This window comes from Roseibium sp. JB4-4, from assembly GCF_055693425.1.
On record NZ_CM146333.1, the window covers coordinates 5,734,862 to 5,790,729 of the forward strand.

Here is a 55,868-nt window from a genome sequence, read left to right on the forward strand (position 1 = left end):
TCCAGCAACCGCAGTCGGTGTAGCAGCTGCCAGCAGGCAGTTTTGAGTTTCGGTGTCCATCGGAACCATCATCTCGATGGTCATGCCTTCAATGACTGCATCCTGAACCGATGCAAGTTGACCCAGCAAAGATGTCACACGAAGTCGGCTTCCATCCGGCCCCATGAACTCCACAGGTACAAAAACCGGGACATCTTCGCGAAAGGTTTCGTCCAGACCTTCGAGGATACCGCTGGCATGAGCCTCTTCAAGCAGATCTGCAAGTGCGGGATCCTCTGCAGCTTCACGGTAGAGCCTGGCGGCGAAGATCGGCGCTGCTTCCTCCCAATTTAGGATTCTTTCCCGAAAGGAGGATGACAGAAAGACCTTGAACAGATTGGCAGGCTGGTTCTGTAGGTCCGTCAGGCCACCCAGAAATAGTTTTCCAGGGTTGTTAAGGCGCAGGATGGTCCAGCGCTTGTCCAGGACAAAGGCCGGAAACGGCCAATTTGCAAGAAGACGGGTTTCAATGAGATCGAGTGCTTCCAAGACATCCGGCGAATCTTCTGCACGGCATTTGTAAGGGCTCGAAAAGCCGGCGGTTTCATAGAGGATCTGACTGCGTCCAACGGGCAGGGCAAGCTCTCGCTCGATCCGCTGGATCATATAGCGACTGGGCTGTGCGCGTCCGGTTTCAAGAAAAGAGACATGACGCTGCGTGGAGCCTATCCGTCCGGCAAATGCCTGCTGTGACAGACCACGTTCACGACGCAGGGATTTTAGTGAATTGCCGAAAGCCAGACTTTGCACATTCATTGATGAAACCGCCGGGTAGTGAGCGCCATAGTTCGGTTGATCCTGAATATTCCCTCCAAGGGAATTGCTGCGGATCGAAGAAAACTTAGGTTTGCCAAGGATCCCGCGCAACACACGAACTCTGGAGGTCGGAATGACGACATGGATCTTGGCTGTTCTCCTGCTTTACCTGGCACAGATCTATTTCAGTGCATTGTTTCTGCTGCCCTATGTCACCTTTTCGCAAATCGTTGGCGGTCGGGACGCAATGCCGGATCGCGGAAAATTTGCGCGCAGGGCGGATCGCGCCCTCGCCAACCTGAAGGAAAACCTGCCCTTTTTTCTGGTGCTTGGGGTTTTGTCGCTGATCGTTCCTGGGGCGAATATTGAGCAGGCGACTTTGGGGGCGAGCCTCTTTTTCTTCGCACGCCTCGCTTATGTACCCCTTTACGTCAGCGGTATCCCTTTTCTGAGGTCAATCGCCTATACCGCCGGACTTGCGGGCACTGTGATCATGGGGCTGGCAGTGGTCGGCTGACGAATGCCGGGCGCTAAAGGCGCCCGATTGCATTTACAGAAGGGAATTTGAAGGTGACTGACGGAACCTGTCAGCTGTTTTCAGTCTCTTCTTCGGAAACGGTCGAGGGCGGCCTGCCGCCATGGATGAAGTTCATGGCATGTCCATTCAGGCAGTATCTCAAACCTGTTGGAGGCGGGCCATCAGGGAAGACGTGACCGAGGTGAGCATCACATTGCGCACAACGGATTTCCGTTCGGACCATGCCGTGGGAGCGATCTTCAAGCTCACGAATTGCGTCTGTGTGAACGGCTTGGAAGAAGCTAGGCCATCCGCAACCGGCATCAAATTTGGTATCCGACATGAATAGCGGGGCATCGCAGCAAATGCAGTCGTACCGGCCGATCAGCTTGTTATCCCAATTAGGTCCGGTGAACGGGCGTTCCGTCCCGGATTGCCGCGTGACATAAAACTGTTCCGGCGTCAGCTGGTCCATCCATTCCGCGGTGGTTTTTCTCACCTTCGGTACATTCTGTCGCGTAGTACTGTCGCTCATTTCCCGTTTCCCACCGTTACCTTTGCCACGAAAATAGGGGCCGAACATGGCCTCGGCAAGTCATCTGCGGATTGCTAAGCGACACTATTTCGTTAGATAATTCATCACCGTCTTGACGCGGTTTCCGCCTTCTTGGCGAGCCTGGAAAACGCAGCTTTCGGCTGCGGCCAGAATGAATTCAGAATTCTCAGAAATTCCGGTCTGTTCGGGAACCGTACAAGCGGCGCCCACCGATGCGGTAACGATGCCATTGCCCGCCTTGTTGTCGGCATTTGGAATGCCAAGATCCTGGATCGCCTGATGGATATAGGCGCTGATCGTCTCAACACCCATCTCGTGTGTTCGTGGCAGGAGCAGGGAAAACTCAGACGTTGCGGTGCGCGCTGCGACATCGGCAGGCCTTCGAGCCGTCTCTTTCAGGGTTTTGGCGACTTGCGCCAGGCAAGTCTCGGCGGCGTTCGAACCATAGTGTTCCGCAATTGCGTCGAACCTGTCGAGAGAAACCTTGATGAGACTGGTGTGGGTCTGTTCGCGTAGCGCTATAGCCCATTCTCGCTTGAGACTGTCTTCAAATGCGCGACGGTTGAACAGTCCTGTCAGCGGGTCGGTCTGGGAAGCGGCCTCGAGTTGGCTTTCCAGTTCTTTCTGCCGGGCGATGTTTCTGAAATAAACGGCATAGGCTTCTGGTGCGCCGCTCTCATCCCGAAGAATGTGGCTGCTGACTTCCGTCCAGACAAGCGGACCGAAGGCAGTGCGGAGTTGCAGGTCGGCAAGAGGCAATGTGGCCGCAAATTCTGCGGTACCCGACAGGATCTGGTGGAGCAGTTCCGCATCACTGTTTGATGCTTCGACATAAACAAGGTCACGCAGTTGCTCAGAGAGCTTTTCGGTACTCCAGCCAAAAAGACGCTCAGCGGCGGGGGATATGAAAGTTGGGGTGCCGTCTGATGACAGGACAATCAGAGCATCGTTGCTGAGTTTTAATAGTGTTTCAAAGTCGAGGCTGGACGGTCGGATCATATCCGTTGCCGACGAAAGACCTTTGTTGTCGTCTAGCGTCATTGTTGCCTCGCTCAGAATTCTGGTGGCAATTTAAAACTGAACGGTATCCAGCCGTCGAAATCAAGTGGTCTGAAAAGTTTCTTGCGCGCTTCGGACTGGCGGATGGAGAATTGGCTCCGGTCATCGGCACCGGCCACTATGAATTCCCGTCTTGTGATCTGTAACTTTGGCTCAAGCAGCTGGTCTCTCAGGCTGGCACTTACGGTAGAACTACCAGCTTGATTGGCAGCCAAACTGAAAATGCGCCTCTAAACACGTGAAAATCGTATCAGGAGCGCTTGAAACACAGTATCGCTTGCCTAAGACATGTCATAACTCTTCCTGACCGCTATTATCTTGCGGAATGGGAATTGATTCGAAGTCATATGTCCCGCCGATTTAGTTTGTGACGAAAGATCACCATGACGCCAGCAGCGATCGACGACACCACACTTTACGCCGTTCTGGCGCCATTTGCGGCCGCCGTGGTTGCCCCGATCCTGACACGCTGGTTCAAACACAATGCCGCATGGCCGCTGGCAATTGTTCCGGGAATGATTTTTCTGCACTTTGCCGGGTTCATTGGGCCCGTTTCCGAAGGTCAGACCTTTGTCGCTTCGATGGCTTGGGCACCCAGCTACGGAGTGAATTTTTCGGTCTATGTTGACGGGTTGTCGACACTTTTCGCCCTGCTGATTTCCGGTATCGGAACATTCATAATCCTCTACGCGGGCGGCTATCTGAAAGGCCACCCTCAGCAGGGGCGTTTCTTTTCCTTCCTGTTCATGTTCATGGGCGCGATGCTCGGGCTGGTGCTGTGCAACAATCTGATTTCGTTGTTTATTTTCTGGGAGCTGACGTCAATCACATCGTTCCTCCTGATTGGGTTCGATCATTTGCGAGCGGCGTCCCGACGTGCGGCAGTTCAAGCGCTTGTGGTGACCGGCGGGGGCGGACTTGTGCTCCTGGCAGGCTTTATTTTGATCATCAATGCGACCGGCGAAATCGAGATGTCGGTGCTCTTGTCGTCCCCCGACATCATCAAGGACAGCGGTCTGTACGTCCCGATTTTCCTGCTGGTTCTCGGAGGGGCGTTTACCAAGTCGGCGCAGTTCCCGTTCCATTTCTGGCTACCCAATGCCATGGAAGCGCCGACACCGGTTTCGGCCTATCTGCACTCCGCCACAATGGTCAAGGCAGGTGTCTACCTGCTGATGCGGGTTCATCCATTGCTTGGAGATACCGCACTTTGGACGACGGTTCTGCCGCTCTTCGGCGGCATAACGCTTCTGGTTGGCACAATCCTGGCTGTCCGCATGACGGACCTGAAGCTGATGCTGGCCTATACGACCGTTGCCTCGCTCGGACTTCTCGTCATGTTGACTGGGACAAGCCACGAAAAAGCCCTTGAAGGAGCGGTGCTCTATCTGCTTGCGCATTCGCTGTTCAAAGGCGCGCTTTTCATGGTGGCCGGCACCATCGATCATGAAGCTGGAACGCGAGATATCACCAAACTTGGCGGGTTGCGCTCCGCGATGCCCATAACCTTTGTGGCGGCTTGTCTCGCGGCCCTTTCCATGGCCGGCTTGCCCCCGTTTATCGGCTTCATTGCAAAGGAAGTGCTTTACTACGGAACCTGGGGCTGGCTGGAACTGGGGCTACCGATCACTGTGACTGCCGTAATCGGCAATTCGCTAATGCTTGTGATTGCGGCTGCCGTTGCCATCAAGCCATTCTTTGGGCCAAAGGTCGACACCCCGAAACATGCTCATGAAGGGCCTATCCTTCTCTTCGCCGGACCTGTTTTCTTGTCTGTGACAGGTCTCGGATTGGCGTTGATTGCGCACACTACCGGCGTGCTGTTTGTTGGCCCGACCCTCTCGTCCCTGCTTGGTGAATTCAAAAGCATAGATCTTCACCTGTGGCCCACCAAGATCAACGCGCCGCTGATCCTGTCCGTGATAACGATAGGGCTCGGTATTGCCCTGTTCACACAGCTTGACCGTTTGCGCTCTTTCATCGCAAGTGTCCTTGCCGCGATCGGTTGGGGCCCCGACAAAGGATTTGACCAGTTCGTTTCGGGTATTGTTGGTCTCTCGGCGTGGATAACACGTCGCCTGCAAACCGGAAAAATGCACACTTACATGATGCTGACCTTCGGGTTCACGGCCTTGGCAGTGCTTTTGCCCGGATACCTAACCAACAGCTTGCCGGCCATGCCGAAAATGCCGGAGTATCGCTTCTACGAATGGGGCATTTTCTTCATCGCCATCCTTGGACTGATCGCGGTGCTGATAGCCAAGACACGCCTGACTGCAATCGTCTCGCTCGGCATCCAGGGCTTTGCAGTTGCATTGATCTTCATGATGTTTGGCGCACCCGATCTGTCATTTACCCAATTCATGGTGGAGACACTGTCCGTTGTCATCCTTGCTCTGGTCATGACGCGGCTCAATCTTTCACCGCGCGATCATCGCACGGCTCCGGCTGCTCTCGGTACGGGTGTTATCGCTGCCGCGGTGGGGCTGGGTCTGACGCTGACCTTGCTTGCCATCACCCAGCAGCCGTTCGACAGCCGGCTGTCCGAGTTCTTCACCGAGTACAGCCGTTCGATCGCGCATGGGCGCAACATCGTGAACGTGATCCTGGTGGATTTCCGCGGTGTTGATACGCTCGGAGAGATTGCTGTGGTGGTGCTTGCCGGGCTTTGTGTGCTTGCTCTGATCCGCGTACGAACCAAGCCAGAAGCAACGTCCGACGGGAGTGACCCGGATGTTGTGCCGACCCGGAAAGCGGAGGCACGATGATGCGCACGATTATTTTCCGCACCATTGCACCATACCTTGCCGCGCTCATGGTTCTGTTTTCGATCTTTGTGCTTCTGCGCGGCCACAACGAGCCGGGGGGCGGGTTCATCGGCGGGCTGATCGCAGCTTCCGCATTGGCGATCTACGGTATCGCTTGCGGTGTTGCTTCCGTGCGCAGGGCCATTGTGTTTCATCCGATGGGAGTGGCAGGTTTTGGTCTCTTTATCGGGGCATTGGCGGGAACCCTTTCGTTTTTCAAGAACCAGGCCTTCATGACCAGTCAATGGCTGATCTTCGATCTCTTTGGGGTTGAGATTCCCTTGTCCACACCGCTTGTCTTCGACATCGGCGTCTATCTGGTTGTCGTTGGCGCAATCGGTTCAATTGCCCTTGCTCTGGAAGAAAGGGAGACCGACTGATGGAGACCGGTGTTTCGATCCTGATTGGGCTGTTTTTTGCGGTGGCCGTTTATCTGATGCTGTCCAAGCAACTGGTGCGCATGTTGCTCGGTATTGCGATTTTGGGCAATGCGGTCAACATGCTCATTTTCACCAACGGACGGCTGACCCGCGAGGTTCCGCCCCTCATTCCGGAGCATCTCTATGTGCCGGAAATTGCCACTGCAAATCCGCTTCCGCAGGCACTCGTGCTGACCGCAATCGTTATTTCCTTTTCGTTCTTTGCATTCCTTCTGGTGCTGGCGTTTCGTGCCTACCAGGAACTGGATACGGATGAAGTGAACCGGATGCGTGTCGCCGAACCTGAAAATGATCAAACTCCGCCGCAAGGGTACTGAGCTTTATGGCTGGTTCATCCGTTTCCGTTGACTATTCAGAAGCCATGGCAACAGCGCCCGTAGCGTCGGGCGACTGGTTGGTGATCGCGCCGATCCTGATCACCATGCTGGGTGGCGCCGTTTGCCTGATGTTGCGCAAGAACACAGACATTCAGGCAAAGATGGGCATTGCGCTGCTTGGTTTGCTGGTGCTTGCATCGCTCGGGCTTTTGATAAGAGTGCTGGATCATGGGGTTATAACCATGGTCATGGGCAGCTGGCTGCCACCGTTCGGTATTGCGCTGACCGCCGATGCGTTGGGGGCGACACTGACGCTCATCGGTGCGATTGTCGCTTTTTGCGCAGGTGTTTATGGAGCGTCCACCGTTGACAGTACCGGCCGGCGTTACGGGTTTTATCCTTTCCTCTTGCTGTTGATGACTGGTGTCAGCGGCGCTTTCCTGACCGCTGACATATTCAACCTGTATGTCTGGTTTGAAGTTCTGCTGATTTCCTCATACGGACTTCTCATCCTCGGAAATGACCGGATCCAACTTGATGGTGCCGTCAAATACGGTGTTCTCAATCTTGTTGGCACAAACCTTTTCCTGATCGCGACAGGTCTGCTCTACGGGATCTTCGGCACGCTGAATATGGCCGATATCGCCATCAAGGTGGCGGAGCTGGAGAACCCGGCATCGGGTACTCTTGCGACGGTTGCAGCGCTCTACTTCCTTGCCTTTGCAATGAAGGCGGCCGCCTTTCCGGTCAACTTCTGGCTTCCGGCCTCGTACCACACGCCGAACATTGTGGTTTCGGCCGTCTTTGCCGGTCTTCTGACAAAGGTAGGGGTCTACGCGTTGATCCGCATTTTTGTGCTGATCCTGCCAGAGTCGCGCATCTTCATGTCGGATGTTATCGGATGGGTCGCGATTGTGACGCTTCTAACGGGTGCAATTGGAGCGCTTGCGCAAAGTGAGGTCCGCCGCTTGCTGGGCTATCTTGTGATCGCCGGGATCGGCTCCATGCTTGCCGGGGTTGCGGTTGGGTCTGTTCTGGCTGTCTCCGGAGCGATCTTTTACGCAGTCCATTCGATCATCGTCATGACGGCCCTATATATGGCATCGGGTATCATGAACCTCTTGGGAGGGTCTTATGATCTGCGCAAACTTGGCGGCCTCTACCAGAAAAACGTGGCCTTTGCGGGTGTGTTTCTTGTTCTTGTCTTTGCCGTTTCCGGGTTGCCGCCTTTTTCCGGCTTCTGGCCAAAAGTGATTTTGGTCGATGCTGCCTTCCAGGACGATAGGGTCTGGCTTGGCGCAGCAATCCTGATCAGTGGTTTCCTGACGACGCTCGCCATGGGCCGCGTTTGGATCTATGCATTCTGGCGTGGCGGGCCGGAAGGGACGCCTGATGGTCAAACCGCACAGTCGGTTGTCACCGATACGTCTCAGTTGACTGGCGCGGCTGTTTGGCTGCCGTTGGGAATTTTGACCGCGCTCATCATTTATTTCGGTTTGCAGCCCGAATGGATGCTGGAACTATCGACACAAGGCGCAAGTGGTGTCGTCGATCCGCTCGGCTATGTGCGCTCAGTCTTTGGAGGTGAGGGATGACTGGTCTCTTTCTCATAAACATCCTGCTCGCGCTTGCGTGGGGTGCCGTTTCGGGAAGCTTTTCTGAGATCAATCTGATCTTCGGATTCATCCTCGGGTTTGGCGCGCTCTATCTCATTCGCGAACAAGTTGGAACTGCCGGATATTTTGAAAAAATCGTCAAAGGGTTCGGCCTGGCTTTGTTGTTTGTATCGGAACTGGTTCTGTCCGCCTGGCGGGTCGCAACGATCGTATTGCGCCCGCGTATCGAATTGCAGCCCGGCATCATCGCATTGCCGCTGACAGTCGATCGCGATTTTGAAATCACAATGCTGGCGAACCTCATTACGCTGACGCCAGGCACCCTCTCTGTCGACGTTTCTGACGACAGGAAAGTGCTTTATGTTCACTGCATCGACGTTCCGGATCCACAGGCCACCATCGATGACATCAAAAATGGCTTCGAGCGCAAGATTCTGGAGGTGTTCAGATGAGCCCGCTTGAAAACTTCTCGTCGCAATTTTTAGGGGTCTCGGTGCACATCGCGCTGGTATTGCTGACAATTTCCTTCGTTGTGATTGTAATCCGTACGGTCAAGGGGCCAAGCCTGCCGGATCGTGTGGTCGCTCTGGACATGCTTGTCGCGGTCGGCATCGGCTTCATCGCTGCTATGGGTGTTTTGACGGGCTATTATCTTTATATCGACATTGCCATCACGCTTGGCCTCGTCGGATTTCTGGCAACTGTCGCCTTTGCGCGTTTCGTATTGAACCGAGGTCTGGCAGGTGATGAGACCATCATGGAAGAAGTCGAAGAGAGCATTGAGCGCAGGAAGGCAGGACGATGACTGCTGTTGTGGAAATTGTGACCGGGCTGATGCTGATCATCGGCGCATCGTTCGCTCTAGTCGCGTCAATTGGTCTTTTGCGCCTGAAAGACGTTTACATGCGTACTCATGCAGCCTCAAAAGCGGGGACGCTCGGCTCGGGCGTAATGCTGCTCGCGCTTGCAGTTGACGCTGGCGACCTGGCTGTTGTGACCCGTGCCATTGCCGGTGTTGTGTTCTTCTTGTTGACTGCCCCTATTTCTGCCCACTTGTTGGCCAAAGCTGCGTACGCGGCGGGATATCGCCCCTGTGCCGATACAAAAGTGGATGCATTGGCCGAAATCATGCGGCCAAAGGGATAAGTGTGTTTGTGTTGTGATATTAGCTGATCAAAGTCAGTGCACTCGACTATACTTTTGGACCATTGTGAAACTAGGTGCATAGGAATCGGTCAATATTTGTAGAATTTTATTTTTATTGCCTTTAGCCGACTTTTATTTGTTTTGTGGGGTTGTCTGATCAGGACTCCGGCGATATAAGGCGGTGACAATCACCTGCAAAGTAGAATCGTTCCCGATTTCTAAGTTCGTAAGTAACTGATATTCCCAAGACACTTACGTCGCTTTCTTTTGTAGGTTTATAACGCAGTAAAATTTGAAATCAGTAGAGAACGGGTGAAAAATGACTGATAGTCCGGTGGATGCAAATCTCATTGATCTTACAGCAGACATCGTATCGGCTTATGTGAGCAACAACACGGTTGCTTCCACAGATCTGCCGGGCCTGATCAACGAAGTATACGGTGCCTTGCAGAAAACTGCGACCGCGTCGAACGAACCAGAGCCCGAGCCGCTGAAGCCCGCAGTGCCGATCAAGAAGTCGGTGATGCCGGATTACATCATCTGCCTGGAAGATGGCAAGAAGTTCAAGTCTCTCAAGAGACACCTTCGCACCCACTACAACATGACCCCGGAAGAGTATCGGGAAAAGTGGGACCTTGGCGCCGACTACCCGATGGTTGCGCCGAATTATGCAGCTGCACGCTCAGAACTTGCAAAGAAAATGGGTCTTGGCCAGCAGCGCAAACGCTCTAAATAATTAGATCTGGCTTTCTGCCGATCAAAGTAGAGCTGCCCTTGTGGCAGCTCTTTTTTTGTCAATTCGGTTTTGAGGAAATAGATCAATCCGCAGATAGTGATCCCTAAGCGGCGGTAAGTGCCTGCTCTGCATCGGAACGGATGCGGCCAACCATTGATTTCAATCCGTTGGAGCGCTGCGGGGTCAAATGCTCTTGCAGCCCAAGCTGCGCAAAAACACCCTCGACATCCGTGTTCAGGATTTCCTGCGCGGTTTTGCCGTTAAAGAGTGCGGTTACCACCGCGACAAGCCCTTGCACAATCAACGCGTCGCTGTCGCCCCGGAAGGTCAAAACCGGCGTTCCTGCTTCATCTTTTTCAATTGCAGTGATGAGCCAGACCTGTGATACGCAGCCGCGAACCTTGAACCGGTCAGTGCGTTCAGCGTCGGTGAGCTCCGGAAGCTCCTTCCCCAGATCGATCAGATATTTGTAGCGGTCTTCCCAGTCGTCCAGAAAGTCGAAGGATTCCAGAATTTCGCTGAAACTTGTGGTCATGGCACCGGTCTTTGTTGGTCTTTCCCGTGTCATATAGCCTTTGTGACGGAAAGTACAAACCGGAGTCTTAGGCTGTGCCAATTGCTGTTGAATGATCTCGACTTGGCGCAAATGCATGATTGAAAATTGCAGAGCATGATCGGCAAAAAAGAAAAATCGCCGCAGATGAAATGGGCAGCTATTCATCTGCGGCGCAGCAGCACAGGGCTGCTGAAGTAAAGCCGTATTTGCGATGCCGATTGGAGAGGCATCGCTCAAGCGGGGGCAGTCAGCTGTTTTCGAGATTTAGTAAGCCAGGAGAATACGAAACAGCTATTCATTCAAGGTCAGGCGCCTGAGCGGGGCTTGGGACGCGGCACCGGCCCAATTTCTGTGTCCAGGCGCGTCAAGGCATCGAACACCGGTTGAGCTGTCGCAGTCGCCACTGCTGACTGCTGCTGTGTTTTTATACTCGTAGTGGTGGTCGAACCTGTAACGATGGGTTCCTGGCCAGGTTCATTCGCCATCTGCTGGTCCAGAAACTGGTAGACAATGCGCGCACCATCGCGCGCACGGCTTCCAATAGCCGAGAGAGCTTCGCCACCGGTTTCACACGCATCCGGATTTCGGCTGCAAAAGCTGCCGATGTCGGAAACGGTCGCCTGCGCCGCCAGATAGGCCGAAACAGGATTTACAGTCTCCACCGGCGTACTGTCTTCATCTGATCCGAGAGGAATCAGGACCAGCACCAAGGTGAGCCAGAAGGCTGTTCTCATCAAAAAGAACATGTCGCTACCCATAGTTTGTTCGATTTACACGTCATTTTTGCTGCCGACGTGCTTGTTATGAGGTCACCTTAGCAACGACTTGAGAATGTCCAGTTGAATCGGAAGGGGCAATTTTCATAAAATAAAACAGGCATTTAAGTCGACTTTTCTGAGAATTTGATTCAATTTTTATCTTTTCCGGCACAAGGTGCTGATTGCAGCGGTTTTTTCGAAAATTTTGGGCGATATGAATTCATCCTTTATCGTTCCTTAAGTGCTCCAGCCGACAATGGTCCTACAAGCGTTGCGGGTGATTAGGTCCGTGTCTGGTTTATGGTAGTAAAGAGTGCGTAACCTTCTGAATTTGCTGAATGTTTTTTGGGGGCATTGGACGACCCGTCTGGAAGGTATGATTCATCCCTCCGCGGCCACCGATGTTTTTTTGGCTCCCTTGCACCGATCTTTTCTCATCAGTGCCACAGTTGCAGGAACATCCGCTCTCGTTGTCCTGCCACTGCATCTGGCACTTGCTGGACCTCCCCACGTCGTTGTGACGTTGATGTTGTCCTGGTTGCTCAGCCAATGGCCGCTTGCTCTTTACTTGTCTCGTTCGGGAACGCTTGACCGGACGATCGGCTTGTCCGCCAGTTTGTTTGCCGGATTTGTCGCTGCCATCTGTGTTTTGACAGGCGGTAGCACATCATTTGCGTTTCTCTGGCTGCTCGTTCCGCCCGTTGAAGCCGCGTTTTCGACAAGCCGCAAAACAACGTATGCCGTGACCTTGCTTTGCGCGGGCTTGATGATTGCTGTCTCTGTTGCTCCTGGAACGCTGGCGGGAATTGCTCCATTGCCAGCTGGTGTCACGCTTCTGGCAGGTGTTGCGGCAATTTTGTATGTTGGACTGCTCGCAATCCGTATTTCGACGGACCGGAAGCATGCCAGGTCTTTGATGAAGGCCTCCGAGGGGCGGCGTCAGCTGATCAATCAGTCGGTGTCAGAGGTCTTTTGCGAACTGAAGCCCGACGGAGGGCTTTCAGTCATGGGCGGGCCGGTTAAAGAACTGCTTGGCATCACGTCAGGCTTCAATTCTGACAGCTGGCTGTTTTCCAGACTTCATGTAGCCGACAGGCCACTCTATCTGACCAAGCTTTCCGAGGCTCGTAACGATAGTGAGGTGGCATCGTTTGATGTTCGCTTGCGCGTCGGTGCCTCCAGTCCGGGAGAAACAGGGCAGGCGGAGTATCGCAAACTGTCGCTCAAACTGCGGCCTCCAATTCAGGAAGCAGATCTGAGCGTCGAGGGACAGGGCTCGCTTCTACTGAGCCTGCGCGCGGCGGACGAGATGCCGATTGAAGCACTTTCGCAAACTCTCCCCGAAGAGATGAATACCAGGCTCGAGCGTATTTCAGCGCAAATGCAAGAGACGGCTGGCCGGGGTGCTCGGACAGCCCTTGAAAATGTGTTGTCTCGCGCAGCGGACCTGGAAAACATCGATCTTGCATTCGACCAACGCCGAGTTGAAGACGCAGCAAGAGACATTAGGAGATCCGGTCAAGTCGGCCTTTCCTCACTGGCTGAACTCTCCGACCTGATAGTAGGGCAGCAAGGAGACCTCGAACCGGTCTTTGCCAAGACCGACATCGTTTCAGCATTGGAGTTCTGCCTTGAAAGGGTCGGACCGGCAGCAGATCGCCAGGGTGTGCAGATTGAAACCAGCTGTGGTCAAAACCTACCGCTTGTGTTTGTCGATGGAACGCTGGTGCGCAAGGCAATGTGTTTCGTGTTGCTGGATATGATTGCGACAAGTGGTTCTGGCGCAAAAATTCTGCTGGAGGCAAACTGCAGTCTTGCCGGGTTTGAGCTGCTGTTTTCCGTCAAGGACCGGAAATCGAGCCTGCAATGGAGCTCCGAAGGCAGCAAACCGGTCCTGACTTTTGCCGCAGACCTTCTTGAACGCACCAATGCCTGTCTGAAGGTTCAAACGATGCTGGGGCATGGCGAAAGTGTTTGCATTCGTCTGCCGGCCCGTACCGCGCCTTTCAAGGATGTTTCAACCGATGCTGATCAGGCCCAAACGCGGCCAATGGCCAAGACGGCTTAGGAGGCGGATATGGCTCGAAACGCAAAATCTGCAAAGCCTCGGAAGGCGTCGGAGTTGAAGGAAAACGATTCGATCATGGCAAGAGCCGGTCATGTCGCCCTGGACAACCCTGTTGCGGCAGGCGGGACAGTGGTCATGGGATTGACTGCATGTCTGATCGTGGCAAATGCTCTCGGTCTGCAACCGGGACGTCATCCGGCTCCATTCTTTGCGACACGGGACCTTCCGGACGACATGCAATTGCCGGAACCGGACGGCCGGACCGGTGATCTCAAGATCCAGGAGATTTCCACTCTGGTGCTTGATGTTCAAATTTCGTTGCGCAAGATCGGGCTCTATGAAGGCCCGTTGGACGGAATAAACGGCCCGGCGACAGAACGTGCAATCCGGTCCTATGAGCGTAAGGTGGGACAGGTTGAAACCGGACAGGCAAACGAAGCCCTTCTTGCACTTGTCCTCATGCATGGGGATACGCCGCTTGAAGCCCAGATACCCGTGCCACGGAAGAAACCTGGATTTTCCGGAACCCTTGCCAGCGCTCCTGAACTATCGACAGGTCCGGGAATCGACGCCGACCCGAAGTTGTTGAAGGTGCAAAAAGCGCTTTCCGACCTTGGCTATGGACCTCTCAAAGCCGACGGGCTCATGGGCCTCAACACCACAACGGCGATCAAGCGTTTCGAACTTGATCGTGGCTTGCCAATCACCGGAGAACCCGGGGCAAAAGTGATCGAACGGCTCGAAATGATTAGCGGACGCGCACTTGCCGGCTGATTTACCCGGGTGACAAATCTGCTAAGACAGGGAAGCTTCTTCACGATTGGATCCCGCTTATGCAGATGCGCGTTACCTCCGACTTCTTTGTCAGTGCTCTCGTTCGCCAGATCTTCGGAGAGGGGGCTTTGCGGCCGTCTCAAAGCGGGGAGCACCTGAAGCCGGTGCGGTCTTCATCTGTGTGGACCGCCTCGATGGCAGTTTTGACTTTTATGCGCCTGCACCGCAATCCATGTTCGATGAACGTCCAGAAACCAGGCTGTTTGAGCGGCGATTTGAAAAAACGGACCGCGAGACGATTGACGCCCGGCTTAAGAGTGAAGCGCGCATGGATCCGGACTACTGGCTGGTCGATATCGAAGCGCGAGAGGGAAAGGTTGAGTTGCCGCTGGCAGAGGAAGGTCAGAACGAGCCCAATCCGGCGGACAGCTTCTTTCGGATCTAGTTTCCGGAACTTTTTTGTTCCAAGCCATTTTCCAGGTTCGGCAATTCCTTTTGACCAACAGTTTGGCGTTTCTTGCCGGCCTCATAGAGAGCAGCGTGCCGGGGGTCACCGGTAATTTCTGACCGATCGCCCAGTGTCCACTGGCCAACCAGCACTTCCGAAGCGCCTGAACTGATTGTTTGATGCAATCGCAGCAGCAGGCGAATGGTCTCCAGGGAGGTAGCTTCACCGTACATGCGGATCAGTACGGTCGCCAACTGAGACTTGTTTGTTCCAAGGGCTTTCAAGGCGACTGCCAAGCCGTCCGCCTGATCGGTTTGCAGCAGAAGATCACAGGTGGCGAGGGGCAAGCCAAGTCCTTGTGAAAGCAAATCCGCAAAGCGCGATCTGTTCTGACTCAGTGCTTCTGTCACCAGAGCATCGCAAAGTTGAAGCCGTGCCGCGTCTGTGCGGATGTCTCGGGACCTTCGCGGTGCTTGAGCCTGACTGACGAGGCTGGTCATTTCAGCAGCGGCAATTGCCTTTGATTTCAGTTTCGTCGGCAGTTGCAAAAACTGCCCCATCAGACCATTGGGGTTCAGAGCGTCGTGGTGAGCCATTTCCGCACTCAGGTCTGCAACGATGTCCTGCCGGCTGTTCAGGACAGACTTTTGCCGCTGAGTGAGAAGAACGTCGCTCCGATCGAGCAGGATCCTGACAACACTCGAACCAGCGTTTTCGCATAAAGAGGTGACAATCGATTCGGGCAGCGAAGCACGGTTTGCGATTGCCTGTCTCAGTGTGTCGGGGCCTGAGACGGCGGTCTCATGAAGGAGATCCACAGAAAGGCGAGCACTGTAACGAAGCGCCGGATAGGCGGTCAGGTGGTCGTTGTGACGGGCCAGGTGCTGCAAAAGATCGTCTGGCGTTTCGGTGTGTGGCGCAAGTAGCGAGGCAATTCTTCGGCGGTCTTCCGAGCTTGTCGCAGATATCAGATTGCGAGCCAGTTCCGAAAAAATCTCTTGTTCTTCAATATCATGGTGACTTCTGGCAACAAAGAGTTCTGTCGCAGCAAGCAACACGCCACCGTCACAAGCAGAGCCTGCAATCGGTTTTCGGCCAAAAGAGGGAAACGGTTTAGTCTGATTGAAACGTTGGTTTTGGCGCATGACACCCGACTACAAAATACAAAAGTCCGGACGACCGGAAGAACTAGTGTCCTTCAAATTGCACGAAAAGCGTTAGCATCCTGTTAACCCTGACGGCTTCTTAATGAGACTGCAGGAAGTAATGCGTCGCCCGTTTGACCGTTGTCGGTCGGTAATACACCGGCTTTTGGCAACTGGAACCGAAGGAGGAGACGATGGGCACTTTGTTGGACTTCGCATCCGCGCACAGGCCCACTTCACGTGTGGGTCAGCGCTCCAATCAATGCAGCTCGGCACGCTGTGAGACATTTGGTGAGGTTATCCTCTTCCCAGGTGTCCGTTACGAGCGTCACGACCTTGATCTTGCCGCACGAATCACGACCATCGGTAAAGCGGCCGGACCAGCTGGTTCCGACAAGGACTGACGGTCCATGCCTCTCCAGCCGCAGTGATACCGAATTCTGGTTTCGTGGTTTGGAGAAACGCCCGATGGGCATTGGTGAAGCGGCTCAGTCCGGCTCCACGCCATCTTTGGCAAGGAGGCGAGGGACACAGCAAAAGGCCTTTATGGCCACCTTGCTGCTTGCGGCCATGCTTGCCGGATGCACGCGCCCGACCGGAGACTTTGATCGCGCCAGACCTTCGATTGTGCATGACGACCTGATGCCAGCGGTCGGCAACGAAGCCGCCAGGCTGCGAGGCGATCCGGTTTCCAAATTCAACTACACCAATGATGAAAAGCTGCTGCGCAAACGCGGCTGGACACTGATCCGGCCACCTTGGACCAAGGACTGGATCGGCGGTACCATGGTGGAGCTTTCCCGAACAAGAATTCTGCCTGAGACAGAAGGCCGTGTTCCGCCGGATCTCTATTTGATTTACCTGCGCTCCGACAAGTTTCAGTCTTCAGATGCCCGATATGACAAGATCGCATCTGATGCCAAGGGCGATGCGGAACTTGTGATGCCGTTCTGCGAAGTCGCCTTGAGAGTGCAAAAAGCCGACAATGAACGACTTCGGGTTCTGAAGAGCAAGCCAGTTACCACGGAAGAAACCTATGAGGGTGCCAAGGCGCGAGTGTGGGAAAACCGTGTCATGATCAAATGGGTTGGACAGGCGCTGCGTTACCGCATCATCGCCTACAAGAAAGCCCTCGACGGACTGGAGATCGAGACACCCACCCGGGATCGCGTCTGGAAAGTGAACAACGCCATTCGTGAACTGGAAGGGCAAGTCAGGATTGCGGAAAGCGGCTGCGACTTGAGCAAACGCCGTGCCCAGGATGAAACGGTGAAACGATCGCGGATCTTTACCGGATGGGGCACAGAGCGCGCTCCGGTACAAAAATAGCGCAGTCTTGTTTCCGTCCCTGTGCAGTGACCTTCTTGTAGGGTGCGAGGTCCGGTTCTCGACTTTCAAATGTCGCCATGACAGCCTGGCAAACAGCACGCCCAGTAGATGAGATAGCTGATCAAATCCCGGTACAATTCGCAGCCTTGAGAGCCTGGTCCACGTCCGTGGCCCGCGAACCGTGAGGCACATAGGCACGCAGGAGTGCGAACCCGCTGATGGGCTCTTCCGTTTCTATCACAATCAGGTCTTCAAGGTTTTCCGGTGGGTTCTCGCGCAAGATGGAAAGCTGTTCGGTGGTCAGGACCAGCATCGACAGACGTTCAGCGCCTGCTGTGCGGTTGTTGAGGCTGTAAACGGCTTCCCCGGCCGCGTTGAAAAGGCCAATCGACCAAAAGGAAACCGGGATGCTGGCGTCAAACAGAACCGGACCGTTGTCCAGCTGAAAGCGGCAGGTTGCGTGCTTCATGGCCGGATCCAGATCCGGCAAGGCTTCTTCGCCCGGTCGAATGTCAGGTAGCAGATTGAACTGGCGGTCAGGACCATAGGCGGCCACATTGTCGTAGGCACTGTGCTGCACATTGTGCGGAATGCTGAGCACCACGAGAATGTGGATGATCGCTGCCAGACAGAATATCGCCAGCAGCCCAACGGTGAGATTGAAGCGCGGGGAAAGCGTCACGGACACCCAGTCCTTTCGATCAGCGGCACGCTGACGCCATCCAGTGCGGCACCCGTGGTGACTGGTGCGTCATACAATCTGAGCACAAACCGCAGACCGTCACTGGCTTTTGCGGCGGCCGCGAGCGGCAGCCAGTTACCTGAGTGCGGATTGCGGGCAGCGGTTATCTGGAAAGACCCATCCTGAGCCCGCAACAGATCCGAACTCACGAGGTTTCCGCGACCCGGCAGGGTTTCAACCAAGTGTCCATTGCCGTCCAGCGCGGTCAATGTCCAAAGACGTGCTGAGGGTGTTTGTCCCGCAATCCTGTAGATACAGGTCGGGTCGAGTTGCTGTCCTGCGCTGTCTTCACGTGCCACAAGTGCGAGGCCTTCACCATTGGCGAGGGGAATGACGGCTCCTCGTGTGTAGATGGCAACAGAATAAGGGTCGGCGTCTGCCGTGCCGGCTTTGGGGTAGGCGTGCCAAGGCCCGATGGTCACCGCATTGAGGGGTTGTTCCCGCTCTATCAGCAAATAGGCCGTGCTGATGCCCAGAAGCGAGGCCAGAACCACGACCAACGCAATGGTCGCCAGTGTACGCACGGGATGGCTTCGATAGGGCCGGATCGCACGGGGCAGTTTTTCCCCGTACCAAGCGGACTCACTAAAAGAAGACCCGTCGGCCCGGCCTTGATCAGGGCCGCGTGTTGCGTGCGACAGGGACTGATCAGTCATTGAGCCGCCGCGACATCTGTGGGGTTGGAGTTTTCAGGCACTGCTGCCTTGGCGCTTTTTTGTTCCAGGAGCGTTCGCATGTCAGCGCCGATTTGCTCAAGAAGCTGCTGTGTGCGCCGCTTCAATACCCGCGGCTGAGAGGTGACGACTTGTGTTGCAGCAAGTTTTGCGGGCTGTGACCTGGCGAGCCGCGGCAGGTTTTCTGCTTCGACCCCGGGCATTCGGGCAAGTTCAATCCCTTTGTGGGCATAGTCGTTGTAAAGCTGCCAAGTCATAGCTGGCAGGCTGCCGCCCGTCACGCGCCGCGTGGACGAAAAGTCGTCATTTCCGTACCAGACAGCAGTTGCGAAATTGCCTGTATAGCCGACAAACCAGGCGTCGCGGTATGCGTTGGTGGTGCCCGTTTTGCCTGCGGCGACAACCCCATCGATCCTGGCTCTGCGGGCCGTGCCCGCTTCAACCACATTGACCAGGATATCGTTCATCTGATGAACCTTGTCCTCCGGTAGCACGCGGATGGTTTCCGGTTCGTCGCGTTCGCGCTGATAAAGAACGACACCGTCGCTGTTCTTGACTTCAAGGATTGCATAGGCAGGTGCCTTGAAGCCGCCATTGGCAAAGGTTGCGTAGGACGCGGCCATGTCGACGACGGAGACCTCAGATGAACCGATCGGTAACGAAATTGAGTTCTCGAGCTCGTGTGTCAGCCCCATGGCGTAAGCGGTTTCGATAATCTTCTCACGGCCGAAATCGAGCGACAACCGCACCGGAATGGTGTTGATCGATTTTGTCAGTGCCAGTTTCAGGCTGACCGGTCCCCTATAGCTTCTGTTGTAATTTTTGGGCGACCAGTTGCCGATCCAGACCGGGCGGTCCGGCACGATGCTGGTCGGCTCATAGCCGTTCATGAAGGCCGTCATATAGACGAAAGGCTTGAAGGATGACCCTGGTTGTCGCAGGGCGTTGACTGCTCTGTTGAACTGGCTCTCGCCATATGACCTGCCGCCAACCATGGCCACGACAGCGCCGTCTGGGATCATCGATACCAGGGCAGCTTCGCTGGCATCGCGCAGTTTGCCGTTTTCCCTGAGAATGGTTTCCACCGCGAGATCTGCCTGGCGTTGCAGGGCCGGGTCAAGAGTGGTGCGTACCGTCACGATGCGATCGCGAGCAAGCGCCGGATTACGACGCGCAAGCTTCTTGACCTCTTCCAGTGCCCAGTCGAGGAAATACTCCGGCAATTGGTCCTGTGAGCGATCGACAGCCAGAGCCGGGTTGCGCCTTGCACCGATCACCTGACCTTCGGTCAAAAGCGATGCCTGAACCATGTTGGTAAGAACTTCATTCGCGCGTGCTCGAGCCGCAGGCAGATTTATGTGAGGGGCGTATTTGCCGGGTGCCTTGTAAAGGCCAGCCAGCATCGCGCTTTCAGCAAGCGTCAGTTCCCGCACGTTCTTGTTAAAATAAAACTCGGCAGCTGCGGTTACGCCGAACACGCCACCGCCCATATAGGCCCGGTCAAGATAGAGTTTCAGAATTTCCTGCTTGGTAAGGTTCGCCTCGAGCCAGAGCGCCAGATAGGCTTCCTTGATCTTACGGCTCAGACTGCGCTCATTGGTCAGGAACAGGTTCTTGGCAAGCTGCTGTGTCAGTGTCGAGCCGCCCTGGACGACGCCGCCTGCACGGGCGTTTTCGACCATGGCTCTGAAGGTGCCGACAAAATCGATGCCGAAGTGGAAAAAGAAGCGCCGGTCTTCTGTCGATAGCGTTGCCTTGACGAGGGAATCTGGAATTTCCTCCAGGGGCACGCTGTCATTAAGCACGATCCCGCGGCGGCCAATTTCATTGCCGAAGCGATCCAGGAAGGTCACGGCAAAGTCGTCCGTTGTCTTCCAGTCTGCGTAGCGGGTTGCTTCGAAGGCCGGCTGCGCAAATGCCAGGACCACGATGAATCCTATCAAGCCGAAGGTCAACCCGTCGGATGAAAGCTCTGCCAGACCGCGCCAGATTCCCTTGGCGCGAAAGCGGCGCAAGAACGCATCATAGCCTTCAACCGTTCGCCGGACCGCGGCACCGCTGCGCCACAATGCGGTGTCGACGATGGCATCGATTGCAAGAAAAACCTGCGGATACGGTGACGCTTTCTCGGCGGCTTCGTAACTTCGGTTTCCTGTGGGTGCGGCTTGTCCGTCACGCGGCCCTGAATCTCCGGGTCAAACTGGTCATTTCAAATTACCGGTTTTTTGTCCTCGTGAAAACCGGTGATGGGCATGATGAAAGAATGCTCCGTTTTTATTGATCATTCATTGAAAAAGCTTGCGGATAAATACCACTAAAACCGCAATGCTTGCCGAGTGGAGGCTAGCATGTTAGGCGCACGCGGCCCCGGCAGTCGTCTGGGCAATGGGGCGGGAACCAAATGACATCCAATCGTGATCAGGGCAAATTGCCATTCTGGAAGACCAAGTCGCTTGAGGACATGAGCAAGCGCGAATGGGAATCTCTTTGCGATGGCTGCGCACGGTGCTGCCTGAACAAATTGGAAGACTGGGACACGGGCGACATTGTCTGGACCCGGGTTGCCTGTACCTTGCTTGATGGCGAGACCTGCCGTTGCAAGGACTACGAAAACCGAGCGGCGACTGTTCCCGATTGCATTCAATTGACACCGACTGAAGTCAAGACGCTCACCTGGCTGCCGCCCACTTGTGCCTATCGACTCGTTTCAGAAGGAGAGGACCTTTATTGGTGGCATCCCCTTGTTTCAGGCACTTCGGAGACGGTGCACGAGGCGGGTGTCTCTGCAAGGGGCCGCACTGTTCCGGAAGACGGCATGGCACTGGAAGACTATGAAAACCATGTGGTGACCTGGCCTGGTGATCTGCCGGCCTAATTCTCGGCACGCCTCAACTGCACCGAAGATCAAGCACCAAAACCAGTTCGCTCAGCTTTGAAGCAGGAATGCTTCAACGTGACGGCGAAGCCGCCCCTCCAGGGAAGCCAGGTCCGTAATCTGGTGACTTTTCAACAAGATCGCACCATGGATCATAAAAGCGATGAGTCCATCGGTCATTTCCTCCGGTGTCCTGTCGGTGCGCAGTTTCGGCTCCATGGTTGCTGTTTGCTGCCAGAGCTTCAGAAATGTCACCAGATCGGCATCAAGTGTGTCGAGAGTTTCAACAAACTCTGCCGCGCAATTTGGCTTGGTCACGCCAATATTGTCCAAAAACAATCGAAGAATGGTCGGGCTGTCCGTGATGACCGTGATCAGGGCCATGATGCGTTGCATCAGTAAACCGACCGGGTCCGAAATCTCTCGATCCGGTTCCTGTTCGTTTTTCTGCGCCGAGAGCGCTTTCAAGCGATCCAAAAGAACATGCGACAACAGGCCGTCCATATCGCCGAAGTGAGAGAAGACGGTACCCTTCGCGACACTTGCTTCTTGTGCAACAGCTTCTGCTGTTACCTGCTCCAGTCCATGTTTTTTGCTCAAATCCCGAGCGGCGTCCAGAACACGGGCCTTGGTTGCAATGCTGCGCTGTTGTGGTTTGCGTGTCATGAACCCTCAATAAAATGACCGCGGTCAAAAAATACCTTGACCTGTGAGTCTAGCGATGTCAAAAAATGACCACGGTCAATTTTTGTACAATTCACGTATCTCTCAATTGGATTTGGTCATGACACGAATTCTTGTATTGGACGGACACCCCGAGTTTGGGTCGTTTTGTGGTTCGCTCGCTGGTGCATATGCCAAAGAAGCAGAAGCAGGTGGGCATGAAATCCGGTTGAGGCACCTGTCCAAGATGACCTTCAATCCAGATCTGGGCACGTCAAATTTCGCAAAGACGCCGCCGCTTGAACCCGATCTTGAGGCAGTCTGGCAAGATATCGTCTGGTGCCAGCACATTGTGGTCGCGCATCCGCTGTGGTGGGGCAGTCATCCTGCGAAACTGAAGGGGCTGTTCGATCGGGTGTTGTTGCCCGGAAAGGCTTTTCAGTATGTCAAAGGCAAGGCTTTGCCGGAAAAGCTCTTGGCCGGGCGGACTTCGCAAGTGTTGGTGACCTCGGACACACCTAACTGGTTCTACCGTTGGGTCTATGGTTCAGGTTCCCGCAAACAGACGGAAAAACAAATTCTGGGCTTCTGCGGCTTGAAGCCCAAGGGTTATCATATGTTTTCCCAGATCAAGGGATCGAGAGATGAAAGCCGCGCGAAGATGATTGAACGTGCGGCCGGGCTCGGTCGCAAAGCTGCTTGACAACACCCTTACCGATCTACCGTCAAATTGTTATTGCGCCGATTTGCTTGATTTGAGTTCTGCCTCGGATTTGCGGCGTTCGTACTCATTAAAAAAGACAACATAGTACTGATAGATGTTGCCGACATAATCGACAGGCTGCCGGCCGATTTCAGAGGCAACGATCCACTCTACATTGCCGAACCACTTGTCCGGGTCGTAGCCCTGCATTTTGGCTTTCTCTCGCAACTTTGCGAAGCGGCTCGGTCCGGCGTTGTAGGCCGCCAGTGCAAAAAAGGTCTGGCTTGCCGGATCTGGTGCAAGTTTCGGAAAATAGGAATCTGCCAGATACCGTAGGTACTTGACGCCGGCATGCACGTTTTTTTCCGTGTCGGAAGCGATGCCGCGGATATTGATAGGGTTTCCTTCAGCGGTGGCGGGCTTGATCTGCATCAGGCCAACCGCACCCGCGCCGCTTCTTGCTGCCGGGTCGAATTTTGATTCCTGATAGCTCTGCGCAGCAATCAGCAACCAGTCGATTTCGTATTCCTTGCCATATTTCTGGAAAAAGGCGCGGAACCTGGCCAGCTTTTCATCATAGTCCGCTTTGCGCATTTCCTTAAGGTAAGTCGCTTCCTGCAAATACCGTTTGAAAATGATGTTTCCCAGCAATGTGCCTTTCTTGACGGTGGGAACAAAACCGTCGATTTCCTGCAGCAGGGCCGGGGCGTTCTTTCGAACAGCGATTGCGATTTCCCCATCCTTTCGGACGGCAGCCTCAGGATGAAGCTTGAGCCCATCCAGCACGTCGAGCCAGAGTTCTGCCTTGTGCCGGTCGACGATCACCATGGGAATGCCACCGGCAGCGACCATCTCCATCAGATCCTCGTCTTCCAAGCGCTCGTCCGCATAGACGAGGTCCATCGTTTTTTTGCCTTCACGGGCAAGTTTTCGGTTCAGCGCGTCGAGGCTTCGCGAATAGGAAGCCGACTTGCGGACATAGATTGTTTTCCCCGACAGTTCGTCGACTGAAAGGATGTCAGGGATGCTGTCAGCTGTGACCGGCACTTCTTCCACGCCCTTGAGAAGCGGAGCCGAAAAGGTGACAAGCTTTTCCCTGTCTTCAGTTATCGTCAGATTGCCAAGCGCAATATCACCGCGGGCATCGGACAGGTCCTTAAACAAGTTTGCCCGTTGTGTGGGGATCAGAACAATTTCGAAGTCCTTGAACTTGTCGCCATGGGCCGTTGCCAGGTGTTTTTCAAACTCGATCATCAGATCGGCCGAACTGCCGCGTCTCACACCCTTGTCGATAAAGAAGCCCGTTTTGGAGAACGGTACAAGTACACGCAGGTATCCCCGCTCAATAAGATCGTCAAAGTCGCCTTCGAAAGGTTGACGCAGAACTTCTTCCAGGTGTTCAGCGAGTTCCGTATCTGCGCTGTATCCCCGTTCTGAAAAGAAGAAAGCACTCGATACGGCGATGAATATAACCAAGAACGCATGTTTGTAGATGCGGACAAGTCTGCTGGACAGTTTCATTTGAAGCCCCGGTTTCAAAAACTGATCGCCAATTTAAGCCTCAAGTGTACCTCTCGATCAAGAAGACCTGCTCAACATCCGGGAGCGCTATCGTTTAAAGGTGAGATCAACCGTGCCGATTGTAATGCCCGCTTTCATCACCTTTGCGGTGTTGCGAACCGTGCGCCTGTCGGTCTGGGTCAGCGTATCGTCAAAGCGGAGTTTGATGGGGCCATTTTCCGTTTCAAGTTCGGCAATGTATGAAAACCGAAGTGACCCGTCTTCATTGGTGACGACATTGGTTGGGCTCAGCACATCGGCGCGTTGGCCAATATACCGGTCCTCAGAGACTTTCTGGAAAAACCAGGTTTTGGTATCGCGCTCACCGTCTTCGTAAACGAAGTCTTCGCGAAGGCGAAGAGTGAATGTTCGCGGGTTCCAGGTCCCGGTCAAATAGACCTTAAAGGGGCGATAGACGCCGGCAATCTTGCTTTCAAAAACACCTTCTCCGACCGTTTTGCCCCGGAAGAATTCTTCCAGAACCAGTGGTTTGGCGAGGACCGGAGCAGAGGTCGCTAGCAGTGAAACAAGAAAAACGAATACCAGTCTTTTCCAGCTTTGGATCATGTGTCGGCGCCTTGTGCTTGTTGCTGCTTGCACAATGTCCTACGGGCGCAAAGGTAAACTGGATTTGTAGGCTAGCCGCCAAAACGCTGTTGCCAGGTCGGGACCGGATCGTCTGAGGCCGGGGTCGCGTTGTAGATACCTCTTGCAATCGCACGGGCCAGACAGGATGCAGCTGCCGCACCGAGTTGCACCATATCTTCCAGGCCGTTTTCCAATCGCTGCTGCCCTGTCGACATTGCGAAAACCAAATCTCCGTCCAGAGGCGTATGCGCGGGCCAGAGCGCGCGCGCCAGTCCGTCATGCGCCATCACTGCGAGCCGTTTGGCTTCGCCCTTCGTGAGGATCGCGTCCGTTGCCACGGCCGCAATTGTCGTGTTGGCACCAGCCTTCAGGGCATCAAGTTTCGTTCGTACGGTCGTGCTGTCGTCCGGCATGGGGTGAGCCATTCCTTTGCCGCCGAACTCGTGACCGACTTCAAATGGAGCTGCCCAGAAATGGGGGCTGTCGCCAATGGTTGCGCGGCCAAGTGCATTCACCGCAACAATCGCACCAATGGTGACGCCATTGTCGAGTTTGTGCGAAGCCGATCCGAGTCCGCCCTTGAGATTGGCTGTCGTGGCACCAGTGCCCGCACCGACGGAGCCGAGAACGAAATCATACGAAATGTCGTCCAGTGCAGATCGGCCGAGATCTCTGTACGGCGCTGCCTGGCCCCAGCTCTTGTCGCCGCCATTTAACAGGTCAAACAGGATTGCCGTTGGTACGATCGGGACGCGAACCGGGCCGATTTCAAAGCCATATCCCAGCTCCGCGAGACGGCCCTGAACACCCGCACCTGCGTCCAGCCCGAACGCGGAGCCGCCCGCAAGAACGATCGCGTCGATCTTCTCGACAGTCTGTTCGGGTTCCAGCAATGCGATTTCCCGCGTTCCCGGAGCGCCACCGTGTATTGCGACCGACGTCACGGCCGGTTCGTCCGGCACCAGAACGGTTGCCCCGGATTTGAGTTCCTGGTCCGAAGCATTTCCAACTTTCAGACCCGGAACATCGGTGATCAGATTGCGCATGCCGGCCATTGGGAGACTGTCCCCGTGATATGATGGGTCAAAAAAGAGTTTGATCCCAATGATTTCAGGTGTCTAGGCTTTTGTAGCCTCTGCGTACATACAGAAGAGATTTACCGGGGTCGGTCATCCGCAGATCCGCAACTGTTCCGACGATAATCGAGTGTGTTCCCATTTCGGTTACCGAAAAAACTTCGCAGTCGACACTAAGACGCGCGCTGTCGAGGGCAGGACACCCGGTGGCAAGGTTGGTCCAGTCACCTCTGGCGAACCGATCCGGCATCTCCAGTTTGTCACGTCCTGCAAAGACGTCCGAGATGTGCTCGTGATCATCGCTAAGCGTGTTGAGGCAAAAGCATCTGTTCTTCAATAGAGCGCCATGGATGCGGGTCTGCCTGTTCAGGCAGATCAATATGCTGGGCGGTTCATCGCTGACTGAACAGGCGGCAGAAACGGTTGCTCCCATGCGCCCGCCTGCGCCATCCGTTGTTACGACGTGTACCGCGGCTGCGATACGGCTCATGGCTTCGCGAAAACTCTGCTTGTCCAGCGTGAGATCGGCCTGGTCGCTCATATCGGAGGAAGAAGGTGTAATGACGTCTCTCCTTGAGGCCATGGATTGGGAATCGAAACATATGGCCCTGGAGGTTAAAGTCTATGCTTCTTCAAAACCCCTGCCTAGAGCGTCAACCGCATTTCCTTTTCGCCAAATTGCCAATTCAGACCTCAGCGGGAGTGTCAAATTCAGCACCTCCCGATTGAGCTCCCTGCGTCATGGCGTTACGGATAGAATATTCAAAACCGGATCGTTGGGATGACACATGACTTATCAGCAGCTTGTTGCAAGCCTCGGAGTTGTTGCCTGTAGTCTAATTTCCAACCCATCTATTGCGGATGTAACCGTTGCAATCGCTGGTCCGATGGACGGACAGTTCGGGGCCTTTGGTGCACAGATGCAGGCAGGAGCAGCGCAGGCCGTTGCTGATATCAACGCAGCTGGCGGCGTTCGAGGGGAAAAGCTGGTGCTGGAAGTCGCTGATGACGGCTGCAACGATGAAAAAGCTGTCGCAGTCGCCAACCAGCTCATTGGTAAGGGCGCGGTTTTCGTGGCCGGTCATTTCTGTTTCGGCGCATCGATCGCAGCGAGTGCAGTCTATGCGGATGCGGGAATTATCCAAATCTCCCCGGCGACCACTTTACCGAGGTTTACCGACGGAGGGCCAGACACCGGCATTTTCAGGCTCGCGCCTCGTGACGATGCACAAGCCCTTGTTGCAGGCCAATTGCTGGCCTCAGAGTTTGCCTCCAGTCGCATTGCTATTCTTCATGACAAGACGGCCTATGGCAAAGGCCTGACCGATGCGGTGAAAGCCGTGATGAATGAACGTGGCGTGACGGAGAGCATTGCCCTGGGTTTCGATGCCGGCCAGGACAATTACCGCAATCTCGTTACCCAGCTGAGTTTGGAGAATGTCGATGTAGTCTATCTCGGTGGTTATCATCCCGAGGCCGGTCTGATCGGGCTCGAGATGGCCCGCCAGGGTCTTGATGCTCAGTTGATCGGTGGCGATGCCCTCATGACCGAAGAATTCTGGTCGGTCGCTGGTCCAGCTGGGGAAGGGACACTGCTTACCTATCCCGAAATACCAAGGGAGTTTGAGGCATCCAAAGATGTGGTCGCCGATCTGGAAGAAGCCGGTCTATCTGCAGATCGCTATGCCCTGACAACCTATGCGGCCCTTCAAGCCTGGGCACAGGCAATGGAACAGGCTGACAACCCGACGTTCGAGGCGGTTGCCGGCTCACTTGAAAATGGAGCGTTTGAGACCGTTCTGGGAACTGTCCGTTTTGATGAAAACGGCGACGCCAACGTGCCGGCCTATGTCTGGTATGAATGGCAAAACGGCGTTCCACAGCCCCGATCCAGATAGGCAGCGGGACAGATACCCCCACGCCCCAAAGGCTGATGTAGCTGCCGGCCTTTTTGGAACAAGCCGATTTCAAGCTGACTTCCTTGATTGGAACCATCAGACCAAATTCAAATTCCTGCATTGTCTTATGGATTAACCGGGTTTTGCACCTGAAGACCCCCAGCGCATGGCGGAGCCAAATTCAAGGCTGCCCGAATTTGAACACCACCATGAACCCAATCTGAACGCCACATTCAGCGCGAGTTCCGTGCCTGCATTCTACTTTCCGATTGTCTTCAAAACGCGGCGAGGCCGCACCGACGAGAGGAAGTCCAGATGTTTCGCAAAGTTGTTCTCAGCGCCACCGCAGCGGTTTTTCTTTCCACCGCAGTTCTGCCTGCCAACGCAAACGGCATCAATATCGAACAGTTTGGGTTCGGCCATGTTGCCGGCGGCAACCAGAATGGTTTCAACAACCTGATCGGCATTTTTCAAGACGGTCATGCCAACGAAACCATCAACAACCAGTTTGGCAATCACAACACCACTGCAATCGGCCAGACAGGGGCCCACAACTTCGCTGATACCTGGCAGAACGGCTTTGGCAACTCCGCTGGTGTTGGTCAGTTCGGCACAGACCATAACGCAGTGATGACGCAGGATGGGAACGGCAATATTGCCGCGGGTGTACAGGTTGGTCATGGCTGTGATGCATCCGTCAATCAGGCCGGTTCCGGTAATGTCGCGGCCTTCGTTCAGACCTGCCCGTAATGCCCGAATACTTCCCGACACTTTTGGTTGGCCGGTTGATCCGGCCGCCGAAAGAGCCAACAGGAGGACATCATGAAATCCAACCTTAAAGCCTTGAGCCTTGCAGCCCTGATTGCCGGTATTGGCGGTGTTCACTACGCAACTGACGCGTCGCAAGCATATGAAAATGCCAATCGCACAGCTTGCGGGATCGACACAGAGACTGGTGGAAACTCCGTAATGCTGACCGGCATCGCAACAGGTCTTCCCGGGGAAACCGGCCAGTATCGCTTGACCATAAGGGGTGGTGGTTCTGGAGGTACGACTTCCACCAGTCAGGGTGGCGCCTTTGAAATCGGGCCGGACGGCCGCGCTGAAACAGGCCGTGTCATGCTTGGCAATGACGGTGTCTACGATGCACGCTTTCAATACCAGATCGGCAGCGAGACCTTTGACTGCGAAACCCGCATCGGCGACCGCATCTGACATCCTTCAAATTCAGGAAATTTACTCATGACCCGCAACATTGTCCGTACTATCGCCGCAGCTGCTTTGTTCAGTGGTATCGCAGCAAGCCCTGTTCTTGCCGGGGGAGGCTTCTCCATCACACTTAATCCGCAAAATGGTGAGCAGCAGACACTAATGCGAGCTGGTCTTGTGGCCGCAGCGATTGCCAACGATCTGAGCAAACAGGGCGGAATCAAGCAGAATGGTATTGGCAATACGGCCGGTATTTTGCAAAACGGCTTCGGCAATCAGGGCATAGTTTTCCAGGAAGGAAACGGCCACAACGGATCTCTCAAACAGAACGGCAACAGCAATGCCTACGGTTTGTTTCAATTCGGTCGAAACACAAATGGCCACGTTGTTCAAAACGGGCATGGTCAGACAGGAACGACCTTCCAGTTCGGATGGTAACGGGACAAGACTTGAACCCGGCAAATGAAGAGGCACGCAGCTTTGCCAGCTAGCGTGCCTCTTTCATTGGATACGAGATGTCATCAACTGCGGCGACCAGTTCCCTTGATATTGAGGTTCACCCTGTCTGCGTAAATGGGAAGCCCGGCGTCCATTCCGTATAAGCTCCGAAAGAAAGCTCCTGAGACTTCGAAAGCAACCCGGCCCTTGGAGTTTGGATTGATCGTCACCGAAAGCGTCGTACGTTTTTGTTTGCCGCGCATGACCAGGACGCCATCAACTTCGGCAGTGTTCTGGCCGGTAATTCTGACACGGGTGCTTTGAAACTTTGCGATTGGGTGTTTGGCGACATCGAACATCGCCGAGCTTTTCAAGAAGCCGGTCACCTTGTTGTTATTGGTTGTCACGCTACTCAGGTCCACCGTCACCTCGACACGGCTTTTCTCAGGCCGTTTTTGATCGAGTACCATTTTCCCGGAGACCTTGGTGAAGGCGCCGGTTACGGGACCGCGACCGAGAACGCGGACGGAAAATCCGGTTTCAATTTGAGAAGGTGAGAGGGTGTAAGTTCCTGTAAGAGGCCCTGCATAGGCTGGAAGCGAGGCTGAAAGAAGACCGCCCGCACACGCGGCGACGGCAAGAAACTTGGCGGTTTTCCGCGCGAAATTTGAAATTGTCGAGTGTAGAAACGTCATCGATATTGTCCCTGTTCAGCTCATGGGTACGAGAGAGTTCGCGAGACCAGGCTCCGCGAGGTCCGACGGCAAATGGTTCCTCAGAGAACCACTCCATCAATCTAGTCATTTCCTACCGTTCGGTATTGTGCGCTAAGTCACTTGACTTTGAAGTCACAATGCAGCGACTGAATTGGCTGGTAGCGCGCGCAAAATCGGCCACAAAAGGCATTAACCTTTCGGTAAGAAAGTGGCGCGCGCGGTATTCTTCCAGCACTGATGACGCGGTATCTTCTCTGAAAACACGGGGTTGGTAATGCGTCGCACCTGTCTTTTCAGCTTTTTGCTTTCGGCCTTGGCTTTGGTCGTGATGTCGAACTCATCGCCTTTGAGTGCTGCAGAACTTGTCGGATTTTCCGATCACAGGTTCCAGCCTGGAACGATCGTCATCAAAAATTCCGAAAAGCGCCTCTACTTGGTGCTGCGGGGAAATCGGGCGATCCGCTACAAGGTGGCCGTTGGAAAAAGTAGGAAAGCCTGGACAGGGTTGGCACATATCACGGCCAAGTATGTCAAGCCGGACTGGTCGCCTTCTCCTGAAGTTCGCAGGGACTTTCCTCATCTGCCCGCTGTGATCAGGGGAGGGGCGTCAAACAATCCGATGGGTGTTGCGGCGATGACGCTCTCAAACGGAAATTACGCTATACATGGAACCAATCGCCCCGGTTCCATCGGGCGCGCGGTATCTTACGGCTGCATCCGCATGGCCAATCATGACATCCAGGATCTGTTCCAGCGGGTCGGGGTCAGGACACCTGTTGTGGCAGTGCAATAACCTCAGTTTTGCAGCGCTGGGACAGCTTGCCGCATTTAGTTTCAATTTATTGAATATAAGGTGACGTGCGGGTCTCCTCCGACCCAAGCAAAGATCCTGCCGACACCGACAGCCCCAAATTCGGTGTTGGCGGGATTCTCCTATCGGTGCTTCGGGTCCGATACATCTTGCGACACTTTCCCGGTTGCCACGACAAAATTCACAGACATCTCACCGCTAGTATTGCGTTCATGACATTTTCAAACGGACGCAAGGGCAGGCGGACATATGAAACGCATTCTGGACAGTCGTTATTTTCTTTGGGGTCTGCTGGCGCTGCCCTCGTTCCCCATGATCGCCACCCTTGCCGGTGGAGCGACATCAGAAGACGGGCGCGCCGCAACTGAATTTCTCTTGCATCCGACCGGCGAGTTTGCGGCCAGGTTCATGATTGTCGCAATGGTGATCACGCCGTTCAGGCTGCTCTTTCCGAAGTCCGGTTTCTGGTTCTGGATGGCGCGCAGACGCCGGTATTTTGGTGTCGCAGCTTTCGCCTATGCAGCCTTTCATACAGTGCTCTACCTGGTCGATATGGGATCGATCAAAGCTATCCTCGGCGACTTCTGGGCGCTGGGTATCTGGACGGGATGGCTGGCATTCTTCATCTTTTTGCCGCTCGCCGTAACCTCGAACGATACATCTGTTCGATGGCTCGGGCCAAAGTGGAAGCCTTTGCAAAGGTTTGTTTATCCCGCTGCAATTGCCACCCTTGTGCACTGGATGTTCGTTCACAACAATTTCGGTCCGGCTCTCGTGCATTTCATTCCGTTGGCAGTTCTTGAGGCGTACCGGGTTTACCGGCATTTGAAGCCAGGCACCGGTCCGAAAACTGCAACTGCTTGAAACTTCGCTGGCGCACCGCAGAGGACAAGAACATGAACTATACGCTACACGTAGCCTATTCGATGTTTACCGCACTGCTTTCCGCTCCCGCCGCTGCAACTGGCATGTTTGAGTGTGAGCCAACAGACAAGACTGCCTGGCTTTCCGAGGAACAAGTCACAGAGAAGCTTGCAAGCGATGGCTGGCAGGTTCGGCGTATGAAGGAAGACGGAGGCTGCTGGGAGGTCTATGGCACATCACCAGATGGCAAACGTGTCGAAGTTTACCTTCATCCTGTTTCCGGTGAGATCCTGTTGATCAATCAACGAGGCACAATCATCTACCGCAAGGAAGGCTGAATCTCGGGTTCAGCCTCACTCCTCCTGCGACGCCTCTTCCGGGAGATGTTTCGGCCACTTTGCATGCACTGCGTCCTGAAGCGAAATACCCCGGTCGCGACAGAACAACACAAGGTGAGCGAAAAGATCGGCTGCTTCAGAAGCCAGCGCTTCCTCAAGCTCAGCCTTGCTGGATCCGTTGGGGCGGGCCTTCCTTGAAAGCCTCAAATCCGCTGCTGCCAATTCGCCAAGCTCTTCCGTCATTTTCGCCAGATACCAAGCCTTGTCTCGCTCGATGCCAAAGCGATCAGCGTAGATGTCGGATACGGTGGCAATAGCCTTCTCCATTTCAGGTAAAGACTTGGACTTCAAAGTATTGCCTCCTTACGAAGCAAGCCAGTGTTTAGGATCCGTCCTGAGCGAACGATTGCCCTTTCCAGAAAGCGCCGAAACCAAATCGGCCACAGCGTCGAGCGAATGAACTGCACGAAACTCGTCGACATGTGGAAGCATTACACGGATGCCCTTGGCCTTTGCCTCAAAACCCTCATATCGAAGCAGCGGATTGAGCCAGACCAGTCGCCGGCACGATCGATGCAGTCGGTCTATTTCCCGTTCAAGATCCTCGTCCGTATCGCGTTCCAGCCCGTCCGTAATCAACAAGACCGTTGGCTTGCCTGAGAGCACACGACGGGACCAATGGCGGTTGAAGTCATGCAAGGCCGATGCGATCCGAGTCCCTCCAGACCAATCTTCAACACCGTCGGAACAGGCCTCCAGTGCTTCGTCGGGATCTTTCATGCGCAGTTGCCGCGTCACATTTGTCAGGCGTGTGCCGAACAGGAATGTGTGAACGTCCCGCCGCTCGGCCGTAATTCCATGCATGAAATGCAGCAAAAGCCGGGAGTACTGGCTCATGGAGCCGGAAATATCGCAAAGGGCAACCAAGGGTGGACGCTTTTCGGCTGGTTTGCGAAATTTCAAATCGATCATGTCGCCACCGGCCCGCATTGAAGCACGTAACGTGCGTCTAGGGTCGATCACGCCTTTTGCTGCCGGTCGCAGCCGTCTGAGCCGGATCTTGTCCTTCGGCATCGACATGGAGCGCAATGAGTGCTTGGCATCCTCTATTTCGGCTGCCGTCATCTGCGCAAAGTCTTTCTTTTGAAGAAGCTCCTTGCCGGAAACGGTAAATTTGGCATCCACCTCAATTTCCGGAACGGCTTGTTCTGCGGTTCTTTCCTTGGCGGCTTCAAAAGCCTGGGAAACTCTTGTCTGACCCGCTTTGGGTTTTTCCGGCTGACCGCGCGGCGGTGCCACGGGTGAGAGGATTGCGAGCATCTTTTCGATCAGGCCGCGGCTTTGCCAATAGATACGGAATGCCTCGTCAAACAGAACCTTGTGTTCGTGTTTGCGTACGAAGACGGCATGCAGGGTCCAATAGAGGTCGTCCCGGTTTTCAATTCCGGACACCTCAACCGCAGCGACCGCGTCAACCACGGAGGCAGGCCCAACAGGGACACCGGCTTTACGCAAGGTGCGGGCGAAATAGACGATATTGTCAGTGATTCTCGACCGGATATCGGGGCTTTCCATCTGGACCCTGCTTCCTAAAGCGCTGGCACGCTTTGCTGATGCGGGGCCTCTTTTCGGATCTCGTCAACCATCTGCCGGATCTTTGAACCTCTCACGCGTTCAATATCGTCCTGGTACTTCAAGAGTACTCCAAGCGTGTCTGAAGCAAGGTCGGGATCCAGCGCAATTTCATTTAGCTCCGACAAGGCGCTGGCCCAGTCGAGTGTTTCGGCAACACCAGGCTGCTTGAATAGATCTTCTTCGGTGCGCAGTTTTTGAACGAATGCAACAACTTCCAACGCCAATCGTTCCGCAGCTCCCGGTACTTTGCGCCGAACGATCTCAAGTTCCCGTTCAGCGTCGGGATAATCGACCCAGTGATACAGGCAACGCCTCTTGAGGGCGTCATGGATTTCTCTGGTCCGGTTGGTTGTGATGATGACAATCGGTGGTTCCGTTGCCTTCACGGTACCAAGTTCCGGAATGGAAACCTGATTGTCGGCCAGTACTTCGAGAAGAAAGGCTTCAAAGGCTTCGTCTGCGCGGTCGAGTTCGTCAATCAGAAAAACGGGGGCACCGGAAAGCGACGGTTCAAGTGCTTGCAAAACAGGGCGCTTGATCAAAAATCGTTCGTCGAAAATGGATTTGGACAACTCGCTGTGTTCCGCGTCACCGGCGGCTTCCGCAACCCGGATCTCCACCATCTGAGCTGGGTAATTCCATTCATAGACGGCAGAGGAAATGTCCAGTCCCTCATAACATTGAAGGCGGATGAGGTCGCGCCCAAGGGTGGTCGACAGAACCTTGGCAATCTCGGTTTTGCCCACACCGGCTTCGCCTTCCAGGAACAGCGGCCGCTTCATGCGAAGGGCAAGATGAAGCACCGTGGCCAGAGACCTGTCGGCTACATATCCCGCCTGGTCCATCAAATTAAGCGTTGCGTCAATGGAGTCGGGAAGGGGAGTCGGGCTCATAAATCCTCCGGCAAGCTGATCGATCCTCTGGTTATATATGTACTCGCCAGCGAAGAACATGCCCCGACCTTGTGCTTTAGTACCGGTCCTGACCATCAACAAGGATGCGTTTGTACGTCCGTCTCCTAATATAAATTCGTGTTCTCGGCCTCTATATATGACCGACTGATTCCAGGGAGTGAGACGACCATGCAGCGCTTGAAATCGTTTGTCCTGTCAGCCGTTCTTGTTGCTGCTGCCAGCTCGGGACATGCTTCGGACGGAGACTATCCGTCAGATCCTGTCAGTCTGGCGACCGGGCAAGAGTTGGCCGAAATTCACTGTGCTGCGTGTCATGCCGTTGGCAAGGATGACACAAGTGCCCAGCCTGGTGCACCGGCTTTCAGGTCACTTTCGTCGCTCTATCCGCTGGAAAGCCTGGAAGAGCCCCTTGCGGAGGGGATCGTTACTGCGCACGACAATATGCCGGAATTTGCCTTCGAACCGGATGACATCGACGCGTTTTTGGGCTACCTGACCTCGATCCAAAGCAATTGACACCGACCTGAATTCAGCCAGAGATGATTTGTTAGCAGTCACATCTTCTTGCTGCTAAAATACTGTTTATAAACAAGAATTATTCTTTGGTCGGATTTGGTTGGACGAGAATCCGTGACACTCTTTCCTTGCAGTGAAGAAAGGATTGGCATGGACACCAGCTCTGACTTTGAAAAACGGCTCAACGGCTACGGACTGTTGACGGCGGAGATCCTCTACAGGATCCCTGATCACCCGAAGCTTCTGCAAAGCTTTCTCTGGCAGACCGAAGATCTGGCTCCAAAATTCCCCGAACTCAACCGGTTCTTGAAATTCTGGGAAGATGAAATAGAGGGCCGAATTCATTCCGTTCGTGTTGCGCACCAAAACTTGATCGTACCGGTCGATTTCCGGTATGCCGGGGGAGAATTCGTCGTTCACTGATTAGATGGCGATTGAAGCTACTTGCGTGCGAGAAGGCCCAGGCCATGGCCGTCGCGCATAATGGTTTGCGACTGCGGTGTGAAGTCGGAACCGTCGTCCTCGTGAAGAACGAAGCCGGGCAAAAGCTGCAAGGAGGCCTTGCTGGCCCTTACGGCGCGCACAAGGATCCTGGTGGCCGGTGCTTCCTGGCGCGGTCTCAGCGGAATCACATCGATGGAACCAAAGCGGCCCTTGAGCACACCAAGAAGCTCTTGAAGACCGTCCGCCCGAAAGATGACCGTCAGGCTGCCGCCATCTCTGACGATGTCGGCGGCCGTCTTCGCCCAGGGTTCCAGGCCTCGCTCATCGAGCATGTGCGCACCGGCCCTGGCCGTGTTCGGAGATGCTCGAAACCGATCGGCTTCATAGTAAGGCGGGTTCATGATCACATGATCGGCCATCGACGGCTTGAGGCCTGCCGCGTGACGCAAACTTCCTTTCGCCGTAATGTCTGCCTCCAGCAGGGTCAACCTATCGGCAAACCCTGCATTGGCCGGGTCCATGAGCCCCTGTCGTACCAGAGGCAGGATGGCGGCATCCAGCTCCACCAATGTAACATCGATGTCAGACAGTCTTGCAGCCGCGCAGAAACCTGCTGTTCCAACGCCTGCTCCAAGGTCGACAATGTGCCCTTTTGTGGCGTCGGGTAGAGCTGCTGCGAGGTAGACCGCATCGAGGCCGGCCCGATGACGGCCGCGGCGCGGCTGATGCACATGGACTTTACCGCCCAAAAATGCGTCCCGCGTTGTTTCTTTCTGATCTAGCGAGGCGTGCGGTATCGACATGTCAGGACGATCCGGTCTCCGGCGGGAGTTCATGTTCCAGGCCGGCATCACGCACCAGCATGCGGGCTTTGCCGATCTGATCGCTATCCACCAGTACGCGTCGGGGGATCATGGCCAACGACCCCTCAAGAATGCTCATGTTGCCATCTGCGACAAAATGCTTGATGCCGGCTTCTTCCAGTATCGATTCAAGAAAGGAAATGAGCACGGGATCGTTAGTTCTGATAAGTTCTTCCATATGTTATCCGGCGTTAGCAGCAAAGCTCCTGAGAGTGCCTTTGTGCACTATTGTCCGCTGGAGTACAGCAAAACCTGCTGATTGCGGCATTTCAACAGTTTGTCATCGGATTGGCGTCTTGCCCCGGACGCAATCGCACCATATTGTCCGCTCAAATATTCAGGGGAGTGCCGTTAGTGGCCGTTGTCGCAACCTATTCTGACAATCAACTGCGTCGTGCGAGCATACAGGGGCTTGTTGATCTCGTCGCGCCCGGCATGGGCCAGGTCAATGAATTGATTCTGTCCAAGGCCGGGTCCAATGTCGAGCTGATTCCAGAGATTGCAAAACATCTCATTTCATCTGGTGGTAAACGTTTGCGCCCGATGCTGACACTCGCCTGCGCTGAAATGTTCGGCTACGAAGGCGATGGTCACGTGACTTTGGCAGCCAGTGTGGAATTCATGCACACGGCGACATTGCTGCATGACGATGTCGTTGACGAGAGCGATATGCGTCGCGGAAAGCTTGCTGCCCGCAAGCTCTGGGGTAACCAGGCGAGTGTTCTCGTCGGAGATTACCTGCTGGGTCAGGCGTTCAAGATGATGGTCGATGTGGGGTCGCTCGAAGCGCTTCGCATTCTGTCCACCGCGTCCGCAGTGATTGCGGAAGGGGAAGTTCTGCAGTTGGGTGCCGCCAAGAACATCGCCACAACCGAGCAGGACTATCTTCGGGTTATTGAAGCAAAGACGGCTGCACTGTTTGCCGCCGCTGCCGAAGTCGGTCCAGTGATTGCCGATCAGAATGAGAGCATGAAGCTTGCCGCTCGAACCTACGGCATGGAATTGGGCTATGCCTTCCAGCTGGTTGACGACGCACTCGACTACGGAGGATCGTCTGCAGACCTTGGCAAGGACGTTGGCGATGATTTCAGGGAAGGCAAGATTACATTGCCGGTTGTCCTGGCAATTGCCCGCGGCAACGATGCCGACCGTGTCTTTTGGAAGCGTTGTCTGGAAGGTGAGGACGTCGTTGACGGCGATCTTGAAGAAGCCATCGGACTTTTGAAAAAATATGACGCTCTGAGCGAAACCGTCGAGCGCGCGAGAACCTACGGCGATAATGCGCTCAAGGCATTGGAAGCATTGCCGGGCGGGGCGCATAATGATGCGCTGGCTGATGCAGTGGCATTCTGCATATCTCGTGTGAGCTAGTTTCAGATCGATAATTACAAAATTTCAGCCGGTTACGGTTTTTTCTTAATGTGATTTGATCACTTATTTCAACGGACCCGACGCGATCCACCAGTCTGGGTGCGCTGAACGCAAGCTTCGTTCGATCTCGACGGCATTGCGTGCTTCGCACAAACCGAAACATGTTGCGCCGGAGCCGGACATTCGCGCGAATTCGATCAGCTCATTGCCGTCCAGCGCACGCAACACATCACCGATATCAGGACAGAGAGTGATCGCTGCATCCTGCATGTCGTTTCGGCAAACCGATAAATACGAAGTCAGTTCTCCGAGCGTTTCGAATTTCTCAGGCATGATCGGCATTGCGGCATTGTCGTGTTCTGTCATGGTCTTGAAGACTTCGGGTGTCGAAACAGTTTTCTTTGGATTGGCCAGCACAATCGCACAGTTCGGCAATGAAGGCCCCTGTGAAAGGACATCGCCGATCCCCCGCATAATCTGGGGTTCGGGAAAGAGGCACACAGGTACATCTGCGCCGAGCGACAACGCAAGGCCTTGCATTGTCTCTTCGTTCAGATAGACCCCTGAAAAGTCCTCCAACAAGCGCAATGTGGTCGCGGCGTCACTCGAACCGCCTCCAATTCCCGACGCGACGGGGAGGCGCTTGGTGAGCGTAAGACGCACTGCGGGGACCGGAATCGACGCCTTTTCGGCAAAGCCCTTTACCGCTTTCAGGATGAGATTGTTGTCCGAAGACCCCTCAAGTTCACGCGAAAAAGGACCGTCCAAAACCAGATTGAGACGGTCATCGGCTTCGAGTGCAATGCGGTCGCCGATTTGGGGAAACACAGCGAACGAATGAAGGAGATGATACCCGTCTTCACGTTGCCCGGTAATGTGGAGGGCCAGATTTACCTTGGCCCGAGCCAGTCCTGCACGGGGCATCGACGCTGAGCCGAGGGTCATTGAAACCTCCGGTCAGCCGCCGTTGTTTTTCGTTTCCGCATTGGCAGCGTCGGTCACCGGAACGTCCTTCAAACCATTGGCGATCTTGTCGAGGATCTTGGGCAGCTCATCTTCTTCAGGCCCAAGGTCCCGGGCATGGTTCCACTGGAACCGGGCTTCATTGCGCCGGCCAACCATCCAATAGGCGTCACCAAGATGGTCGTTGATCACGGGATCCGCCGGGCGGAGTTCAATCGCACGCTCCAGTTCCTTCACGGCCTCTTCATAGCGACCGAGACGGAAATAGACCCAGCCAAGGCTGTCAACGATATAGCCGTCGGTTGGCCGCAGCTCGACCGCCGTCTTGATCATATCGAGCGCTTCGTCGAGCTTCAGACCCTGGTCGACCAGCGAATATCCGAGGTAGTTGAGAACCAGAGGCTGGTTTTCATTCAACTCAAGTGCCTTGCGGAAATCTGCTTCTGCAAGGTCCCATTTGTCCAGTCTTTCGCGTGCGATGCCGCGGAAATATAGAATGATCCAATGCCGGTCTTCCAGTTCGGCAATCGTATCAAGTCCCTGGGTATATGTGGTTTCGGCTTCGTCATAGATCTCGTGAGACCGCAGAATATTGCCGAGCGCAATGACCGCCTCAAGATCAGACGGGTCTTGTTCAATGAGAACTTCCAGATGGGAGCGTGCTTCGTCCAGCTTGTCCAGGGCGTTGAAATTCATGCCGACCTGAATTTCCGCTTCTCGTTTCAGAACGCTGTCTTCGGGCACCATCATCAAGGCTTTGATTGCGCGTTCGGGCTGTTCCATCCGTTCAAAAACACTGCCGAGCGCAATAGCCGCAAATTCTGCCTTTGGGTCCAGGTGGAGTGCGAGCTGCAGATAGGATGTCGACAGTTCCTCGCCGCCATCCCGGCCAATGACAGCGCCAAGGCCGTAAAGAATTTCTGCCATGCCCTGGGAGGGATCCGTCACCATGGGCGGAATGACTTCGCCGCTCATCAGGGTTTCGCGGGTGTCCACCAGTTTTGGATGGCCTCGGAACTGCTGGTCGTATTGGTCGAGAACCTCGAGCGCTTCTTTTTGACGCCCGTTGGCGGCAAGGATCCTCGCATATGCATCGATGACGCGAATTGCGCCCTGATCGATTGCGTAGGCTCCTTCAATGGCTTCGAGCGCATCTGCATTCCTGCCAGCTGCAAACAGCAGGTGTGCCTTATGCGTTGCCTTGAAAACTTCGAACCACTCCGGACCACTGAGTTCGTCGATGGTTTCAACGGCTTCGTCGACTTTGCCGTTGCCGTAAAGCGCCCAAGCACGCGATATGCCGATAGAAAGTTGCGCAAGCGGACCGTTCCGGCCTTTGGACAAGGCAATATCCGCATTTGTATAACTGCCATCGATCAGTCTCTGCGCGCCGATGGCAAGCTGTGCGAGGAAATTTTCCAGACCGGCCTTCTCAAGTTCTTCCGCAAAATCAACGGCCTGTTCGACATCTCCGTTTGCCAGCTTCAGAAGGAAAGTCCGCTCCAGCAGCATTGTGTTGTTGGGATCAGCGGCGAGAGTTTCCTCATAAAATGCGGCAGCTTGAGCATAGTCCTTGTCAAACCCGGCCAGACGTCCGGAAAGGTAGCTTCCGGAGAGATTGAAGGGCAGGCCTGTTGGCGTGCCGTAAATCTCTGGTTCGGCTGTGGTCTCCGCCATTGCGGCTGCCGGCAATAGGGCGATTGCACTGACCAGCGCAAGGAGCCTCCGTTTAAGGGGCTTTCGGTCCACATTGGCAACGGCACCGGTCGCTTGGGTCATACTTCGTCGAACTCCATCTTCACCGACAGTTAGGAATCTTGCTTATTGCCTTTGACAATGGCGTCTTTAAGGCTATGCGGCAAGGCAGACGGATAACTTTCTGACGGTTTAAATCCATTTGAATTTGCACATCGTCGGAAAGCTTGGGCCCAATGGGCGATAGAGCCCGGATTCCGGGAGAAAGGGCTTGAAGCCAATCCTTTGCCGTTGCAGGTATGTGCAGTGCAATATGACGGAGGCGTTTGTCGCCGGCATCGGTTAGGAGAGTGAATATGGCCAAGTGGGTCTATAGCTTTGGCAATGGGGAAGCAGAAGGCGCAGCCGAAATGCGCAACCTGCTTGGTGGCAAAGGTGCGAACCTTGCTGAAATGAGCAGCCTTGGTCTGCCCGTTCCTCCCGGCTTCACGATCACCACTGAAGTCTGCACTTGGTATTATGATCACGACAAATCCTATCCCGATGAGTTGAGTGCTCAGTTGTTTGAGGCCGTTGATAAAGTCGGTGTGGCAACGGGCAGGAATTTTGGGGATACGGAACGACCGCTGCTGTTGTCGGTGAGATCCGGAGCCAGGGTGTCCATGCCTGGCATGATGGACACGGTCCTCAATCTGGGCCTCAATGACGAGACTGTCGAAGCACTTGCAAAAGAGGCAGATGACCGCCGCTTTGCCTATGACAGCTATCGTCGTTTCATCCAGATGTATTCGGACGTGGTGCTTGGGTTGGACCACCACGAATTTGAAGAAATTCTCGAAACTCACAAGGAACAGAACGAACTTGAACTCGACACGGATGTCGATGCTGACGGTTGGTTGTCGATTATTGCAAAATACAAGGACCTTGTTGAAGAGGAACTCGGCAAACCGTTCCCTCAAGACCCACGCGAGCAATTGTGGGGCGCTGTCGGGGCTGTTTTCAGCTCATGGATGGTGCCGCGCGCCGTGACCTATCGTCGGCTGCATGACCTGCCGGCGTCGTGGGGCACGGCGGTGAACGTACAGGCCATGGTCTTCGGGAACATGGGGGAGGGGTCGGCAACCGGTGTCGCCTTTACCCGCAACCCCTCCACTGGTGAAAAGGCGCTTTACGGCGAGTTCCTGGTCAATGCTCAGGGTGAAGATGTTGTCGCCGGTATCAGGACACCGCAGGACATTACTGAGAAGGCCAGGATTGAAGCAGGATCTTCCAATCCGTCACTCGAAATGCTGATGCCTGAGGCATTTGCAGAGTTCCAGTCCTATTGCGACCGGCTTGAGGCGCATTACAAAGACATGCAGGATCTGGAGTTCACCATCGAGAAGGGTAAGCTCTGGATGTTGCAGACCCGGAACGGCAAGCGCACAGCAAAGGCGGCCCTGAAAATTGCCGTTGACCTGGTCGAAGAGGGTGTTTTGAGCGAAGTAGAGGCGATTGGACGGGTAGAACCTGGTGCCCTTGATCAGCTGCTTCATCCTACCATCGATCCGGATGCGGAGCGCGATATAGTCACCACCGGTCTGCCTGCCTCGCCAGGAGCGGCTTCCGGAGCAATCGTCTTCACCTCAGACGAGGCGGAAAAAGCAAAGGGAGATGGCCGAAAGGTCATTCTTGTGCGTGTCGAAACCAGCCCTGAAGACATTCACGGCATGCATGCGGCGGAGGGCATTCTCACAAGCCGTGGCGGCATGACAAGTCACGCGGCGGTCGTGGCGCGCGGAATGGGTAAGCCCTGTGTCGCTGGTGCCGGGGCTCTGAGGATTGACTATCGAAACGGTGTCATCAATTGCGCCGGACGCCAACTGAAAGAAGGCGACACGATCACAATCGATGGCGCGACCGGGCAGGTGCTTTCCGGCGAAGTCAAGATGCTTCAGCCAACGCTTTCAGGTGATTTCGGCATATTGATGGGCTGGGCAGACCGGGGCCGCCGCATGAAGGTGCGCACCAATGCAGAAACGCCTCAGGATGCCAAGGTCGCCCGCGATTTCGGTGCTGAGGGTATCGGGCTCTGCCGCACCGAGCATATGTTCTTCGAAGGTGAGCGCATTGTCTCGGTGCGTGAGATGATCCTGGCCGGGTCAGAGGATGGGCGCAGAGCCGCGCTCGCCAAGCTATTGCCAATGCAGCGGAAGGACTTTGCCGATCTCTTTGAGATCATGCATGGGTTGCCCGTGACAATACGATTGCTTGACCCACCTTTGCATGAGTTCTTGCCGAAATCCGATGAGGAACTGGCGGAAGTCGCGAAAGCTATGGGTGCCGATCCGGAGTTGTTGCGTGATCGCGCATTGGCTCTGGAAGAATTCAATCCGATGCTCGGCCATCGCGGCTGCCGTCTTCTGGTGTCATATCCTGAAATAGCAGAAATGCAGGCACGCGCGATCTTTGAAGCCGCCGTTCTTGCCGCCAAGGAAACCGGTGCACCGGTGGTGCCTGAAATCATGGTGCCGCTGGTCGGGGTCAAGGCAGAGCTGGACCTCGTCAAAGGCCGGATAGACGCCATGGCGAAGGCCGTCATGGAAGAAACGGGTTCTGAACTTACCTACCATGTCGGTACAATGATCGAGCTGCCGCGCGCAGCCTTGCGTGCCGCTGAAATTGCTCAATCAGCGGAGTTCTTTTCATTCGGGACCAACGACCTGACACAGACAACGTTCGGGATTTCCCGAGATGATGCTGCGTCGTTCCTTGGCACCTATCAGGCAAAAGGCATTCTGGAACAGGATCCATTCGTCTCCCTCGACCAGGAGGGGGTGGGCGAACTGATTTCGATTGCAACAGAGCGCGGTCGTGCAACCCGACCCGAAATCAAGCTTGGTATCTGCGGTGAGCACGGCGGCGATCCAGCCTCAATCGACTTCTGCGAAGGAGTTGGACTTGAATATGTGTCGTGCTCTCCCTTCCGTGTGCCGATCGCCCGGCTCGCGGCCGCACAATCGGCGCTTAAAAAGCAATCGTCGGACTGAATGCGACAGTTCCGCTTGCATGATACGGGGTGAGGAAAAGGTGAGTGTGCCGTTTCCCACATTGGATCAGTTGCGCAAGGGTGGCAAACGCACCCTTGCGCGCATGCTGACACGCCTTGAAACCGGCGCAGGTGAGCAGGAGACCGCAATCTTTCTGGACAGCGTCTGTTCGGAGCCCATTGCACAGGTAATCGGCCTCACAGGCCCTCCTGGTGTCGGAAAGTCGAGCCTCACAGACGCCTTGATCACGTCCTATCGGGAGGAGGGATTGCGCGTTGCCGTTCTGGCCATTGATCCGTCCTCGATTTTGACGGGTGGCGCGCTCTTGGGGGACAGAACCCGTTTGAAGACCGACCCGGAAGATGACAGGGTTTTTGTCCGCTCCATGGCGGCGCGGGACAGGCTTGGCGGCCTGTCGGATCACGCGGTTGCAGCCATCACGCTGTTGCGGGCTGTCTGTGACAGGGTCATTGTCGAAACCGTCGGCATCGGCCAATCCGAAGGTGACCTGAAACAGGCCGCCGACACGGTTGTCCTTTGCATTCAGCCGGGTTCCGGCGACAGCCTGCAATTCATGAAAGCGGGTATCATGGAACTTCCCGATGTGGTGGCGGTGACCAAGTCTGACATGGGACCATTGGCCCGGCGGGCGGCTTCGGACGTGGCCGGTGCACTCTCCTTAAGTCGCCATGGTGGCCAGGACTGGCAGGTTCCCGTGCAACAGGTTTCGGCGCAAACAGGTGAGGGAATTGCAGATCTGGTGGCGCAGATGGGGCGTCATAGACAGCACCTTGCGAGCGAAGAGCGGCTGTACGTGTGTCGCAGGCGTCAACACCAGGCCTGGTTTCAAGACATGGTTCGTACCGAGTTTGGCCAATTCGGTTTGACACTCCTGACACAGGCCATGGGTATCGAATTGGCCAAGAAGGCTGAAACCGCGCCCTTTTTGAGTTTTTGGACCTTGTCGTCTGAAGTCAGGGACCGTCTCAACTTTGGCAATAGGCCCCGCGGCTAGCTGCCCAAGGCCCTGGACTGGTAACTGAGATCGGTTGCAAAACCGTTGCTCTCGGTTCCCTGAAAGTCTTCCAGAAATTTCGACAACGCAACATCAGAAAGCGGCCGGGATATGAAATAGCCCTGCATTCTGTGGCAGTCGTGATCCTGCAGGAAACGGATCTGCTGTGCGGTTTCAATACCCTCGGCGACAATTGTCATGCCAAGCGCTTTGCCGAGCTGGATGATCGAGACCAGGATGGCTTCAGCTTCTGCATTACCGTTCATGTCGGAGACAAAATCCCGGTCGATCTTCAGAGTGTCGAAGGGGAACCGGCGAAGATAGCTCAGGCTTGAATAGCCGGATCCAAAATCGTCGAGTGCAACTTTGACGCCGAGATTTTTGAGGCGGCGCAGCGCTTTCAAAACACTGTCGTTTCTTCCGGCGAAAACCGTTTCAGTCACTTCAATCTCAAGGCGCTGCGGCGGCAGATTGTTGGCTGCCAGGATCGCCATGACCTTTTCAACGAAGCGGGGGTGCTTGAACTGGTTTGGCGACACGTTGACCGACACGACAATTCCCGGCCAGTCGTGCGCCTTGGCGCAGGCTTTGTTCAGAACCCAGATGCCAAGGTCATTGATCAGGCCAGTCTCTTCGGCAACAGGGATGAACTGTGCCGGCGATACAACTGTTCCGTCTTCCCTTGTCCAGCGGGCAAGCGCTTCGACAGATACGATGCGCTTGGCCGTCGTGTCCGACTGGGGCTGGTAGGCGAGATCAAGCTTGTCGTTTTTCAAGGCAAGACGCAGTTCGCGGGACATTTCGTCCTTCGATTGCACCTGCTGCTCCATAGACGGTTCAAAGAATGAACGGCGGCTACGGCCGTTTTCCTTGGCGTCATAGAGCGCAATGTCAGCCTTGCGCAACAATTCGTCCGGGTCGTTTCCATCACGGGGAGCAATGGCAGCCCCCATCGACATGCTGGCGAATATCTCGCGGCGTCCGATCATGATCGGTCGCCCGATTTCGTCATGGACCTGGTCAAGAATGTATTCCAGCCATTCTTCGCTTTCGCAATTCCTGAGAACCATCGCAAATTCGTCGCCGCTGATACGGGCAACGATACCGCTTTCGGGAATAACGTGGCGGAGGCGCCTGGCGACGGCCATGATGACCTTGTCGCCAGCTGAATGGCCAAGCGTGTCGTTGATGTCCTTGAAGTGGTCAAGATCGATATAGACCACAGCAGAGTTTGATCCGTTCAGGAAACTTTCCTCGAGAATGTCGGACAGCAGCGCGTGAAATCTGGCGCGGTTCGGCAAGCCGGAAAGGGCATCGTGACGTGATGTGTGGACTGCGTTTGCCTCGCTTCGTGCCAGGCGCTTGGTCATTTGCCGGGTAAAAATGGTAACAGCAATCACGACTGCGGCGATCATGAAAGCAGCCAACGCCAGGAACGGGTTGATCCGGCGCATCATCTGCGTGCCCGGCTGTGCTGATCGCCAGGCAAGGACACCAACATCGTTTCCGCGGGGCGACCTCAGCAGATATTGGCCGACACCCGGGCGAGGGGCCTGAATATTGGCCAGGACGAAGCCGTCCAGCCGGGACATTTCGGCAATGCCCTTGAGTTTTTCACCGCGCAGGGGAACAAGGCTGACTAGAACCGAAGGCGGTTTACGCATCGGCGAGATCGATTGGATCTGCTGCATGACAGCTGCGGCACTGAACAGATGCGGCTCACCCTGCATCGAGACAATCCCCGTTTCGGCAATCGAACGTCTGGCATCGCTGCTTTTGGGTACAAAACTGAACAGGCCGGAGGGGGTCTTGCGGAAGGAAGTGATGTATCGCGCGCGCACCTTTGCAATGGCTGGCTTCAGGCTGTGCAAGACTTCAGGCGTCATCCACTTGCTGGTATAGTTCTGCGCGTAGATCTGCTGAACTTCAAAATCCCGGTTGATCAGAACACCCTTTGTGAAGCGGTGGTTCTGGAACAGCCAGTGCATCACATTGTTGAAGATCCAGCTCTCGTCGGGGTCCTCCTGGTTGACCTCGTGATACGCGTCGTCCCAGATGACAACACCGGTCTGTTGTTTGATAAGGTAGTTTCGGGTCAGCTCGAGCGCACCATTGATCAACCGCTCCTGAGATTGCTCGGCTGTCCGGTCCGATAACCTTGCCGACCAGTGCATGAGCCCGAAAATCCCAAGAACGGATGTCAGCACAACCGCAACCATCGGTACGATGATCGCGTTGGCAATGCGTCCGCCAGAGTTTTTGGTCGAGTTTTGCATACAAGAGCCTGATTGTTTCGGGCCGAGTATTGCGAAATCAGGTTAAGGAAAGTCCCTTATGACTTGGTAAAAAACGCGTAAATACGGACGCTTAGACAAGTGGTGATATAAAAATGCGCTTGGCAAGAATAGGCGGCGGTGATCAAGTGCTGCAAGACTTGCGTGCCTGTGCGTCGCAAATCAGATCAATTGCAGTCCGCGCATGCTGACATTGTTTCTCAGGCCAATAATGATGTGATCGTGAACTTCGACACCGAGCGGTTTCGCGATGTCGATGATTTTCTGCGTCATCTGGATGTCTGCGCGCGAAGGCGTCGGATCGCCTGATGGGTGATTATGGACAAGAATGAGCGCCGTTGCGGAATGCTCAAGTGCGCGGCGGATCACTTCACGCGGATAAACCGGGGTGTGGTCGACGGTACCCGTCTGCTGGACCTCATCGGCAATAAGGCCGTTCTTCTTGTCGAGAAACAAAATCCGGAATTCTTCCACCGTCGAATGTTCCATGGCCGCTTGCAGATAGTCGATCACTTTCGACCATGAATCCAGCAATCGCCGCTCATCCAGTTCCCCCTTGTGGTAGCGGACAATGGCTGCGTGAACGGCTTGCAGTGTGTCTACGCTGACATCTGAAAGACCATCGATCTCCTTAAGCCGTTCCCGTGGCGCTGCAAGCGCGGCGGAAAACGACCCGAACCGTTGCAGCAGGGCCTTGGCAATTGGCTTGGTGTCCTGGCGGGGAAGTGCGGAGAACAGCAGGAATTCAAGGAGTTCATAGTCAGCAAGACTTTGCTCGCCTGTCTTTCGAAACCGTTCCCGCAATCTTTGACGATGGCCCTTGTGGCTGGCAGTTGCGCCGCCGGACTTGGCTTCGCTCATTGCGATCTTACGCCGCCGGGAGGCCGGGTTTGTGAAGACCCTTTGGCGATGTCGTGAAAATCTGGCAGCCATCCGGCGTTATGCCGATCGAGTGCTCGAATTGGGCCGACAGCGAACGGTCGCGTGTCACGGCCGTCCATCCGTCGCTCAGAACCTTCACATGCGGCCGGCCCAGATTGACCATTGGCTCGATTGTAAAAATCATGCCAGGCTTCAGTTCCACACCCTCACCAGGGCGGCCGTAATGCAGGATGTTTGGCGTGTCGTGGAAAAGCAGACCGAGGCCGTGCCCGCAAAAGTCCCGCACGACCGAACAACGCTGAGCTTCCACATAGGTCTGGATTGCTGCGCCGATATCACCTGTTGTGTTGCCGGGTTTGGCCGCTTCTATTCCGCGCATGAGCGATTCATATGTCACGTCGATCAGCCGCTCGGATGCACGCTTCAGCTGGCCGACCGGATACATGCGGCTGGAATCGCCATGCCACCCGTCCAGGATCAGGGTCACATCGATATTGACGATGTCGCCTTCACGCAGTGCCTTGTTGTTGGGAATCCCGTGGCAGACAACGTGGTTGATTGATGTACAGCTGGATTTGGTGTAGCCGCGATAGTTAAGCGTCGCCGGAATGGCGTTGTTATCCATGCCGAACTGATACACGAAATCGTCGATTTCCTGGGTGGTCACACCCGGTTTCACTATGCCGGCAAGCGCATCGAGGCAGGTCGCCGTCAGTTGTCCGGCGCGCATCATTCCCTCGAAATCCTCTGGCCCGTAAAGACGCACTTGCCCTGTGTTTTTTAAAGGCGCTTCTGCGGCATCAATGTAGCTGACCATGGACTGTCCGATTTTTTTGATTGTCTTGCGCTGTGTTCGTGCCGATCCCGGCGTTCATGCGCTTAATGTAATACGTTTTTCCGTCTGTTCACATACAGTCCCGAGCGGGCAATTTCCAGTTTTTGATCAAGCAAAAATCAAGCTTGCAGGAATTCGGTCATCTCCGCGCAGGAAAACTGATCGCACTCGCTTGCGATTTTTCAAGAAGGTCGTTAGGTGAGGAGAAAGAGCGGGCGTGGTGGAATTGGTATACACAACAGACTTAAAATCTGTCGGCCCTAGGCCATGCGGGTTCAAGTCCCGCCGTCCGCACCAAGCATGTCTGAGTTTTTTGACATGGCGCCCATCGAGCCGCCAGTGCTTGCCTTTTGCTCAGTGGATTTATTGAACTTATTCGGTGCTGAGCTGGAGCGCGGTTGAACGCACCATCAAGACCGCCGGTTCGTCTCGTCTTATCGTCTCCAGCCTTTAGACGCCGTTGGCCGAAACTGGCGGGGGAGCGCTTCAACCTCCAGTTTCTGACAGTTACCTTTGGCTATCCTGTTTCGATGCAAGCAGCGTGACACGAAAAAACCGTTTCGCAAAGAGACCCGTACGCATGGATCTTCAAAAAAAGAAAATTAAAACAATGGTTTAAATCTAGTCTCGACTTCGAGTGAAGGACTGCCGCACAGTTTCTAGCATGAATTCCTGAGAGACGGCCAGAAAGACCCTTTTGCGGTGAGGCAAGACATCATTGGCACAAAGGAAATTCACGCCTCGAGGTTGTGGTTGATGTCGGGCCCCAATGATCCTCTTTGCCAGTAGTTTTTAAATTTTAGGCAATTGAATGTGTATTAACCATGTGAGCATTTTTGCTTGTTTCTGAATTGTAAAGAAATTAAGTTGATTACACTTAATTACTTCATGAGATTTTCTTTTAAACTATTATTCTGCGTGAAATTCGTTTCCTCGTTCGTAGTAAAGTGATTTTAACTAAACTATTGCGATTGTGATTGGTTGCACTTTCTTTTTCAAATTTACGCATCCCGGATTTCCCGCAGTTCTACCTACCTTCATCTATAGGTTGCGTGCCGATTTACGTTGCGGACGTTCGCTTCAGTGACGGCGTTTACCTTTAATAAAGTTAATAAAACTTTGGGTTTTATATAAGGTGAAAAAACTGTAAACATTCCTCAGTGGGTTTTATGAAAAAGTACCGAGTGTTTCGCTATGAATGAATTTGTTCGGATTGCACAGCTCTCTAATGACGCGACTTCTGGAGGAGATGGTGGAGGAGGAAACCCCTCTGATCCGCTTGTTCTTTCCAGGCCTTCGGCACAGCAAAGTGTCGTTTCGCTTCGACAGTCAGGGCAACTTGTAGACTTCCGGCAGATCCTGAACGAGGACATCTCGTTCATTCGAGATCGGTGACGATCTCCAGATGATTTTCGCCGATGGCGGAATGATCATCGTGCAGGGATTCTTCGACGGAGACGGTGCGTCTCAGGTCGGCATCGTCTTCGACGGCGAAACGATTTCCATTGACGATTTTGTAACGGCTGCAAACCCACAGACCGCCGACGAGATCCAGACTGCTGCTGGCGAAACCAGCAATCTGGCGACCGCGCTCGGCGGACCACAGGGCTCGGGACAGAATTTCGAAGATACTCAGATCGGCGCCCTGGGCGACGGTCTTGGCTTCGGTGACCTGCTGGACGGCGGCGGCCCGGGCGGCGACGGCGGCCCTGAGAACGAATTCATCGACGGTGAAGTGGACACGGTTCCGGAGATCGGTACGCCCGATGTGGGTGATCTGGACGAGGCTGATCTCTTTGAGGGCGACACGCCACTGTCCTTCACAGGAAGCCTGGATCTTGATTTCGGCGACAACGCCGGAACAGATCTCAGCCTGGAATTTGATCTCTCCAATTTGCCAACGGATGTCACATCCGATGGCTCACCGCTTACCTTCACCATTACCGACAACGCTGAAGGCGATGGCGGACAAACGCTGACTGCCACAAAGACGGGTACCACCGAAGTTATTTTCACGGTGACCCTCGACATTATCACGCTGCCGAACGGCAATGCCGGCGGCAACTACATCTTTGAACTTTTTGGAAATCTGGATCACGTTGCAGTCGGGGAAGACAATGTTCTTCCGTTGACTTTCGGCTTTATCGCAACAGACGGCGACAACTTTTCTCCAGACAGCGCAACATCCGAGTTCACCGTCAACATCACCGACGATGTTCTGGAAATTGGTGATTCAGAAGCAACGTCCGTTGACGAAGAAGGCCTGACTGACGGCAACGTCGACAGCGGCTATGATGGCGATCTTCCTGGCGCTGCGCTTACTTCGACCGGCGATCTTGCCATCGATTGGGGCGCTGACGATGCGAATCCGACAGATGGCGGCGGTCTGGGTGACCGGTCCGTTGCCTTTGATGCAAGCCAGCCGGGACTGACCGGCCTGACGTCCAATGGTCTGGCGGTCTCGGTCGCAGTCCTGAGCGACGGTACGCTGGTTGGATACACAGGCGCTACAGTACCGACAGCCACATCCGACGCCGGTATTGTGTTCTTCGCAACGCTGTCCGATGCCGGCAGCGGCAGCTATGTCTTTACTGTTGCCGACAATCTGGACCACCCGACAACCGATACTGAAGACGATATCATTCTGGAATTTGCCTATACCGCGACGGATGGCGACGGCGATACGGCTTCCTCGACCTTCCAGGTCACCGTAGACGACGATGCGCCGGTGATCGGCGAACCTTCGCTTGTTGATTTCGAAGTGGTTTCAAAATCAGTTTATGAATCCGGCGAGGTTAATCTTAGCATCCCCGCAACCGGTACGTCCGGAACTATTACATCCACGATAGAGATTGCAGAAGGTGGAACCATTCGGGATGTGAATGTCTCGATGGATATTCAGCACACCTTTATGGCGGATCTCGATATCACATTGATTGCGCCGGACGGGACCCGGATTGGGTTGATTTTCGATCAAGGTGCAGGTTCAAACCCAAATGGCGTAATCACATTTGATGATGAAGCTGAACAGAGCTTCTCAGAGGCCACAGAGCCGTTTGTGGGCGTGTGGAGGCCGACAGCAGATACGCTTTCCGGTCTCGACGGTCTCGATCAAGCAGGCACATGGACGCTTGAAATTGTCGATGATGAAGCCGGTGACACGGGAATTCTTCGCTCATGGTCACTCGACATTGAAGCGCAGGCACCCTCTCAGGTAAATGCCATCGTTGACGAAGACGATCTTTCCAGTGTCACAGGTGATCTGGCCGACGGGAATGCGGATGATCAGCCAGGTGACGCAGATACCGCGACCGACGGAACACTGGACACGGACTTGGACGCGACCACCGTCTTCGGTGATTTGGCAATCTCCTGGGGCGCGGACAGTGGCAACAGCGTTGAAAACGGTGGCACGTCAGCCGGTGATGGCGACCGTGCAATTACCTTTTCTGCCGATGCGATTGCAACGCTTGAGGCCGCAGGGCTGACCTCTGACGGCGAAGACATCACCTTTAGCCTGAATGGTCCGGAAAACGATCTCCTGACCGCGACAGCTGGCGACCGTATCGTTTTCACTGTTGAACTGTTCGACACGGACAGCGGCTCTTTCAAGTTCGACCTTCAGGACGCCCTGGATCATCCTGAAGGGTTTGATGAAAACGATCTTGTCCTGGAATTCGGCTTTGTCGCGACTGACAGCGACGGCGACACAACGTCATCGTCTTTCACTGTCGGCGTGGATGATGACATTGCCGTTGTTGGCGACGCAACGCTTTACGATTTCGACGGCAGCACAGTTGAGACATTTGAATCCGGCGACGTTGATCTTCGCATCCCCGCAACCGGGACTGCCGGGACAATTACCTCGACGATCGAGATTGCGGATGGTGGAACCATTCGGGATCTGAATGTCTCGATGGATATTCAGCACACCTTTATGGCTGATCTGGACATCACATTGATTGCGCCGGATGGGACCCGGATCACCTTGATTATCGATGAAGGTGGCGGAGGAAACCCGAACGGCGTTATTACCTTTGATGATGAAGCGGCACAGAGTTTCGGCAATGCCACAGTGCCATTTGTCGGTGTTTGGAGGCCGACGGAAGATGCACTTTCCGGTCTGGACGGCCTCGATCAGGCCGGTACCTGGACACTTGAAATTGTTGATGCAGCAACCCAAGATTCGGGTGAACTACGCTCCTGGAGCCTGAACATAGATGCAGATGCATCGACACAGGTAAATGCGGTTGTTGATGAAGACGACCTAGCAGTCGGCAACAACAACGACGCAACCGGAGACGACGACCCCCAGACAAATACAGACCTTGATGGTGACGGCGACGCCACGACCGTCTATGGGGATTTGGAGATTTCCTGGGGCGCAGATGATGGCAACAGGTTTGAAGATGGTGGGTCTTCAACGGGTGCGGGCGATAGGGCTGTCACATTTGCGACGGATGCGATCGCTGCTCTGACAAGCCGCGGACTGACTTCCCACGGCGAAGAGATTACCTACAGCCTCAACGACACAGCGGATTTGCTAACAGCGACAGCTGGAGACCGCACTGTTTTCACTGTCGAACTCTTTGATGCAGACAGCGGTTCGTTCAAATTCGACCTGCGTGATGCGCTCGATCATCCTGAAGGACAGGATGAGAATGGCCTTGTCCTGACGTTCAAATATGACGTCACAGACGGTGACGGTGACGTCACACCATCCACATTTGCCGTTGGTGTTGATGACGATGTTCTCGTTTTCGATGGCAGTGTTGCGACAACGCAGGTGGATGAAGAAGGACTAGGCGGCAATCCAGGTGAGTCATATCCCGACAATCCAGGTGACTTCGAGGGCGAAGAAACCGTATCGGGCGCTGACCTGAATATCTCCTGGGGCGCTGACGACGGTGACGGCGACGCGGTCACCGATGAGAAGACCGGAGATCTTTTCGTTCAGGACACACCTGGCGGCATGGGTGACCGGTCCGTGGTCTTCACAACGGACAGCTCTGGTGCGCCCGGCGTGGCCGCAACCCGCGGCACGGCGCCTCTTGATGGCGGACTGACTTCAGAAGGAAATGAAGTTAAGTTTGTCCTGAATGATGGCGGCACAATCCTGCTGGCCTATACGGGTGCTAATGCGACATTTGCTGCTCTGAACGGCGCCGCGGCATCCCCGGATAGCGCAGTTGTCTTCCGCGTCAGCCTGACGGACGAGGGCACAGGCGCTTACAGCTTTGAACTGCTGGGCACACTAGATCATGACCTTGGTGGTGCGGACAGCAAAGAAGACAACATTCGTCTTGAGTTCGATTTCACGGCTCTGGACAGTGATAGTGACGCGATTACCAGTACTTTCCGTGTCATCGTTGATGACGATGCACCGGAGTTTACTGGAGCTATCGCGACAACGCAGGTGGACGAAGAGGGCCTTGCAGGTGGTAATCCTGGCGAGTCCTACCCTGATAATCCTGGAGACTTTGATGGTGTGCCGACTGAATCCGGCACGAGCCTGAACATCTCCTGGGGTGCCGACAGTGCCGACGACGACGCGGTCACTGACGAACTGACCGGCAATCTTTATGTCCAGGACACGCCTGGTGCGGACGGCGACCGCTCGGTGATTTTCTCGACAGATGGTACCGGTGCACCGGATGTCACCGCGACACGTGGCACATCACCGCTTGACGGTGGCCTGACGTCCGATGGCAATGACGTGAAATTTGTCCTGAATGCCGATGGTACGATTCTGCTCGCCTATACGGGCGTTGATGCGACGTTTGCTGCTTTGAACGGCGATGCCATCACCCCGGCCGACGCGGTCGTCTTTCGTGTCAGCCTGACGGACGAAGGTGCGGGTGCTTACAGTTTTGAGTTGTTCGACACCTTGGACCATGACCTTGGTGGTGCCGACAGCAAGGAAGACAACATTCGCCTGGAATTCGGCTTTACCGCTCAAGACGGCGATGGCGATATCATTTCCAGTACTTTCCGTGTCATCGTTGATGACGATGCACCGGAGTTTACCGGAGATATCGCGACAACGCAGGTGGACGAAGAGGGCCTTGCAGGCGGTAATCCTGGCGAGTCCTACCCAGATAATCCGGGAGACTTTGATGGCGTGCCGACTGATTCCGGCACGAGCCTGAACATCTCCTGGGGTGCCGACAGTGCCGACGACGACGCGGTCAGTGACGAACTGACCGGCAATCTTTATGTCCAGGACACTCCTGGCGCAGACGGCGACCGCTCGGTGATTTTCTCGACAGATGGTACAGGTGCACCGGATGTCACCGCGACACGAGGCACGACGCCGCTTGATGGTGGCCTGACGTCCGATGGCAACGACGTGAAATTTGTCCTGAATGCCGACGGTACGATCCTGCTTGCCTACACGGGCGCAGACACCACGTTTGCTGCTTTGAACGGCGATGCCATCACCCCGGCCGACGCGGTCGTCTTTCGTGTCAGCCTGACGGATGAAGGTGCGAGTGCTTACAGTTTTGAGTTGTTCGACACCTTGGACCATGACCTTGGCGGTGCCGACAGCAAGGAAGACAACATTCGTCTTGAGTTCGGCTTTACCGCTCAAGACGGCGATGGCGATATCATTTCCAGCACCTTCCGTGTCATCGTTGATGACGATGCACCAATTGAAACCGCGACAACGGTTGCAGGTACGGTTGAAGAAGAGGGACTGACGGACGGCAATGAGGACACTGTCGATGCCGAAGGCAATGATGGTGATACGGATGGTGGCACGGATGGCGAGCTTGATATCGTCGGACCTGCTGTTTCCGGCAACCTCCAGTCGCTTGTTTCTGTTGGCGCGGATGATGATCCCGACATTGGTGCTGATCTTGCCGAGTTCAGCCTGATCAGCGATGTTGCAGCGCTGCAGACTGCTCACAACCTGACCTCTGCAGGCGCTGCGGTGACCTATGCGGTCGCTGGCAATGCAACGATCGGTTACACGCTGACGGCAACAGCCGGCTCGGAATCCGTCTTCACGCTGTTGGTGAATGCGGATGGCAGCTACACGTTCACGCTGCTCGGTCAGATTGACCACAGCACCGCATCTGATCCTGCGACACCTTCTCTTGAAGAAACGCTGACGCTGGACTTCTCCTCGATCCTTCGGGCAGAGGACGGGGACGGCGATGTGATCGGCATTTCCGACGATCGCTTTG

At 54.9% G+C, this 55,868-nt stretch carries 55 protein-coding genes and 1 tRNA gene (2 of these 56 running past the window's edge); 31 read left to right on the top strand and 25 right to left on the bottom strand.

The window, feature by feature from the left end; genetic code table 11:
* A protein-coding gene (locus ACZ1HV_RS27060) for a helix-turn-helix domain-containing protein (protein WP_472716875.1) crosses the window boundary here: on the bottom strand, positions 1–795 show its 5' portion. The gene continues 18 nt to the left of window position 1, outside the view; the window shows 795 of its 813 coding nt (coding positions 1–795); its start codon is at positions 793–795; its stop codon lies off the left edge, out of view.
* A 133-nt stretch (positions 796–928) separates the two neighbouring features.
* Between ACZ1HV_RS27060 and ACZ1HV_RS27065 the strand changes: the two genes are divergently transcribed.
* Positions 929–1,312 (top strand): MAPEG family protein, encoded by a 384-nt coding sequence (locus ACZ1HV_RS27065; RefSeq protein ID WP_472716876.1) that lies wholly within the window; start codon positions 929–931, stop codon positions 1,310–1,312.
* 70 nt (positions 1,313–1,382) lie between these two features.
* Here ACZ1HV_RS27065 and msrB read toward each other — a convergent pair whose 3' ends face one another.
* Together msrB and ACZ1HV_RS27075 are read right to left on the bottom strand one after the other, a co-directional pair.
* Positions 1,383–1,847: a peptide-methionine (R)-S-oxide reductase MsrB gene (gene msrB / locus ACZ1HV_RS27070; protein WP_298818523.1), complete on the bottom strand. Its 465-nt coding sequence runs from the start codon at positions 1,845–1,847 to the stop codon at positions 1,383–1,385.
* Between the two features lie 84 nt (positions 1,848–1,931).
* Entirely contained in the window at positions 1,932–2,909 is a 978-nt protein-coding gene (locus ACZ1HV_RS27075) for a GGDEF domain-containing protein (protein WP_298818524.1), read from the bottom strand.
* Positions 2,910–3,310: 401 nt separating this feature from the next.
* Here ACZ1HV_RS27075 and ACZ1HV_RS27080 point away from each other — a divergent pair, with 401 nt between their 5' ends.
* The 8 genes from ACZ1HV_RS27080 (at position 3,311) to ACZ1HV_RS27115 (ending at position 9,989) form a co-directional block, all read left to right on the top strand.
* Positions 3,311–5,695 (top strand): putative monovalent cation/H+ antiporter subunit A, encoded by a 2,385-nt coding sequence (locus ACZ1HV_RS27080; protein WP_472716877.1) that lies wholly within the window; start codon positions 3,311–3,313, stop codon positions 5,693–5,695.
* The gene (locus ACZ1HV_RS27085; protein WP_298818622.1) at positions 5,695–6,114 is read left to right on the top strand and encodes a Na(+)/H(+) antiporter subunit B; all 420 of its coding nucleotides are present in this window, start codon (positions 5,695–5,697) and stop codon (positions 6,112–6,114) included. Before ACZ1HV_RS27080 ends, ACZ1HV_RS27085 begins: the two co-directional genes overlap by 1 nt.
* Positions 6,114–6,491, top strand: coding sequence for a Na+/H+ antiporter subunit C (locus tag ACZ1HV_RS27090; RefSeq protein ID WP_472716878.1), 378 nt, complete (start codon positions 6,114–6,116; stop codon positions 6,489–6,491). Before ACZ1HV_RS27085 ends, ACZ1HV_RS27090 begins: the two co-directional genes overlap by 1 nt.
* 5 nt (positions 6,492–6,496) lie before the next feature.
* Positions 6,497–8,086: a Na+/H+ antiporter subunit D gene (locus ACZ1HV_RS27095; protein WP_472716879.1), complete on the top strand. Its 1,590-nt coding sequence runs from the start codon at positions 6,497–6,499 to the stop codon at positions 8,084–8,086.
* The gene (locus ACZ1HV_RS27100) at positions 8,083–8,559 is read left to right on the top strand and encodes a Na+/H+ antiporter subunit E (RefSeq protein WP_298965315.1); all 477 of its coding nucleotides are present in this window, start codon (positions 8,083–8,085) and stop codon (positions 8,557–8,559) included. The genes ACZ1HV_RS27095 and ACZ1HV_RS27100 overlap by 4 nt, the downstream gene beginning before the upstream one ends.
* Positions 8,556–8,912, top strand: coding sequence for a cation:proton antiporter (locus tag ACZ1HV_RS27105; RefSeq protein ID WP_298818534.1), 357 nt, complete (start codon positions 8,556–8,558; stop codon positions 8,910–8,912). The genes ACZ1HV_RS27100 and ACZ1HV_RS27105 overlap by 4 nt, the downstream gene beginning before the upstream one ends.
* Positions 8,909–9,253 carry a monovalent cation/H(+) antiporter subunit G gene (mnhG, locus tag ACZ1HV_RS27110; protein ID WP_298818536.1) on the top strand — a complete coding sequence of 115 codons (345 nt, stop codon included), beginning with the start codon at positions 8,909–8,911 and terminating at the stop codon, positions 9,251–9,253. Before ACZ1HV_RS27105 ends, mnhG begins: the two co-directional genes overlap by 4 nt.
* 319 nt (positions 9,254–9,572) lie before the next feature.
* Complete coding sequence (locus tag ACZ1HV_RS27115) at positions 9,573–9,989, top strand: Ros/MucR family transcriptional regulator (RefSeq protein ID WP_152501239.1); 417 nt, start codon at positions 9,573–9,575, stop codon at positions 9,987–9,989.
* A gap of 103 nt (positions 9,990–10,092) precedes the next feature.
* Here ACZ1HV_RS27115 and ACZ1HV_RS27120 read toward each other — a convergent pair whose 3' ends face one another.
* Complete coding sequence (locus ACZ1HV_RS27120; protein ID WP_298818539.1) at positions 10,093–10,524, bottom strand: SufE family protein; 432 nt, start codon at positions 10,522–10,524, stop codon at positions 10,093–10,095.
* A 326-nt stretch (positions 10,525–10,850) separates the two neighbouring features.
* On the bottom strand, positions 10,851–11,291 hold the full coding sequence (locus ACZ1HV_RS27125; protein WP_298818540.1) for a DUF5330 domain-containing protein: 441 nt from the start codon (positions 11,289–11,291) through the stop codon (positions 10,851–10,853).
* A 388-nt stretch (positions 11,292–11,679) separates the two neighbouring features.
* Between ACZ1HV_RS27125 and ACZ1HV_RS27130 the strand changes: the two genes are divergently transcribed.
* From ACZ1HV_RS27130 to ACZ1HV_RS27140, 3 genes are read left to right on the top strand one after another with little or no spacing between them, the layout of a single operon-like run.
* Positions 11,680–13,371, top strand: a complete 1,692-nt coding sequence (locus tag ACZ1HV_RS27130) for a hypothetical protein (protein WP_298965309.1) — start codon at positions 11,680–11,682, stop codon at positions 13,369–13,371.
* Positions 13,372–13,380: 9 nt separating this feature from the next.
* The gene (locus ACZ1HV_RS27135) at positions 13,381–14,145 is read left to right on the top strand and encodes a peptidoglycan-binding domain-containing protein (protein WP_298965306.1); all 765 of its coding nucleotides are present in this window, start codon (positions 13,381–13,383) and stop codon (positions 14,143–14,145) included.
* A gap of 46 nt (positions 14,146–14,191) precedes the next feature.
* Positions 14,192–14,590 (top strand): DUF1491 family protein, encoded by a 399-nt coding sequence (locus ACZ1HV_RS27140; protein WP_472716880.1) that lies wholly within the window; start codon positions 14,192–14,194, stop codon positions 14,588–14,590.
* Here ACZ1HV_RS27140 and ACZ1HV_RS27145 read toward each other — a convergent pair.
* Complete coding sequence (locus ACZ1HV_RS27145; RefSeq protein WP_472716881.1) at positions 14,587–15,651, bottom strand: DUF2336 domain-containing protein; 1,065 nt, start codon at positions 15,649–15,651, stop codon at positions 14,587–14,589. The genes ACZ1HV_RS27140 and ACZ1HV_RS27145 overlap by 4 nt on opposite strands.
* A gap of 281 nt (positions 15,652–15,932) precedes the next feature.
* On the opposite strand from ACZ1HV_RS27145, the gene ACZ1HV_RS27150 reads away from it, so the two are divergent.
* A complete protein-coding gene (locus tag ACZ1HV_RS27150) occupies positions 15,933–16,142 on the top strand; it encodes a hypothetical protein (protein ID WP_298818546.1) in 210 nt (69 codons plus the stop codon).
* A 64-nt stretch (positions 16,143–16,206) separates the two neighbouring features.
* Positions 16,207–17,067 carry a hypothetical protein gene (locus ACZ1HV_RS27155; protein ID WP_472716882.1) on the top strand — a complete coding sequence of 287 codons (861 nt, stop codon included), beginning with the start codon at positions 16,207–16,209 and terminating at the stop codon, positions 17,065–17,067.
* Between the two features lie 121 nt (positions 17,068–17,188).
* Here ACZ1HV_RS27155 and ACZ1HV_RS27160 read toward each other — a convergent pair whose 3' ends face one another.
* Genes ACZ1HV_RS27160 through ACZ1HV_RS27170 form a run of 3 tightly spaced genes read right to left on the bottom strand, consistent with a single transcriptional unit; the run spans position 17,189 to position 20,567 of the window.
* A complete protein-coding gene (locus tag ACZ1HV_RS27160; protein WP_298965300.1) occupies positions 17,189–17,749 on the bottom strand; it encodes a DUF1254 domain-containing protein in 561 nt (186 codons plus the stop codon).
* A complete protein-coding gene (locus ACZ1HV_RS27165) occupies positions 17,746–18,465 on the bottom strand; it encodes a DUF1214 domain-containing protein (RefSeq protein ID WP_298986754.1) in 720 nt (239 codons plus the stop codon). Before ACZ1HV_RS27165 ends, ACZ1HV_RS27160 begins: the two co-directional genes overlap by 4 nt.
* Positions 18,462–20,567 (bottom strand): transglycosylase domain-containing protein, encoded by a 2,106-nt coding sequence (locus ACZ1HV_RS27170; RefSeq protein WP_298818626.1) that lies wholly within the window; start codon positions 20,565–20,567, stop codon positions 18,462–18,464. The genes ACZ1HV_RS27165 and ACZ1HV_RS27170 overlap by 4 nt, the downstream gene beginning before the upstream one ends.
* A 317-nt stretch (positions 20,568–20,884) precedes the next feature.
* Here ACZ1HV_RS27170 and ACZ1HV_RS27175 point away from each other — a divergent pair, with 317 nt between their 5' ends.
* A complete protein-coding gene (locus ACZ1HV_RS27175; protein WP_298818554.1) occupies positions 20,885–21,358 on the top strand; it encodes a YcgN family cysteine cluster protein in 474 nt (157 codons plus the stop codon).
* A gap of 51 nt (positions 21,359–21,409) precedes the next feature.
* Here the strand turns inward: ACZ1HV_RS27175 and ACZ1HV_RS27180 are convergent, their stop codons facing one another.
* Positions 21,410–22,024: a TetR/AcrR family transcriptional regulator gene (locus tag ACZ1HV_RS27180; RefSeq protein ID WP_298818555.1), complete on the bottom strand. Its 615-nt coding sequence runs from the start codon at positions 22,022–22,024 to the stop codon at positions 21,410–21,412.
* 118 nt (positions 22,025–22,142) lie between these two features.
* Here ACZ1HV_RS27180 and ACZ1HV_RS27185 point away from each other — a divergent pair, with 118 nt between their 5' ends.
* Complete coding sequence (locus ACZ1HV_RS27185; RefSeq protein WP_472716883.1) at positions 22,143–22,724, top strand: NAD(P)H-dependent oxidoreductase; 582 nt, start codon at positions 22,143–22,145, stop codon at positions 22,722–22,724.
* A gap of 30 nt (positions 22,725–22,754) precedes the next feature.
* Here ACZ1HV_RS27185 and ACZ1HV_RS27190 read toward each other — a convergent pair whose 3' ends face one another.
* From ACZ1HV_RS27190 to ACZ1HV_RS27205, 4 genes are all read right to left on the bottom strand, one after another.
* Positions 22,755–24,245: an MltF family protein gene (locus tag ACZ1HV_RS27190; RefSeq protein WP_472716884.1), complete on the bottom strand. Its 1,491-nt coding sequence runs from the start codon at positions 24,243–24,245 to the stop codon at positions 22,755–22,757.
* A gap of 87 nt (positions 24,246–24,332) precedes the next feature.
* Positions 24,333–24,851 (bottom strand): DUF3833 family protein, encoded by a 519-nt coding sequence (locus ACZ1HV_RS27195; protein WP_472716885.1) that lies wholly within the window; start codon positions 24,849–24,851, stop codon positions 24,333–24,335.
* Positions 24,852–24,922: 71 nt separating this feature from the next.
* Entirely contained in the window at positions 24,923–25,927 is a 1,005-nt protein-coding gene (locus tag ACZ1HV_RS27200) for a P1 family peptidase (RefSeq protein ID WP_298965295.1), read from the bottom strand.
* A gap of 55 nt (positions 25,928–25,982) precedes the next feature.
* Positions 25,983–26,531, bottom strand: a complete 549-nt coding sequence (locus tag ACZ1HV_RS27205; RefSeq protein WP_298818565.1) for a flavin reductase — start codon at positions 26,529–26,531, stop codon at positions 25,983–25,985.
* A 205-nt stretch (positions 26,532–26,736) separates the two neighbouring features.
* On the opposite strand from ACZ1HV_RS27205, the gene ACZ1HV_RS27210 reads away from it, so the two are divergent.
* The 4 genes from ACZ1HV_RS27210 (at position 26,737) to ACZ1HV_RS27225 (ending at position 29,493) form a co-directional block, all read left to right on the top strand.
* Positions 26,737–27,846, top strand: coding sequence for a branched-chain amino acid ABC transporter substrate-binding protein (locus tag ACZ1HV_RS27210; protein ID WP_472716886.1), 1,110 nt, complete (start codon positions 26,737–26,739; stop codon positions 27,844–27,846).
* Positions 27,847–28,161: 315 nt separating this feature from the next.
* The gene (locus ACZ1HV_RS27215) at positions 28,162–28,596 is read left to right on the top strand and encodes a curlin (protein ID WP_298986763.1); all 435 of its coding nucleotides are present in this window, start codon (positions 28,162–28,164) and stop codon (positions 28,594–28,596) included.
* Between the two features lie 72 nt (positions 28,597–28,668).
* On the top strand, positions 28,669–29,061 hold the full coding sequence (gene csgH / locus ACZ1HV_RS27220) for a curli-like amyloid fiber formation chaperone CsgH (RefSeq protein WP_472716887.1): 393 nt from the start codon (positions 28,669–28,671) through the stop codon (positions 29,059–29,061).
* Positions 29,062–29,088: 27 nt separating this feature from the next.
* Entirely contained in the window at positions 29,089–29,493 is a 405-nt protein-coding gene (locus ACZ1HV_RS27225; RefSeq protein ID WP_298965289.1) for a curlin, read from the top strand.
* Between the two features lie 83 nt (positions 29,494–29,576).
* On the opposite strand, the gene ACZ1HV_RS27230 is transcribed toward ACZ1HV_RS27225, so the two are convergent.
* On the bottom strand, positions 29,577–30,188 hold the full coding sequence (locus ACZ1HV_RS27230) for a YceI family protein (RefSeq protein WP_298818574.1): 612 nt from the start codon (positions 30,186–30,188) through the stop codon (positions 29,577–29,579).
* A 295-nt stretch (positions 30,189–30,483) separates the two neighbouring features.
* Here ACZ1HV_RS27230 and ACZ1HV_RS27235 point away from each other — a divergent pair, with 295 nt between their 5' ends.
* From ACZ1HV_RS27235 to ACZ1HV_RS27245, 3 genes are all read left to right on the top strand, one after another.
* Positions 30,484–31,002, top strand: coding sequence for a L,D-transpeptidase (locus tag ACZ1HV_RS27235; RefSeq protein ID WP_298818577.1), 519 nt, complete (start codon positions 30,484–30,486; stop codon positions 31,000–31,002).
* Between the two features lie 267 nt (positions 31,003–31,269).
* Positions 31,270–31,884, top strand: a complete 615-nt coding sequence (locus ACZ1HV_RS27240) for a protein-methionine-sulfoxide reductase heme-binding subunit MsrQ (protein WP_298818579.1) — start codon at positions 31,270–31,272, stop codon at positions 31,882–31,884.
* 32 nt (positions 31,885–31,916) lie between these two features.
* Positions 31,917–32,222, top strand: coding sequence for a PepSY domain-containing protein (locus ACZ1HV_RS27245; protein WP_298818581.1), 306 nt, complete (start codon positions 31,917–31,919; stop codon positions 32,220–32,222).
* A gap of 15 nt (positions 32,223–32,237) precedes the next feature.
* Here ACZ1HV_RS27245 and ACZ1HV_RS27250 read toward each other — a convergent pair whose 3' ends face one another.
* The 3 genes from ACZ1HV_RS27250 to ACZ1HV_RS27260 are packed head-to-tail and all read right to left on the bottom strand — an operon-like array spanning position 32,238 to position 34,750.
* Positions 32,238–32,573 carry a pyrophosphohydrolase domain-containing protein gene (locus ACZ1HV_RS27250; RefSeq protein ID WP_472716888.1) on the bottom strand — a complete coding sequence of 112 codons (336 nt, stop codon included), beginning with the start codon at positions 32,571–32,573 and terminating at the stop codon, positions 32,238–32,240.
* Positions 32,574–32,585: 12 nt separating this feature from the next.
* Positions 32,586–33,797 carry a vWA domain-containing protein gene (locus tag ACZ1HV_RS27255; RefSeq protein WP_472716889.1) on the bottom strand — a complete coding sequence of 404 codons (1,212 nt, stop codon included), beginning with the start codon at positions 33,795–33,797 and terminating at the stop codon, positions 32,586–32,588.
* Between the two features lie 14 nt (positions 33,798–33,811).
* Positions 33,812–34,750 carry an AAA family ATPase gene (locus ACZ1HV_RS27260; protein WP_298966407.1) on the bottom strand — a complete coding sequence of 313 codons (939 nt, stop codon included), beginning with the start codon at positions 34,748–34,750 and terminating at the stop codon, positions 33,812–33,814.
* 189 nt (positions 34,751–34,939) lie between these two features.
* On the opposite strand from ACZ1HV_RS27260, the gene ACZ1HV_RS27265 reads away from it, so the two are divergent.
* Positions 34,940–35,287, top strand: a complete 348-nt coding sequence (locus ACZ1HV_RS27265) for a c-type cytochrome (protein WP_298986776.1) — start codon at positions 34,940–34,942, stop codon at positions 35,285–35,287.
* A gap of 150 nt (positions 35,288–35,437) precedes the next feature.
* Entirely contained in the window at positions 35,438–35,710 is a 273-nt protein-coding gene (locus ACZ1HV_RS27270) for an usg protein (RefSeq protein WP_472716890.1), read from the top strand.
* Positions 35,711–35,727: 17 nt separating this feature from the next.
* Here the strand turns inward: ACZ1HV_RS27270 and ACZ1HV_RS27275 are convergent, their stop codons facing one another.
* Together ACZ1HV_RS27275 and ACZ1HV_RS27280 are read right to left on the bottom strand one after the other, a co-directional pair.
* The gene (locus ACZ1HV_RS27275; RefSeq protein WP_472716891.1) at positions 35,728–36,534 is read right to left on the bottom strand and encodes a tRNA1(Val) (adenine(37)-N6)-methyltransferase; all 807 of its coding nucleotides are present in this window, start codon (positions 36,532–36,534) and stop codon (positions 35,728–35,730) included.
* A gap of 1 nt (position 36,535) precedes the next feature.
* Positions 36,536–36,772 carry a putative signal transducing protein gene (locus tag ACZ1HV_RS27280; protein ID WP_298818593.1) on the bottom strand — a complete coding sequence of 79 codons (237 nt, stop codon included), beginning with the start codon at positions 36,770–36,772 and terminating at the stop codon, positions 36,536–36,538.
* A gap of 176 nt (positions 36,773–36,948) precedes the next feature.
* On the opposite strand from ACZ1HV_RS27280, the gene ACZ1HV_RS27285 reads away from it, so the two are divergent.
* Complete coding sequence (locus ACZ1HV_RS27285) at positions 36,949–37,965, top strand: polyprenyl synthetase family protein (protein WP_472716892.1); 1,017 nt, start codon at positions 36,949–36,951, stop codon at positions 37,963–37,965.
* 63 nt (positions 37,966–38,028) lie between these two features.
* On the opposite strand, the gene ACZ1HV_RS27290 is transcribed toward ACZ1HV_RS27285, so the two are convergent.
* Positions 38,029–38,910, bottom strand: coding sequence for a 4-(cytidine 5'-diphospho)-2-C-methyl-D-erythritol kinase (locus tag ACZ1HV_RS27290; protein WP_472716893.1), 882 nt, complete (start codon positions 38,908–38,910; stop codon positions 38,029–38,031).
* Positions 38,911–38,922: 12 nt separating this feature from the next.
* Complete coding sequence (locus tag ACZ1HV_RS27295) at positions 38,923–40,707, bottom strand: tetratricopeptide repeat protein (protein ID WP_472716894.1); 1,785 nt, start codon at positions 40,705–40,707, stop codon at positions 38,923–38,925.
* Between the two features lie 272 nt (positions 40,708–40,979).
* Here ACZ1HV_RS27295 and ppdK point away from each other — a divergent pair, with 272 nt between their 5' ends.
* A complete protein-coding gene (ppdK, locus tag ACZ1HV_RS27300) occupies positions 40,980–43,652 on the top strand; it encodes a pyruvate, phosphate dikinase (RefSeq protein ID WP_472716895.1) in 2,673 nt (890 codons plus the stop codon).
* Positions 43,653–43,698: 46 nt separating this feature from the next.
* Positions 43,699–44,667, top strand: a complete 969-nt coding sequence (locus ACZ1HV_RS27305; RefSeq protein ID WP_472716896.1) for an ArgK/MeaB family GTPase — start codon at positions 43,699–43,701, stop codon at positions 44,665–44,667.
* Here the strand turns inward: ACZ1HV_RS27305 and ACZ1HV_RS27310 are convergent.
* The 3 genes from ACZ1HV_RS27310 to map all read right to left on the bottom strand — a co-directional run bounded on the left by ACZ1HV_RS27310 (position 44,664) and on the right by map (position 48,660).
* Positions 44,664–46,943 carry a bifunctional diguanylate cyclase/phosphodiesterase gene (locus tag ACZ1HV_RS27310; protein WP_472716897.1) on the bottom strand — a complete coding sequence of 760 codons (2,280 nt, stop codon included), beginning with the start codon at positions 46,941–46,943 and terminating at the stop codon, positions 44,664–44,666. The two genes, ACZ1HV_RS27305 and ACZ1HV_RS27310, sit on opposite strands and share 4 nt — an antisense overlap.
* Before the next feature lie 180 nt (positions 46,944–47,123).
* Positions 47,124–47,822 (bottom strand): RadC family protein, encoded by a 699-nt coding sequence (radC, locus tag ACZ1HV_RS27315; protein ID WP_472716898.1) that lies wholly within the window; start codon positions 47,820–47,822, stop codon positions 47,124–47,126.
* Positions 47,823–47,829: 7 nt separating this feature from the next.
* Positions 47,830–48,660, bottom strand: a complete 831-nt coding sequence (gene map / locus ACZ1HV_RS27320) for a type I methionyl aminopeptidase (protein WP_298818607.1) — start codon at positions 48,658–48,660, stop codon at positions 47,830–47,832.
* A 229-nt stretch (positions 48,661–48,889) separates the two neighbouring features.
* Between map and ACZ1HV_RS27325 the strand changes: the two genes are divergently transcribed.
* From ACZ1HV_RS27325 to ACZ1HV_RS27335, 3 genes are all read left to right on the top strand, one after another.
* Positions 48,890–48,975, top strand: a tRNA-Leu gene (locus ACZ1HV_RS27325).
* 897 nt (positions 48,976–49,872) lie between these two features.
* Positions 49,873–50,073, top strand: a complete 201-nt coding sequence (locus ACZ1HV_RS27330; RefSeq protein ID WP_472716899.1) for a hypothetical protein — start codon at positions 49,873–49,875, stop codon at positions 50,071–50,073.
* Between the two features lie 10 nt (positions 50,074–50,083).
* Positions 50,084–55,868, top strand: partial view of a T1SS-143 repeat domain-containing protein gene (locus tag ACZ1HV_RS27335; RefSeq protein WP_472716900.1) — the 5' end (the start) only. 17,048 nt of this gene lie beyond the right edge of the window; the window shows 5,785 of its 22,833 coding nt (coding positions 1–5,785); its start codon is at positions 50,084–50,086; the stop codon falls past the right edge of the window.

Excerpts from the sequence above, each read along its gene's own strand:
- ACZ1HV_RS27065 (WP_472716876.1), top strand. The coding sequence starts at position 929 with ATGACGACATGGATCTTGGCTGTTCTCCTGCTTTACCTGGCACAGATC.
- msrB (WP_298818523.1), bottom strand. The coding sequence starts at position 1,847 with ATGAGCGACAGTACTACGCGACAGAATGTACCGAAGGTGAGAAAAACC.
- ACZ1HV_RS27075 (WP_298818524.1), bottom strand. The coding sequence starts at position 2,909 with ATGACGCTAGACGACAACAAAGGTCTTTCGTCGGCAACGGATATGATC.
- ACZ1HV_RS27080 (WP_472716877.1), top strand. The coding sequence starts at position 3,311 with ATGACGCCAGCAGCGATCGACGACACCACACTTTACGCCGTTCTGGCG.
- ACZ1HV_RS27085 (WP_298818622.1), top strand. The coding sequence starts at position 5,695 with ATGCGCACGATTATTTTCCGCACCATTGCACCATACCTTGCCGCGCTC.
- ACZ1HV_RS27090 (WP_472716878.1), top strand. The coding sequence starts at position 6,114 with ATGGAGACCGGTGTTTCGATCCTGATTGGGCTGTTTTTTGCGGTGGCC.
- ACZ1HV_RS27095 (WP_472716879.1), top strand. The coding sequence starts at position 6,497 with ATGGCTGGTTCATCCGTTTCCGTTGACTATTCAGAAGCCATGGCAACA.
- ACZ1HV_RS27100 (WP_298965315.1), top strand. The coding sequence starts at position 8,083 with ATGACTGGTCTCTTTCTCATAAACATCCTGCTCGCGCTTGCGTGGGGT.
- ACZ1HV_RS27105 (WP_298818534.1), top strand. The coding sequence starts at position 8,556 with ATGAGCCCGCTTGAAAACTTCTCGTCGCAATTTTTAGGGGTCTCGGTG.
- mnhG (WP_298818536.1), top strand. The coding sequence starts at position 8,909 with ATGACTGCTGTTGTGGAAATTGTGACCGGGCTGATGCTGATCATCGGC.
- ACZ1HV_RS27115 (WP_152501239.1), top strand. The coding sequence starts at position 9,573 with ATGACTGATAGTCCGGTGGATGCAAATCTCATTGATCTTACAGCAGAC.
- ACZ1HV_RS27120 (WP_298818539.1), bottom strand. The coding sequence starts at position 10,524 with ATGACCACAAGTTTCAGCGAAATTCTGGAATCCTTCGACTTTCTGGAC.
- ACZ1HV_RS27125 (WP_298818540.1), bottom strand. The coding sequence starts at position 11,291 with ATGTTCTTTTTGATGAGAACAGCCTTCTGGCTCACCTTGGTGCTGGTC.
- ACZ1HV_RS27130 (WP_298965309.1), top strand. The coding sequence starts at position 11,680 with ATGATTCATCCCTCCGCGGCCACCGATGTTTTTTTGGCTCCCTTGCAC.
- ACZ1HV_RS27135 (WP_298965306.1), top strand. The coding sequence starts at position 13,381 with ATGGCTCGAAACGCAAAATCTGCAAAGCCTCGGAAGGCGTCGGAGTTG.
- ACZ1HV_RS27150 (WP_298818546.1), top strand. The coding sequence starts at position 15,933 with ATGGGCACTTTGTTGGACTTCGCATCCGCGCACAGGCCCACTTCACGT.
- ACZ1HV_RS27155 (WP_472716882.1), top strand. The coding sequence starts at position 16,207 with ATGGGCATTGGTGAAGCGGCTCAGTCCGGCTCCACGCCATCTTTGGCA.
- ACZ1HV_RS27165 (WP_298986754.1), bottom strand. The coding sequence starts at position 18,465 with ATGACTGATCAGTCCCTGTCGCACGCAACACGCGGCCCTGATCAAGGC.
- ACZ1HV_RS27175 (WP_298818554.1), top strand. The coding sequence starts at position 20,885 with ATGACATCCAATCGTGATCAGGGCAAATTGCCATTCTGGAAGACCAAG.
- ACZ1HV_RS27180 (WP_298818555.1), bottom strand. The coding sequence starts at position 22,024 with ATGACACGCAAACCACAACAGCGCAGCATTGCAACCAAGGCCCGTGTT.
- ACZ1HV_RS27185 (WP_472716883.1), top strand. The coding sequence starts at position 22,143 with ATGACACGAATTCTTGTATTGGACGGACACCCCGAGTTTGGGTCGTTT.
- ACZ1HV_RS27190 (WP_472716884.1), bottom strand. The coding sequence starts at position 24,245 with ATGAAACTGTCCAGCAGACTTGTCCGCATCTACAAACATGCGTTCTTG.
- ACZ1HV_RS27195 (WP_472716885.1), bottom strand. The coding sequence starts at position 24,851 with ATGATCCAAAGCTGGAAAAGACTGGTATTCGTTTTTCTTGTTTCACTG.
- ACZ1HV_RS27200 (WP_298965295.1), bottom strand. The coding sequence starts at position 25,927 with ATGGCCGGCATGCGCAATCTGATCACCGATGTTCCGGGTCTGAAAGTT.
- ACZ1HV_RS27205 (WP_298818565.1), bottom strand. The coding sequence starts at position 26,531 with ATGGCCTCAAGGAGAGACGTCATTACACCTTCTTCCTCCGATATGAGC.
- ACZ1HV_RS27210 (WP_472716886.1), top strand. The coding sequence starts at position 26,737 with ATGACTTATCAGCAGCTTGTTGCAAGCCTCGGAGTTGTTGCCTGTAGT.
- ACZ1HV_RS27215 (WP_298986763.1), top strand. The coding sequence starts at position 28,162 with ATGTTTCGCAAAGTTGTTCTCAGCGCCACCGCAGCGGTTTTTCTTTCC.
- csgH (WP_472716887.1), top strand. The coding sequence starts at position 28,669 with ATGAAATCCAACCTTAAAGCCTTGAGCCTTGCAGCCCTGATTGCCGGT.
- ACZ1HV_RS27225 (WP_298965289.1), top strand. The coding sequence starts at position 29,089 with ATGACCCGCAACATTGTCCGTACTATCGCCGCAGCTGCTTTGTTCAGT.
- ACZ1HV_RS27230 (WP_298818574.1), bottom strand. The coding sequence starts at position 30,188 with ATGACGTTTCTACACTCGACAATTTCAAATTTCGCGCGGAAAACCGCC.
- ACZ1HV_RS27235 (WP_298818577.1), top strand. The coding sequence starts at position 30,484 with ATGCGTCGCACCTGTCTTTTCAGCTTTTTGCTTTCGGCCTTGGCTTTG.
- ACZ1HV_RS27240 (WP_298818579.1), top strand. The coding sequence starts at position 31,270 with ATGAAACGCATTCTGGACAGTCGTTATTTTCTTTGGGGTCTGCTGGCG.
- ACZ1HV_RS27245 (WP_298818581.1), top strand. The coding sequence starts at position 31,917 with ATGAACTATACGCTACACGTAGCCTATTCGATGTTTACCGCACTGCTT.
- ACZ1HV_RS27255 (WP_472716889.1), bottom strand. The coding sequence starts at position 33,797 with ATGGAAAGCCCCGATATCCGGTCGAGAATCACTGACAATATCGTCTAT.
- ACZ1HV_RS27260 (WP_298966407.1), bottom strand. The coding sequence starts at position 34,750 with ATGAGCCCGACTCCCCTTCCCGACTCCATTGACGCAACGCTTAATTTG.
- ACZ1HV_RS27265 (WP_298986776.1), top strand. The coding sequence starts at position 34,940 with ATGCAGCGCTTGAAATCGTTTGTCCTGTCAGCCGTTCTTGTTGCTGCT.
- ACZ1HV_RS27270 (WP_472716890.1), top strand. The coding sequence starts at position 35,438 with ATGGACACCAGCTCTGACTTTGAAAAACGGCTCAACGGCTACGGACTG.
- ACZ1HV_RS27275 (WP_472716891.1), bottom strand. The coding sequence starts at position 36,534 with ATGTCGATACCGCACGCCTCGCTAGATCAGAAAGAAACAACGCGGGAC.
- ACZ1HV_RS27280 (WP_298818593.1), bottom strand. The coding sequence starts at position 36,772 with ATGGAAGAACTTATCAGAACTAACGATCCCGTGCTCATTTCCTTTCTT.
- ACZ1HV_RS27290 (WP_472716893.1), bottom strand. The coding sequence starts at position 38,910 with ATGACCCTCGGCTCAGCGTCGATGCCCCGTGCAGGACTGGCTCGGGCC.
- ACZ1HV_RS27295 (WP_472716894.1), bottom strand. The coding sequence starts at position 40,707 with ATGACCCAAGCGACCGGTGCCGTTGCCAATGTGGACCGAAAGCCCCTT.
- ppdK (WP_472716895.1), top strand. The coding sequence starts at position 40,980 with ATGGCCAAGTGGGTCTATAGCTTTGGCAATGGGGAAGCAGAAGGCGCA.
- ACZ1HV_RS27310 (WP_472716897.1), bottom strand. The coding sequence starts at position 46,943 with ATGCAAAACTCGACCAAAAACTCTGGCGGACGCATTGCCAACGCGATC.
- radC (WP_472716898.1), bottom strand. The coding sequence starts at position 47,822 with ATGAGCGAAGCCAAGTCCGGCGGCGCAACTGCCAGCCACAAGGGCCAT.
- map (WP_298818607.1), bottom strand. The coding sequence starts at position 48,660 with ATGGTCAGCTACATTGATGCCGCAGAAGCGCCTTTAAAAAACACAGGG.
- ACZ1HV_RS27330 (WP_472716899.1), top strand. The coding sequence starts at position 49,873 with ATGAATGAATTTGTTCGGATTGCACAGCTCTCTAATGACGCGACTTCT.